General features: G+C 73.2%; 57 protein-coding genes (1 of these 57 only partly in view). 45 read left to right on the top strand and 12 right to left on the bottom strand.

What is annotated here, in order from left to right; all coding sequences use genetic code 11:
* On the top strand, positions 1-625 hold the 3' portion of the coding sequence (locus tag ACFV8H_RS25500; protein WP_375890785.1) for a tRNA (adenine-N1)-methyltransferase. It extends 335 nt beyond the left edge of the window; only the last 625 of its 960 coding nucleotides appear in the window; its start codon lies off the left edge, out of view; its stop codon occupies positions 623-625.
* Between the two features lie 201 nt (positions 626-826).
* A complete protein-coding gene (locus ACFV8H_RS25495; RefSeq protein WP_380404009.1) occupies positions 827-1,483 on the top strand; it encodes a hypothetical protein in 657 nt (218 codons plus the stop codon).
* 22 nt (positions 1,484-1,505) lie between these two features.
* Here ACFV8H_RS25495 and ACFV8H_RS25490 read toward each other — a convergent pair whose 3' ends face one another.
* Positions 1,506-1,811 carry a ferredoxin gene (locus tag ACFV8H_RS25490; RefSeq protein ID WP_380404007.1) on the bottom strand — a complete coding sequence of 102 codons (306 nt, stop codon included), beginning with the start codon at positions 1,809-1,811 and terminating at the stop codon, positions 1,506-1,508.
* 285 nt (positions 1,812-2,096) lie between these two features.
* Here ACFV8H_RS25490 and arc point away from each other — a divergent pair, with 285 nt between their 5' ends.
* From arc to ACFV8H_RS25375, 23 genes are all read left to right on the top strand, one after another.
* Positions 2,097-3,863, top strand: a complete 1,767-nt coding sequence (arc, locus tag ACFV8H_RS25485; protein WP_380404004.1) for a proteasome ATPase — start codon at positions 2,097-2,099, stop codon at positions 3,861-3,863.
* Positions 3,864-4,089: 226 nt separating this feature from the next.
* Complete coding sequence (gene dop / locus ACFV8H_RS25480) at positions 4,090-5,601, top strand: depupylase/deamidase Dop (RefSeq protein ID WP_380404001.1); 1,512 nt, start codon at positions 4,090-4,092, stop codon at positions 5,599-5,601.
* Positions 5,602-5,784: 183 nt separating this feature from the next.
* Complete coding sequence (locus ACFV8H_RS25475; protein WP_030286125.1) at positions 5,785-6,003, top strand: ubiquitin-like protein Pup; 219 nt, start codon at positions 5,785-5,787, stop codon at positions 6,001-6,003.
* 163 nt (positions 6,004-6,166) lie between these two features.
* Complete coding sequence (prcB, locus tag ACFV8H_RS25470; protein WP_380403997.1) at positions 6,167-7,009, top strand: proteasome subunit beta; 843 nt, start codon at positions 6,167-6,169, stop codon at positions 7,007-7,009.
* 31 nt (positions 7,010-7,040) lie between these two features.
* Positions 7,041-7,796, top strand: coding sequence for a proteasome subunit alpha (prcA, locus tag ACFV8H_RS25465; protein ID WP_375890796.1), 756 nt, complete (start codon positions 7,041-7,043; stop codon positions 7,794-7,796).
* Positions 7,797-7,917: 121 nt separating this feature from the next.
* Positions 7,918-9,279 (top strand): Pup--protein ligase, encoded by a 1,362-nt coding sequence (gene pafA, locus ACFV8H_RS25460; protein ID WP_375890798.1) that lies wholly within the window; start codon positions 7,918-7,920, stop codon positions 9,277-9,279.
* Between the two features lie 135 nt (positions 9,280-9,414).
* On the top strand, positions 9,415-10,404 hold the full coding sequence (locus tag ACFV8H_RS25455; RefSeq protein ID WP_380403993.1) for an FKBP-type peptidyl-prolyl cis-trans isomerase: 990 nt from the start codon (positions 9,415-9,417) through the stop codon (positions 10,402-10,404).
* A gap of 217 nt (positions 10,405-10,621) precedes the next feature.
* On the top strand, positions 10,622-11,941 hold the full coding sequence (locus ACFV8H_RS25450; protein WP_375890802.1) for an FKBP-type peptidyl-prolyl cis-trans isomerase: 1,320 nt from the start codon (positions 10,622-10,624) through the stop codon (positions 11,939-11,941).
* A 161-nt stretch (positions 11,942-12,102) separates the two neighbouring features.
* Positions 12,103-12,486, top strand: coding sequence for an FKBP-type peptidyl-prolyl cis-trans isomerase (locus tag ACFV8H_RS25445; RefSeq protein ID WP_380403990.1), 384 nt, complete (start codon positions 12,103-12,105; stop codon positions 12,484-12,486).
* Positions 12,487-12,684: 198 nt separating this feature from the next.
* Positions 12,685-13,665, top strand: a complete 981-nt coding sequence (locus ACFV8H_RS25440) for a helix-turn-helix transcriptional regulator (RefSeq protein WP_380403987.1) — start codon at positions 12,685-12,687, stop codon at positions 13,663-13,665.
* Complete coding sequence (locus ACFV8H_RS25435; RefSeq protein ID WP_375890807.1) at positions 13,662-14,618, top strand: helix-turn-helix transcriptional regulator; 957 nt, start codon at positions 13,662-13,664, stop codon at positions 14,616-14,618. The genes ACFV8H_RS25440 and ACFV8H_RS25435 overlap by 4 nt, the downstream gene beginning before the upstream one ends.
* Before the next feature lie 27 nt (positions 14,619-14,645).
* Entirely contained in the window at positions 14,646-14,852 is a 207-nt protein-coding gene (locus ACFV8H_RS25430; RefSeq protein ID WP_333493513.1) for a hypothetical protein, read from the top strand.
* Positions 14,853-14,873: 21 nt separating this feature from the next.
* Positions 14,874-15,050, top strand: coding sequence for a hypothetical protein (locus ACFV8H_RS25425; protein ID WP_360230298.1), 177 nt, complete (start codon positions 14,874-14,876; stop codon positions 15,048-15,050).
* A gap of 190 nt (positions 15,051-15,240) precedes the next feature.
* Positions 15,241-15,555 carry a Sec-independent protein translocase subunit TatA gene (tatA, locus tag ACFV8H_RS25420; protein WP_380403984.1) on the top strand — a complete coding sequence of 105 codons (315 nt, stop codon included), beginning with the start codon at positions 15,241-15,243 and terminating at the stop codon, positions 15,553-15,555.
* A gap of 157 nt (positions 15,556-15,712) precedes the next feature.
* Positions 15,713-16,606 carry a twin-arginine translocase subunit TatC gene (tatC, locus tag ACFV8H_RS25415; RefSeq protein WP_380404049.1) on the top strand — a complete coding sequence of 298 codons (894 nt, stop codon included), beginning with the start codon at positions 15,713-15,715 and terminating at the stop codon, positions 16,604-16,606.
* Positions 16,607-16,739: 133 nt separating this feature from the next.
* The gene (locus tag ACFV8H_RS25410; protein WP_380403981.1) at positions 16,740-17,900 is read left to right on the top strand and encodes an NAD(P)/FAD-dependent oxidoreductase; all 1,161 of its coding nucleotides are present in this window, start codon (positions 16,740-16,742) and stop codon (positions 17,898-17,900) included.
* An 88-nt stretch (positions 17,901-17,988) separates the two neighbouring features.
* Positions 17,989-18,309 (top strand): (2Fe-2S)-binding protein, encoded by a 321-nt coding sequence (locus ACFV8H_RS25405; RefSeq protein WP_380403980.1) that lies wholly within the window; start codon positions 17,989-17,991, stop codon positions 18,307-18,309.
* Positions 18,310-18,385: 76 nt separating this feature from the next.
* Positions 18,386-19,777, top strand: a complete 1,392-nt coding sequence (locus ACFV8H_RS25400; protein WP_380404046.1) for an FAD-dependent oxidoreductase — start codon at positions 18,386-18,388, stop codon at positions 19,775-19,777.
* A gap of 86 nt (positions 19,778-19,863) precedes the next feature.
* A complete protein-coding gene (locus ACFV8H_RS25395) occupies positions 19,864-20,799 on the top strand; it encodes a dihydrodipicolinate synthase family protein (RefSeq protein ID WP_380403977.1) in 936 nt (311 codons plus the stop codon).
* Positions 20,800-20,920: 121 nt separating this feature from the next.
* On the top strand, positions 20,921-21,925 hold the full coding sequence (locus ACFV8H_RS25390) for a proline racemase family protein (protein WP_375890815.1): 1,005 nt from the start codon (positions 20,921-20,923) through the stop codon (positions 21,923-21,925).
* Between the two features lie 37 nt (positions 21,926-21,962).
* Positions 21,963-23,324, top strand: a complete 1,362-nt coding sequence (locus ACFV8H_RS25385; protein WP_380403975.1) for an aldehyde dehydrogenase family protein — start codon at positions 21,963-21,965, stop codon at positions 23,322-23,324.
* 32 nt (positions 23,325-23,356) lie between these two features.
* Positions 23,357-24,409: a proline racemase family protein gene (locus ACFV8H_RS25380; protein ID WP_380403972.1), complete on the top strand. Its 1,053-nt coding sequence runs from the start codon at positions 23,357-23,359 to the stop codon at positions 24,407-24,409.
* A gap of 41 nt (positions 24,410-24,450) precedes the next feature.
* Positions 24,451-25,410 carry an ornithine cyclodeaminase family protein gene (locus ACFV8H_RS25375; RefSeq protein ID WP_380403969.1) on the top strand — a complete coding sequence of 320 codons (960 nt, stop codon included), beginning with the start codon at positions 24,451-24,453 and terminating at the stop codon, positions 25,408-25,410.
* Here ACFV8H_RS25375 and ACFV8H_RS25370 read toward each other — a convergent pair.
* On the bottom strand, positions 25,398-25,727 hold the full coding sequence (locus ACFV8H_RS25370; protein WP_380403966.1) for a hypothetical protein: 330 nt from the start codon (positions 25,725-25,727) through the stop codon (positions 25,398-25,400). The genes ACFV8H_RS25375 and ACFV8H_RS25370 overlap by 13 nt on opposite strands.
* A 204-nt stretch (positions 25,728-25,931) precedes the next feature.
* Here ACFV8H_RS25370 and ACFV8H_RS25365 point away from each other — a divergent pair, with 204 nt between their 5' ends.
* Positions 25,932-26,642 (top strand): GntR family transcriptional regulator, encoded by a 711-nt coding sequence (locus ACFV8H_RS25365; RefSeq protein WP_380403963.1) that lies wholly within the window; start codon positions 25,932-25,934, stop codon positions 26,640-26,642.
* A gap of 101 nt (positions 26,643-26,743) precedes the next feature.
* Entirely contained in the window at positions 26,744-27,340 is a 597-nt protein-coding gene (locus ACFV8H_RS25360) for a Uma2 family endonuclease (RefSeq protein ID WP_380403960.1), read from the top strand.
* A 1-nt stretch (position 27,341) separates the two neighbouring features.
* Here ACFV8H_RS25360 and ACFV8H_RS25355 read toward each other — a convergent pair whose 3' ends face one another.
* Both ACFV8H_RS25355 and ACFV8H_RS25350 read right to left on the bottom strand, forming a co-directional pair.
* Positions 27,342-28,022 (bottom strand): ABC transporter ATP-binding protein, encoded by a 681-nt coding sequence (locus ACFV8H_RS25355; protein ID WP_380403957.1) that lies wholly within the window; start codon positions 28,020-28,022, stop codon positions 27,342-27,344.
* A 73-nt stretch (positions 28,023-28,095) separates the two neighbouring features.
* Positions 28,096-29,172: an ABC transporter permease gene (locus ACFV8H_RS25350; protein ID WP_380403954.1), complete on the bottom strand. Its 1,077-nt coding sequence runs from the start codon at positions 29,170-29,172 to the stop codon at positions 28,096-28,098.
* Positions 29,173-29,399: 227 nt separating this feature from the next.
* Between ACFV8H_RS25350 and ACFV8H_RS25345 the strand changes: the two genes are divergently transcribed.
* The 5 genes from ACFV8H_RS25345 (at position 29,400) to ACFV8H_RS25325 (ending at position 33,114) form a co-directional block, all read left to right on the top strand.
* Complete coding sequence (locus ACFV8H_RS25345) at positions 29,400-30,611, top strand: sensor histidine kinase (RefSeq protein WP_380403951.1); 1,212 nt, start codon at positions 29,400-29,402, stop codon at positions 30,609-30,611.
* Positions 30,608-31,234, top strand: coding sequence for a response regulator (locus ACFV8H_RS25340; protein WP_375890835.1), 627 nt, complete (start codon positions 30,608-30,610; stop codon positions 31,232-31,234). Before ACFV8H_RS25345 ends, ACFV8H_RS25340 begins: the two co-directional genes overlap by 4 nt.
* A 59-nt stretch (positions 31,235-31,293) precedes the next feature.
* Positions 31,294-32,316, top strand: a complete 1,023-nt coding sequence (locus ACFV8H_RS25335; protein WP_380403948.1) for a nitronate monooxygenase — start codon at positions 31,294-31,296, stop codon at positions 32,314-32,316.
* 100 nt (positions 32,317-32,416) lie between these two features.
* Positions 32,417-32,788, top strand: coding sequence for a type II toxin-antitoxin system RelE/ParE family toxin (locus tag ACFV8H_RS25330; RefSeq protein WP_380403945.1), 372 nt, complete (start codon positions 32,417-32,419; stop codon positions 32,786-32,788).
* Entirely contained in the window at positions 32,785-33,114 is a 330-nt protein-coding gene (locus tag ACFV8H_RS25325) for an XRE family transcriptional regulator (protein WP_380403942.1), read from the top strand. Before ACFV8H_RS25330 ends, ACFV8H_RS25325 begins: the two co-directional genes overlap by 4 nt.
* Positions 33,115-33,135: 21 nt before the next feature.
* Here ACFV8H_RS25325 and ACFV8H_RS25320 read toward each other — a convergent pair whose 3' ends face one another.
* A complete protein-coding gene (locus ACFV8H_RS25320; RefSeq protein WP_380403940.1) occupies positions 33,136-34,584 on the bottom strand; it encodes an aminopeptidase P family protein in 1,449 nt (482 codons plus the stop codon).
* Between the two features lie 174 nt (positions 34,585-34,758).
* On the opposite strand from ACFV8H_RS25320, the gene ACFV8H_RS25315 reads away from it, so the two are divergent.
* The 5 genes from ACFV8H_RS25315 to ACFV8H_RS25295 are packed head-to-tail and all read left to right on the top strand — an operon-like array spanning position 34,759 to position 40,483.
* Positions 34,759-36,507: an ABC transporter substrate-binding protein gene (locus ACFV8H_RS25315; protein WP_380403937.1), complete on the top strand. Its 1,749-nt coding sequence runs from the start codon at positions 34,759-34,761 to the stop codon at positions 36,505-36,507.
* An 8-nt stretch (positions 36,508-36,515) separates the two neighbouring features.
* Entirely contained in the window at positions 36,516-37,478 is a 963-nt protein-coding gene (locus ACFV8H_RS25310) for an ABC transporter permease (RefSeq protein WP_380403934.1), read from the top strand.
* Positions 37,479-37,509: 31 nt separating this feature from the next.
* Entirely contained in the window at positions 37,510-38,496 is a 987-nt protein-coding gene (locus tag ACFV8H_RS25305; protein WP_380403931.1) for an ABC transporter permease, read from the top strand.
* On the top strand, positions 38,496-39,503 hold the full coding sequence (locus ACFV8H_RS25300; protein WP_380403929.1) for an ABC transporter ATP-binding protein: 1,008 nt from the start codon (positions 38,496-38,498) through the stop codon (positions 39,501-39,503). The genes ACFV8H_RS25305 and ACFV8H_RS25300 overlap by 1 nt, the downstream gene beginning before the upstream one ends.
* Positions 39,503-40,483 carry an ABC transporter ATP-binding protein gene (locus ACFV8H_RS25295; protein WP_380403926.1) on the top strand — a complete coding sequence of 327 codons (981 nt, stop codon included), beginning with the start codon at positions 39,503-39,505 and terminating at the stop codon, positions 40,481-40,483. The genes ACFV8H_RS25300 and ACFV8H_RS25295 overlap by 1 nt, the downstream gene beginning before the upstream one ends.
* Before the next feature lie 92 nt (positions 40,484-40,575).
* On the opposite strand, the gene soxR is transcribed toward ACFV8H_RS25295, so the two are convergent.
* Together soxR and ACFV8H_RS25285 are read right to left on the bottom strand one after the other, a co-directional pair.
* Positions 40,576-41,049, bottom strand: coding sequence for a redox-sensitive transcriptional activator SoxR (gene soxR / locus ACFV8H_RS25290; protein WP_380403924.1), 474 nt, complete (start codon positions 41,047-41,049; stop codon positions 40,576-40,578).
* 243 nt (positions 41,050-41,292) lie between these two features.
* The gene (locus ACFV8H_RS25285) at positions 41,293-41,670 is read right to left on the bottom strand and encodes a YrdB family protein (protein WP_380403921.1); all 378 of its coding nucleotides are present in this window, start codon (positions 41,668-41,670) and stop codon (positions 41,293-41,295) included.
* A gap of 168 nt (positions 41,671-41,838) precedes the next feature.
* On the opposite strand from ACFV8H_RS25285, the gene ACFV8H_RS25280 reads away from it, so the two are divergent.
* The gene (locus ACFV8H_RS25280; RefSeq protein WP_380403918.1) at positions 41,839-43,011 is read left to right on the top strand and encodes an aminotransferase class V-fold PLP-dependent enzyme; all 1,173 of its coding nucleotides are present in this window, start codon (positions 41,839-41,841) and stop codon (positions 43,009-43,011) included.
* 23 nt (positions 43,012-43,034) lie between these two features.
* Here the strand turns inward: ACFV8H_RS25280 and ACFV8H_RS25275 are convergent, their stop codons facing one another.
* A complete protein-coding gene (locus ACFV8H_RS25275) occupies positions 43,035-43,424 on the bottom strand; it encodes an ArsR/SmtB family transcription factor (protein ID WP_375890855.1) in 390 nt (129 codons plus the stop codon).
* A gap of 29 nt (positions 43,425-43,453) precedes the next feature.
* Complete coding sequence (locus ACFV8H_RS25270; protein WP_188309638.1) at positions 43,454-43,828, bottom strand: hypothetical protein; 375 nt, start codon at positions 43,826-43,828, stop codon at positions 43,454-43,456.
* 291 nt (positions 43,829-44,119) lie between these two features.
* On the opposite strand from ACFV8H_RS25270, the gene ACFV8H_RS25265 reads away from it, so the two are divergent.
* Entirely contained in the window at positions 44,120-46,975 is a 2,856-nt protein-coding gene (locus ACFV8H_RS25265; RefSeq protein WP_380404043.1) for a DEAD/DEAH box helicase, read from the top strand.
* A gap of 72 nt (positions 46,976-47,047) precedes the next feature.
* Here ACFV8H_RS25265 and ACFV8H_RS25260 read toward each other — a convergent pair whose 3' ends face one another.
* The 3 genes from ACFV8H_RS25260 to ACFV8H_RS25250 all read right to left on the bottom strand — a co-directional run bounded on the left by ACFV8H_RS25260 (position 47,048) and on the right by ACFV8H_RS25250 (position 49,662).
* Positions 47,048-47,422: a peptidoglycan-binding protein gene (locus tag ACFV8H_RS25260; RefSeq protein WP_380403914.1), complete on the bottom strand. Its 375-nt coding sequence runs from the start codon at positions 47,420-47,422 to the stop codon at positions 47,048-47,050.
* Positions 47,423-47,535: 113 nt separating this feature from the next.
* Complete coding sequence (locus tag ACFV8H_RS25255) at positions 47,536-48,438, bottom strand: 5'-3' exonuclease H3TH domain-containing protein (protein WP_380404039.1); 903 nt, start codon at positions 48,436-48,438, stop codon at positions 47,536-47,538.
* 135 nt (positions 48,439-48,573) lie between these two features.
* Positions 48,574-49,662, bottom strand: a complete 1,089-nt coding sequence (locus tag ACFV8H_RS25250) for a cation diffusion facilitator family transporter (protein ID WP_380403911.1) — start codon at positions 49,660-49,662, stop codon at positions 48,574-48,576.
* Between the two features lie 256 nt (positions 49,663-49,918).
* Between ACFV8H_RS25250 and ACFV8H_RS25245 the strand changes: the two genes are divergently transcribed.
* From ACFV8H_RS25245 to ACFV8H_RS25220, 6 genes are all read left to right on the top strand, one after another.
* On the top strand, positions 49,919-50,866 hold the full coding sequence (locus tag ACFV8H_RS25245; protein ID WP_380403908.1) for an acyl-ACP desaturase: 948 nt from the start codon (positions 49,919-49,921) through the stop codon (positions 50,864-50,866).
* 146 nt (positions 50,867-51,012) lie between these two features.
* Positions 51,013-51,918 carry a class I SAM-dependent methyltransferase gene (locus ACFV8H_RS25240; protein WP_380403905.1) on the top strand — a complete coding sequence of 302 codons (906 nt, stop codon included), beginning with the start codon at positions 51,013-51,015 and terminating at the stop codon, positions 51,916-51,918.
* 104 nt (positions 51,919-52,022) lie between these two features.
* Positions 52,023-53,453 (top strand): MFS transporter, encoded by a 1,431-nt coding sequence (locus ACFV8H_RS25235; protein WP_380403902.1) that lies wholly within the window; start codon positions 52,023-52,025, stop codon positions 53,451-53,453.
* A gap of 14 nt (positions 53,454-53,467) precedes the next feature.
* Complete coding sequence (locus tag ACFV8H_RS25230; RefSeq protein ID WP_375890866.1) at positions 53,468-53,710, top strand: acyl carrier protein; 243 nt, start codon at positions 53,468-53,470, stop codon at positions 53,708-53,710.
* 50 nt (positions 53,711-53,760) lie between these two features.
* On the top strand, positions 53,761-54,972 hold the full coding sequence (locus ACFV8H_RS25225; RefSeq protein WP_380404036.1) for a beta-ketoacyl-[acyl-carrier-protein] synthase family protein: 1,212 nt from the start codon (positions 53,761-53,763) through the stop codon (positions 54,970-54,972).
* A gap of 35 nt (positions 54,973-55,007) precedes the next feature.
* Positions 55,008-55,757 (top strand): SGNH/GDSL hydrolase family protein, encoded by a 750-nt coding sequence (locus ACFV8H_RS25220; protein ID WP_380403899.1) that lies wholly within the window; start codon positions 55,008-55,010, stop codon positions 55,755-55,757.
* The last annotated feature ends 43 nt before the right edge of the window (positions 55,758-55,800 follow it).

Here is a 55,800-nt window from a genome sequence, read left to right as displayed (position 1 = left end):
GGCGGGTGTCGGCTCGGGCGCGCTCAGCACGTACCTGCTGCGCGCCGTCGGCGAGCAGGGCCTGCTGGCCTCCTACGAGCGCCGCCAGGACTTCGCGGACATCGCCCAGGGCAACGTGGAGCGCTACTTCGGCGGCCCGCACCCGGCGTGGAAGCTGACCGTCGGCGACCTCCAGGACAACCTGGTCGAGACCGACGTCGACCGCGTCATCCTCGACATGCTGGCCCCCTGGGAGTGCCTGGACGTCGCCTCCCGGGCGCTCGTCCCCGGCGGTCTCATCTGCTGCTACGTGGCCACCACGACGCAGATGTCCAAGACCGTCGAGGCGCTGCGCGACCACGGCACCTTCACCGAGCCGCAGGCCTGGGAGACCATGGTCCGCACCTGGCACCTGGAGGGCCTGGCCGTCCGCCCGGACCACCGGATGATCGGCCACACCGGCTTCCTGCTCACCGCCCGCCGCCTGGCGGACGGCGTCGAGCCGCCGCTGCGCCGCCGCCGCCCGGCCAAGGGCGCCTACGGCGAGGACTACGACAACGGGGCGCCCGAGCCGTCCCTCCAGGAGCGCGCCGCGGCCCGCAAGGCGGCCCGCGACACCGACTCCGAGCAGCCCGACCTGGGCTGAGCCCGGCCCGAGCAGCAGGGGTGGTGCGAGCATCGCGCTCGCGCCACCCCTTCGTTTTTTGGCCGGCTCGCCTCCGGGCGCTCCGACCCGGCGCCGACGGTCCTCGCTCCGGCGCTCGTTCCTCGCTTGTCACTCGTCGCTTTCGGCACCGGCGCGCCCTTCGGCTCCCCGGCCGCCGGCCCGCAGGTTCCGTGTGGGACGATGCTCGCTCACACGCTCCTGGAGCTCTGGAGGGGACGCCTGGTGGAGACCGCGGTCGGGACGACGGCGACGGCCGGACAGCAGACACCGCAGGGCCGCACCCGGCCCGGTCACGCGCGGACCGCACCGTGGCACTGGGCCCTCGCCCTGGCCGGCTGCGGCGCGGTGGTGGCCGCCGCACTCGCCGCCTCCCCGGCGACCGGCACCCCGCTGCCCGCCCGCAGCGGCGCCCCCAAGGCGCTCGCGGCCGGCGCGGCCCCCGATCCGGCCAAGGCCCAACTGCCCATGGACTGCGGCCCGTTCCCGGTCAGGACGGTGCTCAGCGTGCCCGCCGAACTGGGCGACGGCCGCCCCGGTACGGTCGTCGCCGCCCAGTGCGGCACCGACACCGGCACCCCGCCGGACTCCGTCTACCTGCTCGGCTTCGGCCCGGACCGGCGCCCGGTGGTGGTCGCCACGCTGCTGACCGACCGGGAGAACCTCACCCTGAGCCGGCTCACGGTGCGCTCCGACGGCGCCATCACCGGCCGCGCGCAGGGGTATTCGAGCGACGAGGTGCCGCGCTTCCGCCCGGACCTCTCGCTCGACCTCACCTGGACGCACCGGGGCGGCGGCTGGGAACGCTCCCAGACCGCCGCCCCGGTCAGCGCGACCTGAACCCTCCGCGCGACCCGAACCGCTAGTCGGCGTCGGGCCCGTAGACCTCGACCCGGTCCGCGACCCGGCGCACGTGGATGCAGTCGCCGGGGCACTCCTTCGCCGAGTCCACCACGTCCTGAAGGAGCGTCAGCGGCACCGGGGCGGTCTCCCCGGGCTGCTGGCGCAGTTCGTCGTCCTCGCCCTTCACGTACGCGAGTCCGTCGATGTCCAGCTCGAAGACCTCCGGTGCGTACTGGACGCAGATGCCGTCGCCGGTGCACAGATCCTGGTCGATCCACACCTCCAGCTCGTCGGCCGCTGCCGCGGTCTGCTCGGTCACCGACATGGTCCCCTGCCGTTTCTGTCCCGGGTCGCCCCTATTCCTGGAGCAATCCCGCCATTCGTACAACGATCGGACCCACTACCGCGGTCGCGATCGGATATCACTTCGCCCGACGATACATCTGGTCCGCTTTGGGTGGTGCGCGGTGGGTATCCCCTTAGCAGAGGGGAAGCACGCTGGGGCGAAGATCGGACACGCCCGTTCCATCTTTCTTGATCTAGGGGTTTACGGACCCCTGGTCCCAGGTAGGGTCTGGAAGCGTCCAGCTCCCCGGAGGAGGTGAGGACCGTGGCAGCCCACGATGACGACTACAACCGCAGCACCGGCAGGCCCGCTCGTGGTTCCGACGAGGCCGCTCAGGTCTCGTACCTTGAGCAGGAAATCGCCGTACTGCGCCGCAAGCTCGCCGACTCGCCGCGCAATTCGAGAATCCTCGAAGAGCGGATCGTCGAGCTCCAGACCAACCTGGCCGGCGTGACCGCCCAGAACGAACGACTCGCCTCCACCCTGCGCGAGGCCCGCGACCAGATCGTGGCCCTCAAGGAGGAAGTGGACCGGCTGGCACAGCCCCCGGCCGGTTTCGGCACCTTCCTCGAGGCGAACGAGGACGGTACCGCCGACATCTTCACCGGCGGTCGCAAGCTCCGCGTCAACGTCAGCCCGAACGTCGTCCTCGACGAACTGCGGCGCGGCCAGGAAGTGATGCTCAACGAGGCCCTCAACATCGTGGACGCGATGGCCTTCGAGCGCATCGGCGAGATCGTCACCCTCAAGGAGATCCTCGAGGACGGCGAGCGCGCCCTGGTCGTCGGCCACACCGACGAGGAGCGGGTGGTGCGCCTCGCCGAACCGCTGCGGGACATCACCGTCCGGGCGGGGGACGCACTGCTGCTGGAGCCCCGCTCCGGCTACGTGTACGAGGTGGTGCCGAAGTCCGAGGTCGAGGAGCTGGTCCTCGAAGAGGTCCCGGACATCGACTACCGCCAGATCGGCGGCCTGAGCAACCAGATCGAGCTGATCCGCGACGCGGTCGAGCTGCCGTACCTGCACGCCGACCTCTTCAAGGAGTACGAGCTGCGCCCGCCCAAGGGCGTGCTGCTCTACGGCCCGCCCGGCTGCGGCAAGACGCTGATCGCCAAGGCGGTCGCCAACTCGCTGGCCAAGAAGGTCGCCGAGGTCACCGGCCGCCCCCAGGGGAAGAGCTACTTCCTCAACATCAAGGGCCCGGAGCTGCTCAACAAGTACGTGGGCGAGACCGAGCGGCAGATCCGGCTGGTCTTCCAGCGGGCCCGGGAGAAGGCGAGCGAGGGCACGCCCGTCATCGTCTTCTTCGACGAGATGGAGTCCCTGTTCCGCACCCGCGGTTCCGGTGTCAGCTCGGACGTGGAGAACACCATCGTCCCGCAGCTGCTCGCCGAGATCGACGGCGTGGAGGGCCTGGAGAACGTCATCGTCATCGGCGCCTCGAACCGCGAGGACATGATCGACCCGGCGATCCTGCGGCCCGGCCGCCTGGACGTCAAGATCAAGATCGAGCGCCCGGACGCCGAGGCCGCGAAGGACATCTTCTCCAAGTACCTCAAGGACTCGCTGCCGTTCCACCCGGACGACCTCAAGGAGCACGACAGCTCCGTCGGGGCCACGGTGGCGGCGATGATCCAGTCGGTCGTGGAGCGGATGTACTCGGAGACCGAGGAGAACCGCTTCCTGGAGGTCACCTACGCCAACGGTGACAAGGAGGTCCTGTACTTCAAGGACTTCAACTCCGGCGCCATGATCCAGAACATCGTCGACCGGGCGAAGAAGATGGCCATCAAGGACTTCCTCGACCACGGTCAGCGCGGTCTGCGCGTCTCCCACCTGCTCGCCGCCTGCGTGGACGAGTTCAAGGAGAACGAGGACCTGCCGAACACCACCAACCCGGACGACTGGGCCCGCATCTCCGGCAAGAAGGGCGAGCGGATCGTCTTCATCCGCACGCTGGTCACCGGCAAGCAGGGCGCCGAGTCCGGCCGCTCCATCGACACTGTCGCCAACACGGGGCAGTACCTGTAAGCACGCGGTTGTCCGGGCCGGCGACGGTCCCCGGAGCTGTACGCACCCCGTCCGGCTGTGGCGCCTCGCGGCCCCGCAGCCGGACGGCGCGTCTCGGGGCCCGCCGTACGGCACGGAAATAGGCTCGACCCACCGTCCGCGGGCAGATGTCCGGCGCCGGTGTTGTTCAGCGGTACGTCAGCGTGTTCCGCCCGCCGGGGGCGGGGCACCGGGCAAGGAGGGCCGCATGACCGTACGGCGCGTGATGGGCATCGAGACCGAGTACGGGATCTCCGTGCCCGGGCACCCCAACGCCAACGCCATGCTCACCTCGTCCCAGATCGTCAACGCGTACGCGGCGGCGATGCACCGGGCACGGCGGGCCCGCTGGGACTTCGAGGAGGAGAACCCGCTGCGCGACGCGCGGGGCTTCGACCTCGCGCGCGAGGTGGCGGACGCCAGCCAGCTGACCGACGAGGACATCGGCCTCGCCAACGTCATCCTGACCAACGGGGCCCGGTTCTACGTGGACCACGCGCACCCCGAGTACAGCTCGCCCGAGGTGACCAACCCGCGCGACGCCGTGCTCTGGGACAAGGCCGGCGAGCGGATCATGGCGGCCGCCGCGCTGCGCGCGCTGGAACTGCCCAACGGGCAGAACATCCACCTGTACAAGAACAACACCGACAACAAGGGCGCCTCCTACGGCACCCACGAGAACTACCTGATGAAGCGGGCGACGCCGTTCGCCGACATCGTCCGCCACCTCACCCCGTTCTTCGTCTCCCGCCAGGTGGTCACCGGCGCCGGCCGGGTCGGCATCGGCCAGGACGGCTCGGCGAACGGCTTCCAGATCAGCCAGCGGGCGGACTACTTCGAGGTCGAGGTCGGCCTGGAGACCACCCTCAAGCGCCCGATCATCAACACCCGGGACGAACCGCACGCCGACGCCGAGAAGTACCGCCGGCTGCACGTGATCATCGGGGACGCCAACCTCTCCGAGATCTCCACCTACCTCAAGCTGGGCACCACCTCGCTGGTCCTGTCGATGATCGAGGACTCCTTCATCGCCTCCGACCTCGCGGTCGACCAACCGGTGCGCACCCTGCACCGGGTCTCCCACGACCCGACGCTCAAGCACCTGATCACCCTGCGCAACGGGCGCAAGCTCACCGCCGTCCAACTCCAGCTGGAGTACTTCGAACTGGCCCGCAAGTACGTCGAGGACCGCTTCGGCACCGACGCCGACGAGCAGACCCTGGACGTGCTGGCCCGCTGGGAGGACGTCCTCGGGCGGCTGGAGCGCGACCCGATGTCGCTCTCCAGGCAACTGGACTGGATCGCCAAGCGGGAGATCCTGGAGGGCTACCGCAGCCGGGACGCCCTGGAGTGGGACAACCCGCGGCTGCACCTGGTGGACCTCCAGTACAGCGACGTGCGGCCCGAGAAGGGCCTCTACAACCGCCTGGTGGCCCGCGGCAGGTTCGAGCGGCTGCTGACCGAGGAAGAGGTCGAACGGGCCGTCTCCAAGCCCCCGGAGGACACCCGGGCGTACTTCCGCGGCCGCTGCCTGGAGCAGTACGCGGAGCACGTCGCGGCGGCCTCCTGGGACTCGGTCATCTTCGACCTGCCGGGCCGGGACTCGCTCCAGCGGGTGCCCACCCTGGAGCCGCTGCGCGGCACCCGCAACCACGTCAAGGAGCTGCTGGACCGCTGCCGCACGGCGGAGGACCTGCTGCGGGTCCTCTCCGGCGGGTAACTTTTCGATCACCACGGGTGAACGTCCGCCGAATGGGAATCATCCGGGGTGGCAGCGGGTGTTGGACAGGGAGCACCACCGGCAAACCGGGAGCGGCAGTCGCACCTTGTGTATAGGGTCGGTGCCAACCGGCAACGACCGACCGACCAAACCGTGCCAGACGATTCGAGCGGGGTGAGGGAAATGGCGAGCAAGGACACCGGCGGCGGCCAGCAGCGGGCAAACCGCTCCTCCGAGGAGGTCGAGGAGCAGGTCGCGGAAACCCAGAATTCCGACGACCTCAAGGAACGCCAGGAAAAGTTGAGCGACGACGTCGACGCGGTGCTCGACGAAATCGACGAAGTGCTCGAGTCGAACGCCGAGGATTTCGTCCGGGGATTCGTGCAGAAGGGCGGGCAATAGCCCGTACCCGGTCATCGGGAATTCACGGTCGTGACCGTCCGGGACGGTCGGGCGGCGCCGTCCGCCCGGCCGTCCCGGCACCGGCCCCTCCACGCGTTGGACGATGATCGTCGGCGGGTAGGGTGCGGGCAATGCGCGCTTCAAGCTACCTGGAAGGAATCGTGTGGAAGCCAACACTCGTGGCACCGGGCGTCTACCGGCTGCCTTCCTGACCCCGGGGTCCTCCTCGTTCCTGGACTTCCTCGCCGAGCACCGGCCGGAGCTGCTGCCCGGCCACCGCGGGCTCCCCGAGGGCTCCGTGGTCGAGGCCCCGCACGGGACCACGATCGTGGCCGCGGTCTTCGACGGTGGCGTGGTGATCGCCGGCGACCGCCGCGCGACCATGGGCAACGTCATCGCCCAGCGTGACATCGAGAAGGTCTTCCCGGCGGACGAGTACAGCGCCGTCGGCATCGCCGGCACCGCCGGCCTCGCGGTCGAGATGGTCCGGCTGTTCCAGCTGGAACTGGAGCACTACGAGAAGATCGAGGGCGCGGTGCTCTCCCTGGAGGGCAAGGCCAACCGGCTCACCACCATGATCCGGGGCAACCTCGGCATGGCGATGCAGGGCCTCGCGGTGGTGCCGATCTTCGCCGGTTACGACCTCGACCTCGGCCGCGGCCGGATCTTCAACTACGACGTCACCGGCGGGCGCTCCGAGGAGCACGGCTTCACCGCCACCGGCTCGGGCTCGGTCTTCGCCCGCGGCTCGCTCAAGAAGCTCTACCGCGACGACCTGACGGCCGAGGAGGCCGCCACCCTGGTCGTCCAGGCGCTCTACGACGCGGCCGACGACGACTCCGCCACCGGCGGCCCGGACCTCGCCCGCAAGATCTTCCCGATCGTCTCGCTGATCACCGCGGACGGCTTCCGCCGGCTCGACAACGCGGAGGTCGCGGCGATCGCGGTCGCCATCACCGACGAGCGCCTGACCCGGCCCAACGGCCCGCAGGCCCCGCTGATCTAGCCATCACCTCACAGGAAAGGGACGACCGCCGGTGTCGACACCGTTCTACGTCTCGCCCCAGCAGGCCATGGCGGACCGCGCGGAGTACGCCCGCAAGGGCATCGCTCGCGGCCGCAGCGTGGTCGTGCTCACCTACGCCGACGGCATCGTCTTCGTCGCCGAGAACACCTCCCGGGCGCTCCACAAGGTCTCCGAGATCTACGACAAGATCGCCTTCGCGGCGGTCGGCCGCTACAACGAGTTCGAGAACCTGCGCATCGGCGGCGTCCGCTACGCCGACCTGCGCGGCTACTCCTACGACCGGGCCGACGTCACCGCCCGCGGCCTGGCCAACGTGTACGCCCAGACCCTGGGCACCATCTTCTCCTCGGTCGGCGAGAAGCCGTACGAGGTCGAGCTGATCGTCGCCGAGGTCGGCCGCACCGCCGACAACGACCAGATCTACCGGCTCACGCCGGACGGCTCGGTCGTCGACGAGAAGAACTACGTCGTGGTCGGCGGCAACGCCGACTCGATCGGCAACTACCTGGGCCAGCGCCACCGCGCCGGACTGAGCCTCACCGAGGCGGTGAAGGTCGCGGTCGACTCGCTCGCCCGCGACCCCAACGGGGGCAGCCCGCGCGCCCTCACCCCGGAACAACTGGAGGTCGCGGTCCTCGACCGCCAGCGGTTCCAGCAGCGCAAGTTCAAGCGGATCCTGGGCAACCAGCTCGGCCGGCTGCTCGACGGGGACCAGTCCGCCGAGTCGGACGACGACGAGAACCCGGCGGCGAGCGCGCCGGAGTAGCAGTGCCTGCGGAGTCCCGTACGGCGGCCGGACCGCCGGCGTACGGGACTCCGGTGCCCCTGCGGCGGCCCAGTCGTCGTGGAGGCGGTTTCGGACAGCTCCGACAGAGAATGGAGTGCTCATGGACCGCCGGATTTTCGGGCTGGAGAACGAGTACGGCGTGACCTGTACGTTCCGCGGGCAGCGTCGGCTGTCGCCGGACGAGGTCGCGCGGTACCTGTTCCGCCGGGTCGTCTCCTGGGGCCGCAGCAGCAACGTGTTCCTGCGCAACGGCGCCCGGCTCTACCTCGACGTCGGCTCCCACCCCGAGTACGCCACCCCCGAGTGCGACGACGTGACCGAGCTGGTCACGCACGACAAGGCGGGCGAGCGGATCCTCGAAGGACTCCTGGTGGACGCCGAACGGCGGCTGCACGAGGAGGGCATCGCGGGGGACGTCTACCTCTTCAAGAACAACACCGACTCGGCCGGCAACTCCTACGGCTGCCACGAGAACTACCTGGTGGCCCGGCACGGCGAGTTCTCCCGGCTGGCCGACGTGCTCATCCCCTTCCTGGTCACCCGCCAGCTGATCTGCGGTGCGGGCAAGGTGCTGCAGACCCCGCGCGGCGCGGTGTTCTGCGTCAGCCAGCGGGCCGAGCACATCTGGGAGGGCGTCAGCTCCGCCACCACCCGCTCCCGCCCGATCATCAACACCAGGGACGAGCCGCACGCGGACGCCGAGCGCTACCGCCGGCTGCACGTGATCGTCGGCGACTCCAACATGTCGGAGACCACCACCCTGCTCAAGGTGGGCTCCACCGACCTGGTGCTGCGGCTGATCGAGGCCGGCGTGGTGATGCGCGACCTCACCCTGGAGAACCCGATCCGGGCGATCCGCGAGGTCAGCCACGACCTCACCGGCACCCACCAGGTGCGCCTGGCCAACGGCCGGGAGGCCAGCGCGCTGGACATCCAGGAGGAGTACTACAGCAAGGCCCTGGAGTTCGCCGACCGCAAGGGCATCAACACCGGCACCATCGCCCAGGTGCTCGAACTGTGGGGCCGCACCCTGGAGGCGGTGCGCACCGAGCGCCTCGACACGGTGGCCACCGAGATCGACTGGATCATGAAGTACAAGCTCATCGAGCGCTACCGCGAGAAGCACGAGATGAGCATGTCCAACCCGCGGGTCGCCCAGATCGACCTCGCGTACCACGACATCCACCGCCGGCGCGGCCTGTTCTACCTGCTCCAGGGCAAGGGCCAGGCGAAGCGGGTGACCACCGACCTCAAGACCTTCGAGGCCAAGTCCGTCCCGCCGCAGACCACCCGGGCCCGGCTGCGCGGGGACTTCATCCGCCGGGCGCAGGAGCAGCGCCGGGACTTCACGGTGGACTGGGTGCACCTCAAGCTGAACGACCAGGCGCAGCGCACCGTGCTGTGCAAGGACCCGTTCCGTTCGGTGGACGAGCGGGTGGAGAAGCTGATCGCCGGCATGTGATCGTCGGCGAGTGACCGACCGCTGCGCCCTCGGCGTTGACCGGCCCCGGTGGTGTCTACCGGGGCCGGACGCATGCCGGGCATACGCTGTCCGTCGAGTCGGGAGAGCCGACTTCGACCGACAGTTAGGACCACCGTGCGCCGCACCGCCGGTTTGCTTCTCACCCTGCCGTTGCTGCTCGCGGTCGCTTGCAGCAGCTCGCCCAAGGCGGCCGGACCGGCGACGCCGTCCACCCCGAGCGCGGCCCCGACGGTGCCGGCGCCGGTGGGCGAGGCCTCCCCGATGCCCACTCTTTCGGGTGGTGGTTTCGGCAGCAAGGCCACCATCACCATCCCCGAGGGCCAGCAGCCCAGCGGCCAGTTCGTGGTGAACACGGTGACGGACGGTGAGCGGTCGACGGTCGGCAAGGGCGACTGGGTGACGGTCAACTACACGGCGAAGGACTGGACCACCGGCAAGGACCTGCCCAGCTCGTACGACGACAACGGCAAGCCCCAGCTCTACCAGGCCGGCAGCGGGCAGCTGGTGCCGGCGCTGGACCAGACCGTGATCGACAAGAAGGTGGGCACCCGGCTGCTGGTGGTGGCCCCGCCGGCCGCCGCCTTCGGCGAGCAGGGCTCCACCCAGCTGGGCGTCAACAAGGGCGACACCGTGGTCTTCGTGCTGGACATCGTGGAGGCGCTGCCGCAGGACTCCACGCTGACCGGGAACATGACCCAGCCCGCCGCGACGCTGCCACAGGTCAAGGACAACGGGAAGGCACCGGTGGGGATCACCGTCTCGGCCGGGCAGGCCGCCCCCACCGACCTCCAGCAGGCCGTGCTGATCAAGGGCGAGGGCAAGCAGGTCAAGACGGGGCAGACCCTGATCGTGCAGTACACCGGGGTGCTGTGGAGCAACGGGCAGCAGTTCGACGCCTCCTGGACCCACGGCGGGGCGCAGGCCGTGCAGATCGGCACCGGCAGCGTGATCGAGGGCTGGGACAAGGGGCTGGTGGGGCAGAACGTGGGCAGCCGGGTGCTGCTGGTGGTGCCGCCGGCCCTGGGCTACAAGGACCAGGCCCAGGGGTCGGTGCCGCCGAACTCCACGCTGGTCTTCGTGATCGACATTCTCGAAGCGGTCTAGCGGGCGCTCTAGGAAGTCGCCGGGAGGATTCCGTACGCTTGGGCGGACGCTCGTACAACAAAGCGTCCGTCCTCATCCTGAGCTGTCATACTGCCCTCGCACTGTGGCAGGCGCCGCCCGGCGCCGGGGTCCGGGGCGGACGGGTACGGCGGCAGGCCGGCGCTCACCACGCCGGGCGCAGACCTGGAAGACCTCGTGGCGAGATGGATGGGGAGTCATGACTGAGAAGACGCCGAGCCCGGGCGCGGCCGGCACCGCGGCGAACGACGGCTCTGCGGGTGACCCGGCCGCCTCCCGCCCGGGAGGGCAGGCCACGGCGGACCGCGAGTCGATCGTCGTGCCCCCGGCGATCCTCGCGCAGCAGGCGGGCTGGGCGCAGCCCGGCGACAAGCCGCGCGCGGCCGGGCCCAAGTCGGACGACGACGAGGCCCCGCAGATCTTCGCCAGCAACGTGCGCAAGGCCGACAGCTCGGAGGCCGGGTACGACGAGAACCCGCCCGGCGTCGGCAAGCTGGGCGTGATCCTCGGCACGGTGCTCGCCGTGCTGCTGGTCGGCAGCGGCATCACGCTGTACATGGTGAACAAGGACTCGTCGAAGGACACCGCCTCGGCCGCCCAGCCGGACGCGACGAAGTCCGCGCCGCCCACGCCGACCGCCGAGCCGGTGCCGCCGATCAAGGACAGCGCCAAGGTGCTGCCGACCGTCACCGGTGACTTCGGCAAGAAGGCCGAGATCCAGGTGCCGGGCGAGGCCTCCGACGGCTCCTTCGTGGTGAAGGTGCTGTCCGAGGGCAACGGCCCCAAGGTGGACAAGAACTCCTGGACCTCGGTGGACTACACCGCCAAGGACTGGAACACCGGCAAGGACATCCCGAGCTCGTACGACGACAAGGGCAAGCCGCAGATCTTCCAGGCCGGCACCGACGCGCTGATCCCCGCGCTGGACCAGGCCGTGATGGGGAAGAAGGCCGGCAGCCGACTGCTGGTGGTGGCCCCGCCGGCGGCCGGCTTCGGCTCCCAGGGCAAGCCGGACATGTCGATCGGCCCGAAGGACAACCTGATCTTCGTGATCGACGTCCGCAACGCCAACGCGCCCGACGCGGTGGTCAGCGGCACCGTCACCCCGCCGCCGGCGGACTTCCCGCAGGTCAAGGACAACGGCAAGAAGCCGGCCGACATCACCCCGGTGGCCGGGGCCAAGGACCCGACCGAGCTGAAGACCCACGTCCTGATCAAGGGCACCGGGCCGGCGGTGGAGAAGGGCGAGAAGGTCGTCGTCCAGTACACCGGCGCGCTGGCCAAGGACGGCAAGGTCTTCGACTCCTCGCTCAGCAAGGGCCAGGCGTTCTCCTTCGCGGTCGGCGGCGGCCAGGTCATCCAGGGCTGGGACCAGGGGCTGACGGGCCAGACCGTCGGCAGCCGGGTCGAGCTGGTGATCCCGGCCTCGCTGGGCTACGGCGACAAGGGCCAGGGCGACATCCCGCCCGGTGCGACCCTGGTCTTCGTGGTGGACATCCTGGACGCCGGTCAGGGCTGATCGACTTTTCGGGGACAATGGTGCGCGTGTGACCTTCGGGTGCGGCCGCGTGGCCGCGTCCCGGCGGGCGGCGGGCGCCCGTACCGTGGTCCGGACGGACCGCGGCACGGGTGTCCGCCGCTTGGTCGTGTAGGGAATTTGGGAACGTGAGAAGAGGGACCATGGCTGTGAACCTGAACGAGAAGCCCGAGATCGACTTCCCGATCGGCGACGCCCCGACCGAGCTGCAGATCCGCGACATCGTCGTCGGTGACGGCGAGGAGGCCAAGCCGGGTCAGAACGTCAGCGTCCGCTACGTCGGCGTGACCTTCGAGACCGGCGAGGAGTTCGACGCGAGCTGGAACCGGAGCCCCAACGAGTTCCGCTTCCCGCTGGGCGGCGGCCGGGTCATCAAGGGCTGGGACCAGGGTGTCAAGGGCATGAAGGTCGGCGGCCGTCGCGAGCTGACCATCCCGTCGCACCTGGCGTACGGCGCCCAGTCGCCGTCGCCGCTCATCCCGCCGCACTCGACCCTGATCTTCGTGGTCGACCTGCTGGCGCTCTGAGCCCGCGCTGACCTCGGGCCGGACCCCTTCGGGGGCCCGGCCCGAGGCCGTTCCCGGGCCCGGACGGCGGCTCCCGGGGACCGGCCGCGGGACGCGGCTTTTGCAGTGCGTACCGCTACCGGTACGGTCGGTCCCGCCGGGTGGGATCGCCCGGTTGGCGCACCCCGCGCGCGGCGCGGCACACCGGAAGGGTCAGCGATGGCGATCGCCAAGGCAGAGCGGCTGATGAATCTCGCCCTGTGCCTGATGAACACCAGACGTCCGCTCTCCAAGAAGGAGCTGCGGGAATCCATCGAGGCCTACCGCGAAGCCTGGCAGAACAGCAGCGAGGACGCCTTCAACCGGATGTTCGAGCGGGACAAGGACGACCTGCGCGAGCTCGGCCTGGTGATCGACGTCGACGAGAGCACGCTGGACGGTGAGCTGGGCTACCTCGCCCGCGCCGACCGCAACCGGCTGCCGGAGATCGCGCTGGACGCCGAGGAGGCGGCCGCGCTGACCCTGGCCGCCCGGGTCTGGCAGCAGGCCAAGATGTCCGGCGCGGCCAGCGGCGCGCTGCAGAAGCTGCGCGCGGCCGGGGTGCCGTTCACCGAGGCCGAGGGCCGGACCGCCCTGGAGCCGCGCATCCCCGCCCGGGAGGCCGCGTTCGAGCCGCTGCTCACCGCCGCCCGGGACCGCCGACCGGTCGCCTTCGAGTACCGCAAGGCCGGTGCCGCGGCCGTCGAGCAGCGCAGCGTCGAGCCGTGGGCGCTGGAGTGCTGGCGCGGGCACTGGTACCTGGCCGGGTACGACCGGGACCGCGGCGACGCCCGGGTGTTCCGGCTCAGCCGGATCACCGGCAAGGTGAAGGCCAGGAGCGGGGCGTTCCTGGGCACCGTGCCCGAGCACGTGGACGTCCGGGCCACCGTGGCCAAGTTCGCCGGTGAGGGGGCCACCGCCACCGCGACCGTCCGGGTCCGCCGGGGCGCGGGCTTCCCGCTGCGCACCAAGGCGCTCGGCAGCACCAGGGTCGACGAGGTCTGGGACGAGCTGGAGATCCCGTACGGCAACGGGCTGGGCGCCGACCTCGCGGAGTTCGGGCCCGACGTGCTGGTGCTCGGCCCGGAGGAGCTGCGGGCGGATGTCATCGACCGGCTGCGGGCGGTCGCGGGGCTGGACACGGAGGACGTTCGGGCATGAGCAATGCGATCGACCAGACGCGACGGATGCTGTCGCTGGTCACCTACCTGCGCGAGCGGCCCGGGGCCGAGGTCGCCGAGGTGGCGCGCGCGTTCGGGATCAGCGAGCGCGAGCTGATCGCCGACCTCAACGTGCTGCCGATGTGCGGCACCAGCTTCCGCGGCGGTGACCTGCTCGACATCGACACCGACGGCGAGCGGATCTGGTGGCACAACGTCGACGACGTGGCCCAGCCGCTGCGGCTGGCCGCCGACGAGGCGACCGCGCTGCTGGTGGCCGCCCGGGCGGTGGCCGGGCTGCCCGGTCTGCGGGCCGGGGACCGGGAGGCCCTCACCCGGGCCGTCGCCAAGATCGAGAACGCCGCGGGGGAGAGCGCCGAGGGCAGTGCCCGGGTCGGCGTGACCTTCGAGGCCGAGAGCCACGTCTTCGCCGACATCGACCGCGCGCTCAGCGAGGGCCGCCGGCTCTGGCTGCGCTACTACTCGCACGGGCGCGGCGGGATGACCGAGCGCGAGGTCGACCCGATCCGGCTGCTCACCGAGGGCCACACCTACCTGGAAGCCTGGTGCCGCACCTCGGAGGACCACCGGATGTTCCGGCTGGACCGGGTCGCCGAGATCCGCGTCCTGGACGTCCCGGCCGACCCGCCCCGGCGCGAGCCGCGCGACCTCAGCGGCGGGCTGGTCAACCCGGCCGCCGACGACCCGGAGGTGGTGGTCGAGGTCTCCTCCGGCGGCCGCTGGGTCGCCGAGTACTACACCCACGACCGGGCCGAGGAACTGCCCGACGGCGGGCTGCGGATCACCCTGCGCAGCGCCGACCCCTCCCAGCTGCGCCCGCTGGCGCTGCGGCTGGGCCGGGACGGCCGGATCGTCTCGCCGCCCGAGCCGGCCGAGCAGGCGCGCTCGGCCGCGCGGGAGGCGCTGGCCGCCTACGGGGAGGGGCGGGACTGAGCGGTGGAGCCCGGGACGAGATTCAAGGTGTACTGCTCGCAGTGCCGGGAGAAGGTCGAGCTCCCGGCCGAGGAGTTCCGGCTGACCCTCGGCCGGACTCCCGCGCAGGCGCACTACAGCTTCGGCTGCCCGCTCTGCGGGGCGGCGGTCCGCAAACCGGCCGGCGAGAAGATCGTCGAGGCGCTCACCGCGGCCGGGGTGCGCACCATGCGGCTCGTCCCGGCGGAGGGGTGACCCCCGTATAGGGTGGGGCGCATGTCCTGGATGCTGGTCGCCGCCGTCCTGCTCGCCACCGCGGGCCTGCTGGTCCTCGGGGTCCTCGCGATCCGGCTCTGGCTGGACGTCCGGGCGCTGGCCAAGGGCGTGGACGCGGCGTCCCGGGCGCTGGCCGAGGCGGCGGGGGAGCTGGCCGAGGCCGTTCCCGCCCGATAGCACGGCCGGGTCATCGGCGGTACGGGGGCTGCTGTCCGGAGGTGAGGGCGGGTTACGCTCTCAGTGGCTCCAGTCCTGCCGGTCGGGGCCGCTGTCCTGTTCGGGCGGCCGTCGTCGGGGCGTCATCCGCAGCGGTTACCATCCGCGGCGGGCGGCCTGTCGGGCCGCTGATGCTGAAGGTGGTCGGCGCATGCGCTTCTCGATGACCGCGATCGTGGTGGTCGTGGTGGTTGCCGTCGTGCTGTTCGGGGCCAAGCGGCTGCCCGACCTGGCGCGCTCGCTGGGGCAGTCGCTGCGGATCCTCAAGAGCGAGGCCAGGGCGATGCGCTCGGAGGACGAGCCGGAGGGCAGTGCGTCGGCCGTCCGGCCGTCCGCGCCGCAGCAGGTCTCGGCGCAGGGCTCGCCGCAGCAGGGCTCGCCGCAGGTCTCGGCGCAGCCGGAGGCCCGGATCGTCGAGCCCGCGCCCGGCGCCCCGGGTGTGCCCGGCGGCGAGCGCCCGCACTGAGCGCGGCGCGCGTGACGTACCCGAGGTACGCGGCACGGGTGCCGCGAGCGACCACGGAGGCCCGTCGACCGGCGGGCCTCGACGCACGAGTTGAGGACCGGGGTTGAGCAAGCTCTCCAAGGCGCCGCAGAAGGCGCCCAAGGATCCTGAGGGGCGGATGGCCCTCGCCGATCACCTGCGGGAACTGCGCAACCGCGTGGTCAAGTCGGTCCTGGCGATCCTGGTGATCACCGTCATCGCGGCGATCTACCACAAGCAGATCGAGGACTTCCTGCTGCAGCCGCTGCCGCGCTGCACCGTGGAGACCGCCGGGCAGTACCACGGCAAGTGCGCCCAGGTCTCCAACATCGGTCTGACCGCCGGTTTCACCTGGATGTTGAAGGTCTCGCTGACGGCCGGCGTGGTCGGGACCGTGCCGATCTGGCTGTACCAGGTCTGGGCCTTCGTGGCGCCCGGCCTGCACAGGCACGAGAAGAAGTACGCGGTCGTCTTCATGCTCTGCGGGGCGCCGCTGTTCCTGGCCGGTGTGGCCGTGGCGATCCTGGTGCTGCCGACCACGGTCGACGTGCTGATCTCGTTCACCCCGAACAACACCACGCCGATCCTGCCGCCCGAGGACTACCTCGACATCGCGACCCGGATGGTGCTGGTCTTCGGCCTCGCCTTCGAGTTCCCGCTGCTGCTGGTGATGATGAACCAGGTCGGGATGGTCACCGGCAAGCGGCTGCTCGGCTGGTGGCGCGGCATGGTCATGGGCATCACGGTGTTCGCGGCCTTCGCGACGCCTAGCGCCGACCCGCTGAGCATGCTGGCGCTGGCCGCGCCGATCTGGGCGCTGTACTTCATCGCGGTGGGCATCTCGATCATGAACGACCGGCGCAAGCGCCGGAACGACCCGGACGCCGAGCTGGACGACGAGGAGGCCTCCGAGGTGGACCTCGCGGTGCAGCCGGTGGCGGGTACGGAGACGGTCGAGGCCTCGGCGACGCCGGCGGCGGGCGCCGCTCCGGTGCCGGGCGCACGGCGTGAGCAGATGGACGACATCACCTGAGCCGGTGAGTGATCGGGCCGTGGCCCCGGTTCCCGCTTCGTGCGGGGGCCGGGGCCGTCTGCCGTTCCGGAGGCTCTCCCGGGAAGGTCGAGGGACTCTTGGCAGAGCAGATGGCATGTGACATATTACTGGCGTGCTGAAGACCTGGACACCTCCACTGGACGTCGTCGTGGTCGGCGCCGGAGTCGTCGGCGCCGCCTGTGCCTACTACGCCGCCCGGGCCGGACTCGCCGTCGCCGTCGTCGACCGCGGGCCGGTCGCCGGTGGCACCACCGGGGCGGGCGAGGGCAACCTGCTGGTCTCCGACAAGGAACCCGGGCCCGAACTCGACCTCGCCCTGCTCAGCACCCGGCTCTGGCGCGAACTCGCCGAACAGCTCGGCCCGGCCGTGGAGTACGAGCCCAAGGGCGGCGTCGTGGTCTCCTCGACCGAGGCCGGACAGCAGGCGCTGCGTGCCTTCGCCGCCGGGCAGACCGCCGCCGGGGTGAGCGCCGAGGAGGTCCCGGCCGAGCGGCTGCGCGAGCTGGAGCCGCACCTCGCCCCCGGGCTCGCGGGCGGCTACCACTACCCCCAGGACGCCCAGGTGCAGCCCGCGCTCGCCGCCGCCCACCTGCTGCGCGAGGCCCGCCGGGCGGGCGCCGAACTGATCACCGGGGAGGACGTGACGGCCGTGGAGCGCGGCCCGGACGGCGCGGTGCGCGGCGTACGGACCGCCCGGCGCCGACTGGCCGCCCCCGCGGTGGTCAACGCCGCCGGCACCTGGGGCGGCGAACTGGCCGCGCTGGCGGGGGCGCACCTGCCGGTGCTGCCCCGGCGCGGGTTCGTCCTGGTCACCGAGCCGTTGCCCAGGATCGTCCGGCACAAGGTCTACGCCGCCGACTACGTGGCGGACGTGGCCAGCGGCTCGGCCGGGTTGCAGACCTCCGCCGTGGTCGAGGGGACCCCGGGCGGACCGGTGCTGATCGGCGCCAGCCGGGAGCGGGTCGGCTTCGACCGGACCCTCTCCCAGGAGGTGCTGCGCCGGCTCGCCGTCCAGGCCGCGGAGCTGTTCCCGGTGCTCGCGGACGTCACCGTGATGCGCGTCTACCGGGGCTTCCGCCCCTACCTGCCGGACCACCTGCCCGCGATCGGCGAGGACCCCCGGGTGCCGGGGCTCTACCACGCCTGCGGGCACGAGGGGGCCGGGATCGGGCTGGCGCCCGCCACCGGGCTGCTGATCGCCGAGCAACTGACCGGCAAGCGGCCGGAGCTGGACCTCGCGCCGTTCCGGGCCGACCGGTTCCCGGCGGGGTGACGGGCGTGGGCGGGGTGACGGGCGTGGGTGTGGGCCGGGCCGTGGACGGATCGGATCGGATGAGCTGGACGACGGAATGGAGAAGCCGGTGACGCGTCGCCGAACCCCTGCCGGGCTGGTCGGGGCCGACCCCGGGCCCGGGCACCTGATCGAGTTCGACGGGCGGGCCGTCCGCGCCCTGCCCGGGCAGTCGATCGCCGCCGCGCTCTGGGCCGACGGCGTGCTCGCCTGGCGCACCACCCGGACCGGCGGGCGGCCGCGCGGGGCGTTCTGCGGGATCGGCGCCTGCTTCGACTGCCTGGCCACGGTGGACGGCCGGGCCAACCAGCGGCTGTGCCTGCTGCCGGCCGAGCCCGGGACCGTCGTCACCAGTCAGGAGGGCCACGGCCGTGCCGATCTCGCCGTCTGAGCGTGCCGAGTCGTCCGAGGGCTCCGAGTCGTCGGAGGGCTCCGAGTCGTCCGAGGGCCTGGGGCCGTCCGAGGGCGTGGGGTCGACCGGGCGCTGCGAGCCGGCCTACGACCTCGCCGTGGTGGGGGCCGGGCCGGCCGGGCTGGCCGCCGCCGTCACCGCCGCCGACCTCGGGCTGCGCTGCGTCCTGCTGGACGGCGCGGACCGGCCCGGCGGGCAGTACTACCGGCACCCGGCGCCCGGACTGGGCGCGAGCCGCCCGGACCGCCTGCACCACCGCTGGCCGGTGTACGCCGGGCTGGCCGCGCGGCTCGAAGCCCACCCGCGGGCCGACTTCCGCGGCGGGCACCAGGTGTGGGCGCTGGAGCGGACCGCCGACGGCTTCGCCCTGCACGTCACCCGCGGCCCGCAGGCCGCCGACCGGGCCACCCTCCGGGCCGCGGCGGTGCTGCTCGCCACCGGCGCGTACGAGCGCCAACTGCCCTTCCCCGGCTGGACGCTGCCCGGGGTGGTCACCGCGGGCGGCGCCCAGGCCATGCTCAAGGCCGGGCTGGTGCTGCCCGGCCGGCGGATCGTGGTGGCCGGCAGCGGACCGCTGCTGCTCGCCGCGGCCTCCTCGCTGGTCGCCGCCGGGGCCGAGGTCCCGGCGGTGGTCGAGGCGAGCGGCTACCTCGGGTACGCCCGGCGCCCCGACGTGCTGGCGGCCGTCCCCGCCAAGCTCGTCGAGGGCGCCGGGCACGGCGGCGCGCTGCTGCGGCACGGTGTACGGCTGCGGCCGCGCAGCGCGGTGGTCGAGGCGCACGGGACGGACCGGGTCACCGGCGTCACCGTGGCCCGGCTGGACGCCGACTGGCGGCCGCTGCCCGGCACCGAGCGGCGGATCGCCTGCGACGCGCTCGCCGTCGGCCACGGGCTGCTGCCGCAGATCGACCTGGCCACCGAACTCGGCGCGGACACCCGCACCGGGCCGGACGGCGCGGTCGCGCTGCGGGTCGACGCCCGGCTGCGCACCACCGTCCCGGGCCTGTGGTCCGCGGGGGAGACCAACGGCGTCGGCGGTGCGGACCTCGCGCTCGCCGAGGGGGAGCTGGCCGCGCACGCGGTCGCCGGGGTGCTGCCCGGGCGGGCGCTGCTGGGCCGCCGGGCCCGGCTGCGGGAGTTCGCCGCGCTGATGGCGGCGGCCCACCGGCCCGGGCCCGGCTGGACCGGGTGGCTGCGGCCGGACACCGACGTGTGCCGGTGCGAGGAGGTGCCGGTCGCGCGGATCGCGGAAGCGGTGGAGGAGCTGGGCGCGGGCGATCCCCGGACCGTCAAGCTGCTCACCCGGGCGGGGATGGGCTGGTGCCAGGGGCGGATGTGCGGTCCGGCCGTGGCCTGGCTGTCCGGCGCGGCGGAGCCGGGGGCGGACCGGCGGCCGATGGCCTGCCCGGTGCCGCTCTCGCAGCTGGCGGCCGGCCCGGGGGAGTAGGCCCGGTTCGGCGGAGTGGGTCGGGCCCGATCCGTCGGAACGTCTCGGGCGGGGACCCTTGTCTCCGGCCTGTCACTGTTTATAAAATGTCACACCTCACCAAGGAGCCCAACGTGTCCATCACCCCGCACGACACCACCCGCCCCTGGCGCGGCATCATGGTCGCCACCACGATCCCGCTGCGCCCGGACCTCTCCGTCGACTACGACGCCTACGCCGAGCACGTCCGCTGGCTGATCGAGTCCGGCTGCGACGGCGTCGTCCCGAACGGCTCGCTGGGCGAGTACCAGACGCTCACCGCCGAGGAACGCACCCGGATCGTCGAGGTCGCGGTCGAGGCGGCCGGCGACGGCGCCCGGGTCATGCCCGGGGTCGCCGCCTACGGCAGCGCCGAGTCCCGCCGCTGGGCCGAGCAGGCCGCGGAGGCCGGCGCCGGCTCCGTCCTGCTGCTGCCGCCCAACGCCTACCGGGCCGACCACGCCTCGGTGCGGGCGCACTACGCGGAGGTCGCCCGGGCCGGGCTGCCCGTCGTCGCGTACAACAACCCGATCGACACCAAGGTCGACCTGGTGCCCGCGCTGCTCGCCCAACTGCACGGCGAGGGCTCGATCGTGGCGGTCAAGGAGTTCAGCGGGGACGTCCGCAGGGCCTATGAGATCGCCGAGCTGGCGCCCGGGCTGGACCTGCTGATCGGCGCCGATGACGTGCTGCTGGAGCTGGCGCTGGCCGGGGCCGTCGGCTGGATCGCCGGGTACCCGAACGCGCTGCCCGAGGCGTCCGCGGCGCTGTACCGCGCGGCCGTCGGGCACGACCTGGAGACCGCGCTGCCGCTCTACAAGTCGCTGCACTCGCTGCTGCGTTGGGACTCCAAGACCGAGTTCGTCCAGGCCATCAAGCTGTCCATGGACATCGCCGGACGCCCCGGCGGGCCGGTCCGGGCGCCGCGGCAGCCGCTGGAGCCGGAGATCGAGGCGGCCGTGCGCGCGGCCACCGAGAAGGCCCTCGCGGAGGGTCTCGCGTAGGGCCTGCCCGACACGCGCCGGTGCCACCGGCGCCACCGGCACCACCGGCACCACCCGTCGTACGGCCGGCTGTGCGGGCAGCCGGCCTCCACCAACCGCTTCGTCAGAGGAGTTGTGCGGAATGCGCAGCCGTCACGTGTTCCACGCCGTCGACTCGCACACCGAGGGCATGCCGACCCGGGTGATCACCGGGGGCTTCGGCGTCATCCCCGGCGCCACCATGGCCGAACGCCGGGTGCACTTCCAGCAGCACCTGGACCACTTCCGCACCCTGCTGATGTACGAGCCGCGCGGGCACGCCGCGATGAGCGGCGCGATCCTCCAGCCGCCGACCCGGCCGGACGCCGACTTCGGGGTGCTCTACATCGAGGTCTCCGGGCTGCTGCCGATGTGCGGGCACGGCACCATCGGCGTCGCCACCGTGCTGGTCGAGACCGGGATGGTGCCGGTGGTCGAGCCGGTCACCACGGTACGGCTGGACACCCCCGCCGGACTGGTGGTCGCCGAGGTGCGGGTGGAGGGCGGCGCGGCCAAGGCCGTCACCATCCGCAACGTCGCCTCGTACTCCGTCGCGCTGGACCGCAAGATCGAGGTGCCCGGCCACGGCACCATCGGCTACGACCTCGCGTACGGGGGCAACTTCTACGCCATCCTGCCGCTCGCCGAGTTCGGGCTGCCGTTCGAGCGCGAGCGCAAGCAGGACATCCTGGACGCCGGCCTGGCCCTGATGGACGCGATCAACGCGAGCCCCGACCGGCCGGTGCACCCGGAGGACCCCTCCATCCACAGCTGCCACCACGTCCAGCTGCTCGCCCCCGGCTCCACCGCCGAGCACTCCCGGCACGCGATGGCCATCCACCCCGGCTGGTTCGACCGCTCGCCCTGCGGCACCGGCACCTCGGCCCGGATGGCCCAGCTGCACGCGCGCGGCGAACTCCCGCTGGGGCGGGACTTCCGCAACGACTCCTTCATCGGGACCACCTTCACCGGGCGGCTGGTCGAGGAGACCGAGGTGGCCGGCCGGCCGGCCGTGGTGCCCACCGTGACCGGGCGGGCCTGGATCACCGGCACCGCCCAGTACTTCCTGGACCCGGACGACCCGTTCCCGGCGGGCTTCCTGCTCTGACGCTCCCTCCCGAACGCGCTTTGAAGGGCTGCTAGTTGTGACCATCACCTCGTACAACCCCGCCGACCCGACCGACCTGGTGGTCGCCGTCGAGGCACCCGGCGCCGAGGCCGTGCGGGCCGCCGTCGGGCGGGCCCGGGCGGCCCAGGACGGCTGGCTGGCGGCCGGCGCCGGCGCCCGCTCGGCCGCGCTGGGCCGGATCGCCGAGGCGGTCGAGGCACACGCCGAGGAACTCGCCGCGCTGATCGTGCGCGAGGTCGGCAAGCCGCTCGCCGAGGCGCGGGGGGAGGTCGCCCGGACGGCGGCGATCTGGCGCTACTACGCCCAGGCGCCGTACGAGCCGTCCGGTGCGGTGCACGAGACCGCCGCCGGGCCGGGCCTGCTGTTCACCCGGCGCCGCCCGCACGGGGTGGCCGGGCTGATCGCGCCGTGGAACTTCCCGCTGGCGATCCCGAGTTGGAAGGCCGCGCCGGCGCTGGCGGTCGGCAACACGGCGGTGCTCAAGCCCGCGCCGGAGGCGACGGCGTGCGCGCTGCGGCTGGCCGAGCTGGCCTCGGCCGTGCTGCCCCCGGACGTGCTCGCGGTGCTGCCCGGCGGCGCGGAGGAGGGGGCGGCGCTGGTCGCGGCGGCGGACGTGGTCTCCTTCACCGGCTCCACCGGGGTCGGCCGGGCCGTGGTCCTGGCCGCCACCGGGCGTGGGGTGCCGGTGCAGGCCGAACTCGGCGGCCTGAACGCGGCGTTGGTGCTGCCGGACGCGGACGTGGAGCTGGCCGCCGGGCACATCGCGGCCGCGATCGCCGGGTACGCCGGACAGAAGTGCACGGCCACCAGCCGGGTGATCGCGGTCGGGACGGCGTACGAGCCGCTGCGCGAGGCCCTGGTCAAGGCGCTGGCGGCGGTGGACGACGCGGTCTGCGGGCCGGTGATCGGCGCCGACGCGCGGGAGCGGCTGGTGGCGGCGGTCGAGTCGGCCGTCGCGGACGGGGCGAGCGTGCTGGTCGGCGGGAGCGCGCCCGACCGGGCCGGCTGGTACGTCGAGCCGACCCTGCTCGCCGACGTCCCCCCGCAACACCCGCTGGCGCGCGAGGAGTTCTTCGGACCGGTCGCGGTGCTGCACGCGGCGGCCGACCTGGACGCGGCTGTCGCGCTCGCCAACGACACCCCGCACAGCCTGGCCACCTCGGTGCACACCCGGAGCCTGGACGCGGCGCTGGCCGTCGCCGACCGGCTGGACGCGGGCATGATCCGGGTCAACGCCCCGTCCAGCGGCGTCGACTTCCACCTGCCGTTCGGGGGGACCAAGGGCGCGGCCCACGGGGAGCGCGAACAGGGCCGGGCGGCACTGGAGTTCTACACCGTCGGCCGGACGGTCAGCGTGCTGCCGGGCGGGGGGCTGTGATGCCGGGCGGGGCAGCGGGCTCGGGGACGGGGGTGGGGTCCGGCACGGGGCCGGGGCCGGTGCTGTGCGTCCGTACGGTCGACTACCACACGGCCGGCGAGCCGTTCCGGATCGTGCTGGACGGCGTGCCCCCGATCCCCGGCGACAGCGTCGCCGAGCGGCGGGCCATCGCGATCGGCGCGGGCGGCAGTGCGACCGCGCCCCGGCCGAGCGCACTGGAGGAGGTCCGGCGGCTGCTGGTCCACGAGCCGCGCGGGCACGCCGGGATGTACGGCGGGTTCCTGGTGCCGCCGGACGACGACGAGGCCCACCTGGGCGTGCTGTTCTGGCACAAGGACGGCTACTCGACCGCCTGCGGGCACGGCACCATCGCGCTCGGCGCCTGGGCCGTGGACTCCGGGCTGGTCCCGGCCCCCGCGGACGGCGTGGCCCGGGTGCGGATCGACGTTTCTTCCGGGCGGGTCACCGCCCTGGTGCGGCGCAGCGGCGGGCGTACCACCGGGGTCACCTTCCGCAACGTGCCGAGCCGGGTCAGCGCCTTGAAGCTGCCGGTCGAGACCTCGCGGGGGACGGTCGAGGTCGCGGTGGCGCACTCCGGGGCGTGCTACGCCTCGGTGCCGGCCGCGGCCCTCGGGCTCGCCGTCGAGCCCGGGCTGCTGCCCGAACTCGTCGCCGCGGGGCGGGAGATCAGGGCGCTGCTGGCCGGGTCGGAGGCCGTCGCGCACCCGACCGACCCGCGGCTCTCCGGGGTGTACGGGGTCGTGCTGTACGACGAACTTCCCTCGGAGGAGGGGGTGTTGAGCCAGCGGAACGTCGTGGTGTTCGCGGACGGGCAGATCGACCGCTCGCCGTGCGGCTCCGGTACCTCCGCGCGCCTCGCGGTGCTCGCCGCCGAAGGGCGGATCGCGCCGGGCGAGGAGCTGCGGCACGAGTCCGTCATCGGCACCGTGTTCACCGGGCGGGTGGTGGGCGGCGGCGACCCGCTGGGGGAGGGCGTCGTCACCGAGGTCGGCGGGACGGCGTACCGCACCGGGGAGCACCTGTTCGTGCTGGAGCCCGGGGACGCGCCGGGGTTCACGCTGTGACCCCCGATGCCGTGACGCCCGATGCCGTGACCCCTGATGCCGTGACCCCTGATGAGCTGCCCGGCGCGGGGGCTGAGCCGCTCCAGTACACCGTGCCGGGCACCGGCGGGATCGGGCCCGCCGAGGCGGTGCGGGCGATCGAGCGGGTGCTGCTGGACGGGCTCGACCCGGAGGCGGCGCCCGCCCGGTCGGCCGTACTGGTGCCCGCCGGCGAGCTGCTGCTGATGCCCGCCGCCGCCGGGCCGTACGCCGGGGTGAAGATCGCCGGGGTGGCGCCGGCCAACCCCGCGCGCGGACTGCCCCGGATCACCGGCAGCTACCTGCTGCTGGACGGGCCGACGCTCCAGCCACTGGCGCTGCTGGACGGCGCGGCCCTCACCGCCCTGCGCACGCCCGCCGTGACGGCGGCGGCGCTGGCGCGGCTCGCGGTCCCGGAGGCCGAACACGTGGTGTTGTTCGGCTCCGGGCCGCAGGCCTACGGGCACCTGGACGCGCTGCTCACCGTGCGGCCGCTGCGGCGGCTCACCGTGGTGGCGCGGCACGCCGGACGGGCGGCCGCGCTGGCCGAGTACGGGCGGGCGCTCGGGCTGACCGCCTCGACGGGCGGGCCGGAGGCGGTCGGTCGGGCGGACGTGGTGGTCTGCTGCACGACCGCGCGCACCCCGCTGTTCGACGGTGCGCTGGTGCCCGATCACGCGGCCGTCGCGGCGGTCGGCTCGCACGAGCCGGACGCCCGGGAGGTGGACGAGGTGCTGGTCGGGCGGGCCGAACTGTACGTGGAGGCGCGGGCCGTCGCGGCCCGGGAGGCCGGGGACCTGCTGCTGGCGGGCGCGCTCGGGCGGCGGCAGGTGTGGAACCTGGCCGAGCTGCTGCGCGGGGACGCGCTGCTGCCGCAGGGGCGGCCGCGGTTCTTCAAGAGCGTCGGGATGGCCTGGGAGGACCTGGCGGTGGCGGCGGAGGTGTACCAGGCCGGGGCGCCGTCGTCGCCTCAGTCCCCGTAGAGGCTGAGCCAACTCCCCGGGATCGCGGCGCAGTTGGCGAGCAGGTTGCGCAGGTCGCGGACGGCCGCCCGCTGCGGTTCGGTGGTGCAGCGGGCGAGCAGGGCGGTGGCCTCCTCGAAGGCGGCGGCCGCGTCCTGCTCGTTGAAGTGGGTGTCGCCGTACGGGTCGATCCGGGCGAGCCGGTGGTCGGCGGGCCGGGTGTGCGCGGCGAGGGCGGCGGCGAGGGCCGGGCCGTGGCCGGTGGACAGGTGCAGCAGGGCGGGGGCGGTACGGCCGGCGCTGGGCCGGCCGTCGTGCAGGGCGATCTCGATGCCCATGTCCCGGTGTCTCCGTCCGTCCGCTCGTCCAGGGTGTTCCGGCGGTCGCCGGTGTGGCGTCGACCGTTGTGCCGACCGGTGGTCGCTGCCACCATGAACGTCGGCGGCGGCGACCGTGACAGGCTGTTCGGATTCCCGGCTTGTTGCACGCTCAACGTAACGTGACATTGTACGCTGGTGTTCTGCACCCACCGGAGGAACACCATGGCCGAGCTCAAGTCCCGCACCCTGATCTCCGTGCAGGAGCGGCTCCGCGACCAGGTCGCCCACGCGCTCCGGGCGGCCCTGATCTCCGGCGAACTGCGCCCCGGCGTCGTCTACTCCGCCCCCGCCCTCGCCGCCGACTTCGGCGTCTCCGCGACCCCCGTCCGCGAGGCCATGCTCGACCTCGCCCGGGAGGGCCTGGTCGAGGCCGTCCGCAACAAGGGCTTCCGGGTCACCGAACTCACCGAGCGCGACCTCGACGACTACACCGGCATCCGCGCCCTGATCGAGGTCCCCACCGTCGGCCTGATCACCCGCACCGCCACCAAGGAGCAGCTGGAGCGGCTGCGCCCCGAGGCCGAGGCGATCGTCGCGGCGGCGCGCAAGCACGACCTGATCGGCTACCTGGAGGCGGACCGGCAGTTCCACCTCGACCTGCTCGGGCTGGCCGGCAACGCCCGGCTGGTGGAGGTCGTCGGCGACCTGCGCAAGCGCTCCCGGCTGTACGGGCTGACCCGGCTGGACGAGCTGGGGCAGCTGGTCTCCTCGGCGGAGGAGCACGTCGAGCTGCTCGACCTGATGCTGAGCGGCGACGCGGAGGCGGCCGAGGCCTGCATGACCCGCCACCTCAGCCACGTCCGCTCGCTCTGGGCGGGCCAGGAGGAGGAGGCCGAGGCGGAGCGCCCGGGCCTGCGGCTCCGGGCTCGGTAGGGGGCTAAACCACCCGTTCGGGTGAGAATTGGGGAATGGGTGCTGGAAGGCGCCCGAGCTCTACGATGATGTTCCCGACATCGGCAGCCAGGAGGAATTCCATGTCCGCCGCAGCAGTGGAAGAGCCCATGGAGCAGCCGACGCTGCTCGAGGCCGCTGAACTGATCTCTGAGAAGTTCCCCGGCTACCGGGTCGAGATCATCGGGAGCGAAATCACCGTGACGCCGCCGCCGAACATCAAGCACAGCCGATCGCTGACCAAGCTCATGCGCCTGTTGTTCGCCGCAGGGCTCGATGATGATGACGCCGAGGTCTTCCAGGGTGTGGGCATTTGGCTGCCGGGGGGTACCTCCGACTTTGCAGTCCCCGATCTGGCGATCCTTGATGCGCACAGCGATGATCGACTGATCGAGCACAACTGCTATGACCCGGCAGTCTTCCGGCTCGTGCTGGAGGTCACCTCATCCAATCTCAGCGACGATCTGAAGCGGAAGCCGACCGTATACGCCATGGCTGGGGTGCCGGTCTACGTGATCGTGGATCGGACCAACCAGCGGGTCATGGTGCTGACCGATCCGCAGGACGGCGAGTACCGGGTGCACGCCGTCCACCACCCAGGGCAGTCATTCACCCTGCCGGAGTCGATCGGGGCATCGGTGACGCTCGCGGTGGACGACGTGCTCGCCGCCAAGAAGTAGATCAGGCGACCGCCGGTACCGTCAGCCTCCCGTCGTGGACCTCGGCGATCTGGTCGACGGCGGTCAGGTGGGTGCGGTCGTGGGTGACCAGGACGGTGGCGGTCGCCCGGCGGTGGGTGAGTTCGGTGATCAACTCCAGGACTGCGGCGCCGCGTTCGTGGTCGAGGGCGCTGGTGGGCTCGTCGACCAGCAGCACCGTGGGGTCGTTCATCAGGGCGCGGGCGATGTTGACCCGCTGGCGCTGTCCGCCGGAGAGCTGGTGCGGGCGGCGGGCGGCCTGGTCGCGCAGGCCCACGGCGTCCAGGAGTTCCAGGGCGCGGGGGAGCGCGCTGCGGGGGGAGCGGCCGTCGAGGTGGGCCATCACCTGGAGCTGTTCGGCGGCCGTCAACGAGGGCAGCAGGTTGGGCTGTTGGAAGACGATGCCGATCCGGGTGCGGCGCAGGGCGGTGAGTTCGGCGCGGCCGAGGCCCGCCGTGTCGGTGCCGTCCACGACGACCCGGCCGGAGTCCGGGGCGATCAGGGTGGCGGCGACGGCCAGCAGGCTGGACTTGCCGGAGCCGGACGGGCCGACGACGGCCGTGAGGGTGCCCTTGGGGACGGTCAGTGAGACGTCGTCCAGGGCGGTGAGCCGGCCGTCGCCGTCCGGGTAGGTCAGGGTGATGCGGTCGAGTTCCAAGCTCATGCGCCCGCCTCGCTTCGCTCGGCGGGGGCATTCGCCCACGCGCACCTTTCGATGGTCACTTCGCTTCGCTCGTTCAACGGGCGCTCCCCAGGGCGGTCAGCGGGTCGACGGAGGTGATCCGCCGGATGGACAGGGCCGCGCCGATCGCGCCGAGGGCGATCATGACGACGGCGGGCAGCAGCAGGGTCGGGGCGTCCAGGACGAAGGGCACGGCGGAGCCGATCAGCGAGCCGGCGCCGAGGGCGATCGCGGTGCCGACGGCCGTACCGAGCACCAGCAGCAGTACCGCCTGGCCGAGGGCGTCGCGCAGCAGGTAGCGGGTGGAGGCGCCGAGCGCCTTGAGCACGGCGATGTCGCCGCTGCGCTGGATCGTCCAGACGGTGAAGAAGGCGCCGATGACCAGGGCGGAGATGGCGAACAGGAAGCCGCGCATCAGCTGGAGGGAGCCGTTCTCGGAGGTGTACGAGCCGATCGCGGCGAGGGCGTCGTCCCGGGTGCGGGTCACGGTGCCGTGGTGGGCGTCGGCGGCGGCGAGGTCGGCGCCCGCGGCGGTGTGGAGGGCGATGACGGTGGCGTGGCCGGTGCCGCCGGGGGCGAACTGCTGCCAGTCGGCGAGGCTGGTCCAGATCACCGGGGTGTGGCTGTAGGCGGCGTCGCCGTCGACGGCGGCCACCTGCAGCGGGTGCCCGGCGAGGGTGAAGCCGGCGCCGGGGGTGAGGTCGCCCAGCTTCTCGGCGGCGCTCCGGGAGAGCACCGCCCTGCCCGGGGCGATCAGGCCGCCCTGCGGGGCCAGGTCGGAGCCGTCGGGGACGCCGAAGGCGGAGAGCGCGGCGGTGCGCTGTCCGGCGGCGGCCTTGGTGGTGGTGATGCCGAGCGGCTGGGCGGAGGTGACGCCGGGCTCGCGCGCCCAGGCCTGCCATTGGTCGGGGGTGACCTGGGAGTCGGTGAAGTTGAGTTCCTGCCCGTCGGCGGGCTTGCCGAAGACCAGGTGGTCGGCGGGCAGCCCGCTGATCGCGGAGATGTTCTGCCGGCCGAGTCCGGCGGTCAGCCCGGACAGCATGCCGACCAGGACGGTGATCAGCACGATGACGGTTCCCATCAGGGCGAACCGCCCCTTGGCGAACCCCAGATCCCTCCAGGCGACGAACACGGTGGGCCTTTCTGCGGGCGGAGCGGTGGACGGAGCGGTGGATGGTGCGGTGGATGGAACGGTGGGGTGGATGGTGCGGTGGACGGAACGAGCGATGCCCCCACGGTCGCCGAGCAGGGGGCCCGCGGGCATCGCGCCGGGGATTGCATCCTGGGCATCAAAGGGCAGAAGCGGAGTTCAACCTTTTGATTGATGCCGGGCACCGGGCCGGAACTTAGGCTGGAGGGATGGCGACCGAACGATCCAGAACTACTCCCGTCGCCCTCGTCCTCCGGCTCTGCCTGCACCTGCTGGTGGCGGGCCTGCTGGCGCTCGCCGTCGCCCGGGCCGCCTTCGCCGCCCGGGGCGGGGACCCGGCCGCCGTGGGCGCCGCGGCCTCCGCGATGGCCGCCGTGTACGCGGTCGGGCCGAGGCTGGCCGCCGTGCACCGGTCCCGCCGGGGCGCGGCGCTCTGGCTGGCCCTGCTCGGGGTCACCTGGGCGGGCGTGCTGGTCGCCACCCAGGACGGGGTGTGGCTGGCGTTCCCGCTGTACTTCCTGGAACTGCACCTGCTCGGCCGGCGCAGCGGGCCGGCCGCGGTCGCGCTGACGGCCGCGGCGGCGATCGCCGGATGGTCCTTCCACCAGCACGCCTTCAACCCGGCCGCCGCCATCGGGCCGCTGCTCGGCGCGGCCGTCGCCACCGCCACCGTGCTCGGCTACCAGGCGCTGTACCGGGAGAGCGAGGAACGCCGCCGGCTGATCGACGAACTGACCGCCGCCCGCGCCGACCTCGCCGCCGCCCACCACGCGGCCGGCGTGCTCGCCGAGCGCGAGCGGCTGGCCCGGGAGATCCACGACACCCTCGCGCAGAGCCTCAGCTCCATCCAGCTGCTGCTGCGGGCGGCCCAGCGGGCACTGCCCGAGCGCACCGAGGCCGCCGCCGGGTACGTCGAGCAGGCGCGGCAGGCCGCCCAGGACAACCTGGACGAGGCCCGGCGCTTCGTCCGCGCGCTCACCCCGCCCGCGCTGGACGGCGATCCGCTGTCCGTCGCGCTGAAGCGGCTGTGCGCGACCACCACGGCGCACAGCGGTCTGCCCGTCCATCTGCACGTCTCCGGTGAGCAGGTGCGGCTGCCCGCCGCGCAGGAGGTGGCGCTGCTGCGGATCGCGCAGTCGGCGCTCGGCAACACCGTGCGGCACGCGAAGGCCTCGCGGGCCGAGGTGACACTCAGCTACATGGAGGGCGAGGTGGCGTTGGACGTGTTCGACGACGGGGCCGGGTTCGACCCGGCGGCGGTGGCCGGCCGCACCGACGGGGAAGGCGGCTTCGGCCTGCCCTCCATGCGGGCCCGGGCCCGGGCGCTCGGCGGCAGCTTCACCGTGGAGTCGGCGCCCGGGGAGGGGACGGCGCTGGCCGTGCAACTGCCCGTCGCCCCGGCACCGGAGGCCGGCCCGTGATCCGGCTGCTGATCGCCGACGACCACCCGGTGGTGCGGGCCGGGCTGCGGGCGGTGCTGGAGAGCGAACCGGACTTCGCCATCGTCGCCGAGGCCGCCACCGCCGAGCGGGCCGTCGAGCTGGCGGCCGGACCGGGCGTGGACGTGGTGCTGATGGACCTCCAGTTCGGGCCCGGCTCGGCGATGAACGGGGCCCAGGCCACCGCCGCGATCACCGCCCGGGCGGGCGCGCCGAAGGTCCTGGTGGTCACCACCTACGACAGCGACGCCGACACCCTGCCGGCCCTGGAGGCCGGCGCCACCGGCTACCTGTTGAAGGACGCGCCGCCGGAGGAACTCGCCCAGGCGGTCCGGGCCGCGGCGGCGGGCCGCAGCGCGCTGGCGCCCAGCGTGGCGGACCGGCTGCTGGAACGGATGCGGACGCCGGCCGCGGCGCTCAGCGCGCGGGAGACCGAGGTGCTCGGGCTGGTCGCGGACGGGCTGACGAACCAGCAGGTCAGCCAGCGGCTGCACCTGAGCCAGGCCACCGTGAAGTCCCATCTGGTGCACATCTACACGAAGTTGGGCGTGGACTCGCGCACCGCGGCGGTGCGGGAGGCGCGCGGGCGGGGGCTGATCCGCTGAGCCGGCCGGGCGTAGGGTGGGGGCGATCCGTGCCCGCAGCCGCGTGAGGAGCAGCCCCGATGACCGTCCGTCTCGATGACCTCGCCGTGCCGGTGATCGGCGCCCCGATGGCGGGCGGGACCTCCACCCCCGAGCTGGTGGCCGCGGTGAACCGGGCCGGCGGGCTGGGGTTCCTCGCCGCGGGCTACAAGTCGGCCGCCGCGATGGCCGAGCAGATCGCCGAGGTGCGGAAGGCGAGCGACCGGCCGTACGGGGTGAACCTGTTCGTGCCGGCCCCGCCCGGGGATCCGGCGGCCGTCGCCGCCTACCGGGAGCGGCTGCGGCCCGAGGCCGAGCGCTGGGGGGTCGCGCTGCCGGAGGAGATCGGGCCGGACCGGGACGACTGGGAGGCCAAGCTGGCCGCGCTGGTGGCCGACCCGGTACCGGTCGTCTCGTACACCTTCGGGCTGCCCACGGCCGAGGAGGCGGCGGCGCTGCGCGCGGCGGGCACGCTGCAGGTCGGCACCGTCACCAGCCCGGAGGAGGCGCGGGCTGCGCAGGCCGTCGGCATGGACGCCCTGTGCGTGCAGGGCCCGGAGGCCGGCGGACACCGCGCCACCCACCGGGTGACGGACCGGCCCGGGGAACTGCCGCTGCTGGAACTGCTGCCCGCCGTACGGGCGGTGACGCCGCTGCCGCTGATCGCCGCGGGCGGGCTGGGCGACGGCCCGGCGGTCGCGGCGGCGCTGCGGGCCGGGGCGGCGGCGGTGCAGCTGGGGACGGCGCTGCTGCGCTCCGACGAGTCCGGCGCCTCGGCGGCCCACCGGGCCGCGCTCACCGAACTCCCGGAGACCGTGGTCACCCGCGCCTTCACCGGCCGCCCCGCCCGCGGCCTGCGCAACGCCTTCATCGACCGCCACGGCCCGTACGCCCCGCCCGCCTACCCCGAGGTGCACCACCTCACCGCCCCCCTGCGCACCGCCGCCACCCGCCGCGCCGACACCGCCGCCATGCACCTCTGGGCCGGCACCGCCCACCGCCTGGCCGCCACCGGCCCGGCGGAGCAGCTCGTGGCGGACCTCTGGCGGAGCGCGCGGGGGTAGTGCGCCGGGCGCGCGCGGGACCGGGCGTCTTGTCGCTCGCAGGGGTGGATTGAGCGGGAAAGCGCGCGGTAACGTATAAGGGACAACTTAATGTGGTCGCATGTGGGAGATCACACTTTTGGCGCCGGTCGAGGAGTGGTACTTGCAGGTCTGCGAGGACGACCCCAGAACGGCTGAGAACATCCTTGAGGCCTTGGATCTGTTGGCCGATGAGGGCCCGACCCTGGGGCGGCCTGCGGTGGACCGGATCCATCGCAGCCGGTTGCACAACCTCAAGGAGCTGAGGCCTGGGTCCTCGGGCGCCAGTGAGGTGCGCATGCTGTTCGTCTTCGACCAGGAACGGGAGGCCATCATCCTCGTGGCGGGTGACAAATCAGGTCGTTGGTCGGAGTGGTACGACGAGTCGATCCCGTTGGCGGAGAAGCGCTACGCGGATTACGTCGAGGAGCAACGGAACGGAGCACGCCGATGAAGGGGCGTAGTTGGACAGAGGTACGGGCCGAGGTCATGAAGCGGTTTCCCGAGCTGGCGACGCCGGAGGCGGAAGCGAGGCGGGCGCGAATGCGCCAGGAGACGCTGGCGCAGATCCGCGGGCATGAGCTGGCCGAGCTGCGACGCAAGGCCGGGCTCACCCAGAAGCACGTGGCCGAGCTGCTCGGGGTGAGTCAGGCTCGGGTGTCGCAGATCGAGCACGGGCAGGTGGACAGCCTGGACAACCTGCGGGCGTACGCCGCAGCCATCGGGGGCGAGGTCGAGGTCACCGTGCGGCAGGGGGAGCGGACGATCAAGGTGGCCTGATCGTCCGCCTCGACCGCGCCCTCAGCTGAGCAGGGTGGCCATCCAGGATTCGATGGCCGGGACGGTGCGGGGGAGGGCGCTGGACATCAGGTGGGCGCCGTCCTCGGTGATGACGAGGTCGTCCTCGATGCGGATGCCGAGGCCGCGGAGTTCGAGGGGGAGGGTCTCGTCGTCGGGCTGGAGGTAGAGGCCGGGTTCGACGGTGAGGACCATGCCGGCTTCGAGGGTGCCGTCGACGTAGTGGTCGGCGCGGGCCTTGGCGCAGTCGTGGTAGTCGAGGCCGAGCATGTGGCCGCTGCCGCAGAGGGTGTAGCGGCGGTACAGGCCGTTGTCGTCGGCGAGGGCCTGGTCGGCGGGGACGCGCAGGACGCCCCAGTCGGCGAGGCCTTCGGCGATGACCCGCATGGCGGCGCGGTGGAAGTCGCGGAAGCGGGCGCCCGGGCGCAGCGCGGCGATGCCGGCGCTCTGGGCGGCGAGGACGAGTTCGTAGGCCTGGCGCTGGACCGGGGTGAAGGTGCCGCTGAGCGGGAGGGTGCGGGTGATGTCGGCGGCGTAGAGGGTGTCGGTCTCGACGCCGGCGTCGAGCAGCAGCAGGGCGTCCGGGTCGAGGGCGCCGTCGTTGCGGATCCAGTGCAGGACGCAGGCGTGGGCGCCGGAGGCGGCGATGGTGGTGTAGCTGGGGCCGTTGCCCTCGGCGCGGGCGCGCAGGTCGAAGACGCCCTCGATCCAGCGTTCGCCGCGGTGGTGGCGCAGGGCGGCGGGGAGGGCGCGGACGACGTCCTCGAAGCCGCTGACGGTGTGGTCGACGGCGAGTTGCAGCTGCTGGACCTCCCAGGTGTCCTTGACCAGGCGCAACTCGGAGAGCACGGCGGCGAGTTCGTCGTCCTGGGTGAAGGAGCCGCGCCCGGTGGCCCGGTCGACGAGGGCGTCGGTGCCGGCCAGCACCCGGGTGGGGGGCTGCGGTCCGGCGAGCAACTTGCCGAGGTCGTCGAGGTGTTCGGTGCGCAGTCCGGTGAGCCGGGCGGTCTCGTCGAGGTCGGGGCGGCGGCCGACCCAGAACTCGCCGTAGCGCCGGTCGCGGTAGAACTCGCCGCCGCTGCGCGGGGATCGGGGCCGTACGTGGAGGACGGGTTCGTGGCCCTCGGGGCCGGCCGGTTCGAGGACGAGGACGTGGTCGGCCTGGTCCTCGCCGGTGAGGCCGGTGAGCCAGGCGTAGGCGCTGTGCGGGCGGAAGCGGTGGTCGAGGTCGTTGCAGCGGACCTTGAGGCGTCCGGCGGGGACGATCAGCCGTTCGCCGGGGAAGGCGGCGGAGAGCCGGGCGCGGCGGCGGGCGAACTCGGGGTAGCCGGGGACGCGTTGGTCGGCGGGGAGCGGGGTGGCGGCCCAGGCGGTGCCCATGAAGGCGTCGAGGGCGGGGGAGACCGGGAGGTCGTGGCTGCCGGTGGCGAGCCGGGGCTGGGGTTGGGTCACCGGTGAACTCCTAGGCGGGGGTGGGGAGCTGGGGCTGGTGGGACACAGCTGGGTAACGGCGGGCGCCACCTCTTGTGCAGTGCAATTTCACATTACTATGTTACGGGTCACACAGCGGTGCGGCCAGAGCCGGCCCCGCTGACCGATGCAGGCCCCCCACAGCGGAGTTGCCACATGACCAGGCGCAGCCATGCCCTCCTCGCCGCCGCCCTCGCGGCGACCCTCACCCTCGGCCTCGGGGCCTGCAAGAACGACAAGAGCGACACCGGCGGCGACGCGGCCCCCAGCAGCACCAAGGGCCCGGGCGCGGAGAGCGGTTCGATCATCGGCGGCACCCCGGCCAAGGGCGGCACCCTCACCGTCCTGACCAACCAGGACTTCGCCCACCTCGACCCGGCCCGCAACTGGACCGTCCCGCACATGGACTTCGGCACCCGGCTGCTCTACCGCACCCTGACCACCTTCAAGGCCGAGCCGGGGGCCGCCGGCAGCGAGATCGTCCCGGACCTCGCCACCGACCTGGGCAAGTCCGCGGACGGCGGCAAGACCTGGACCTTCACCCTCAAGGAAGGCCTCACGTACGAGGACGGCAGCCCGATCAGGTCCGCCGACATCAAGTACAACGTCGAGCGCTCCTTCTCCCCGGACCTCACCGGCGGGCCGGACTACGCGATCCAGTACCTGGCCGGCGGCGAGAACTACAAGGGCCCGCTCACCGGCGAGCACCTGGCGAGCATCGAGACCCCGGACGAGCGGACGATCGTCTTCCACCTCAAGCGCCCGGTCGCCGAGTTCTCGGACACCGTCACCCTGCCGACCTTCGCCCCGGTGCCGCAGTCCCAGGAGAAGGGCACCCAGTACGACTCCCGGCCGTTCTCCTCCGGCCCGTACAAGATCGAGACCTACGACCGGGGCAAGCAGCTGGTGCTGGTCCGCAACACCCACTGGGACCAGGCCACCGACACCGTCCGCAAGGCCTACCCGGACCGGATCGTGGTCACCGAGGGCATCAAGGGCGGCCAGGCGGACGACCGCATCATCGCCAGCGAGGGCGCCGACGCCAACGCCCTCAACATGCCCTGGATGCAGCACGAGTCGGTCGCCAAGGTGCTGCCCAAGGCGGACGTCAAGGCCCGAATGGCGGCCGAGCGGACCGGCTGTACGGACATGCTGTACCTGAACACCGCCAAGGCGCCCTTCGACGACCCGAAGGTGCGCGAGGCGATGATGTGGGCCGTCGACCGGGAGGCCCAGGTGACCGCGTTCGGCGGCCCGGCGATGGCCGACGTGGCGACCTCCTTCCTGCCGCCCTCGCTCACCGGCGGGGCCACGGCCGACCCGTTGAAGATCCCGGCGGCCGGTGACCCGGAGAAGGCCAAGGCCCTGCTCAAGGAGGCCGGGAAGAGCGACCTCAAGGTCGGGCTGACCGTCTCGCAGAACGACAAGACCCGGGCCGAGGCGATCCAGCAGTCGCTGGCCAGGGCCGGCGTCCAGGTCACCGTCAACACCGTGGACCCGTCCGCCTTCACCGACACCCTCGGCGACACGAAGAACGCTCCCGAGCTGACCATCAACGGCTGGTGCCCGGACTACCCCTCCGCCGCGACCTTCCTGCCGTTCCTGTTCGACGGACGCACCATCAAGGACAAGGGCAACCAGGGCAACTACAGCCAGTTCCGGGACCAGGCCACGATGGACCGGATGGACGCGATCGCGGCCATGCCGGACGTCAACGAGGCCAACAAGGCCTGGCAGCAGCTGGACGAGGACCTGCTGCGCAAGGCCCCGGCCGTCCCGCTGATGTGGCAGCGCCGCCCGCTCATGGTCGGCACCAACGTGGCCGGGGCGTTCGGCAGTTCGGGCTACGCCGGGATGATCGACCTGGCCGTGGTCGGTCTCAAGGACCCGGCCAAGGGCAAGTGAGCGGCCCGATGAGCACCACCACCGAAGCCCCCTCGGCGCCGGCGGGCGCGCCGGCGGGCCCCGCCGTGGCGGCCGGGCGCGGGCCGTGGCGGCTGGTCCTGGACCAGCTGTGGGCCCGCGGTTCGGCCCGGTTCGGCCTGGTCACGGTCGGCGTGCTGGTCCTGGCGGCCGCCCTGGCCGGCCCGCTGAGCGCGCTCGGCGGCTGGTCCCCCGAGGAGTTCGACAAGCGTGCCGTGGACGCCTACCTGGGCGGCATGCCCAGGGGCGGACTCGGCGGCATCAGCACCCGGCACTGGCTGGGCGTGGAGCCGATCACCGGGCGCGACCTGTTCGCCCGGGTGCTGCACGGCGGCCAGGTGTCGCTGCTGATCGCGTTCACCGCGACCGCGGTGGTCGTGGTCACCGGCACCCTGGCCGGCGTCTCGGCGGGCTACTTCGGCGGCCGGACCGACGCCGTGCTGTCCCGGCTGATGGACCTCACGATGTCCTTCCCCTCGCTGATCTTCATGATCGCGATGATGTCGGTGGCCAAGGACGTCAACCGGATCCTGCTGATCACCCTGGTGATCGGCCTGTTCACCTGGCCCGGCATCGCCCGGGTGGTGCGCGGCCAGACCCTCTCGCTCAAGCACCGCGAGTACGTCGAGGCCGCCCGGGTCGGCGGCGCCCGCTCCTGGCGGATCCTCACCCGGGAGATCCTGCCGAACGTCTCCGGCCCGGTCATCGCGTACACCACGCTGCTGATCCCCGGCATGATCGCCACCGAGGCCGCGCTCAGCTACCTCGGCGTGGGCGTCCGCCCGCCCACCCCCTCCTGGGGGCAGATGATCGCCGAGAGTATCGCCCACTACGAGACCGACCCCACCTACTTCCTCATCCCGACCGCCTTCCTGTTCCTCGCCGTGCTCGCCTTCACCCTGCTCGGGGACGCGCTGCGCGACATCCTCGACCCCCGGGGAGCCCGCTCGTGAACCGCCACCCCGACCCCCGCGGAGGCCGGTCGTGATCCTCTACCTCGGCCGCCGCCTGCTCGGCGTGGCCGGCATCCTGCTCGCCATCTGCGCCATCACCTTCACCATCTTCTACCTGCTGCCCAACGACCCGGCCGCGGCCGCCTGCGGCAAGACCTGCAGCCCCGAACGGCTCGCCGACGTCAAGGCGGCGATGGGCCTGGACAAGCCGGTCTGGGACCAGTTCGCCACCTACCTGACCGGCATCTTCGCGGGCCGCGACTACGGCACCGGCCCGAGCGCCGTGCACTGCGGCTTCCCCTGCCTCGGCTACTCCTACGAGTACGGGCTGCCGGTCCGGGACCTGCTCGCCGACCGCCTGCCGGTCTCGGTCTCGCTCGCCCTCGGCGCGGCCGTGCTCTGGCTGCTGCTCGGCCTCGGCGCGGGCGTCACCTCGGCGCTGCGCAAGGGCGGTTTCACCGACCGGGCCCTGATGGTGCTCTCGGTCGGGGCGGCCTCGCTGCCGGTCTACTTCACCTCGATCATGCTGATCTGGGGCGTGGTCCGCACGGCCGGGCTGCTGCCCTACCCCTCGTACCACGCGTTCACCGACGGCCCGCTCGACTGGGCCACCAACCTGCTGCTGCCCTGGACGGCCCTGGCCCTGCTGTACGCCGCCATGTACGCCCGGCAGAGCCGCACCTCGATGATCGAGGCGATGGCCGAGCCGTACATCCGCACCGCCCGGGCGAAGGGGCTGCCGCCGCGCACGGTGACCGTCAAGCACGGGCTGCGCTCCGCGACGACACCGATCCTGACCATCTTCGGGATGGACCTCGGCGGGCTGCTGGCCGGGGCCGTCATCACCGAGTCGATCTTCGGCCTGCCCGGCGTCGGCCGGCTGTTCTACGACGGCCTGGCCCGCTCCGACCAGCCCGTGATCCTCGGCGTCACCCTGCTCGCGGCCTTCTTCATCGTCGTCGCGAACCTGCTGGTCGACCTGCTCTACGCGTACGTCGACCCGAGAGTGAGGTACTGATGGCCAGCCTGTTGGAGGTCGAGGACCTCAAGGTCGCCTTCGACACCCCGCGCGGCACCGTCCGGGCCGTGGACGGCATCTCCTTCACCGTTGAGGCCGGGCGCACCCTCGGCCTGGTCGGCGAGTCCGGCAGCGGCAAGTCCGTCACCTCGCTGGCCCTGATGGGCCTGCACCGCGGCGCCGCCGTCTCCGGCTCGATCCGGCTCGACGGACGGGAGCTGACCGGCCTGGGGGAGCGGGAGCTGGGCGCCGTCCGGGGCCGGCGGATCGCCATGGTCTTCCAGGACCCGCTGTCCAGCCTGCACCCCTTCTACACCGTCGGCGAACAGATCGCCGAGCACTACCGGGTGCACTTCCGGGCGGGCCGCAAGGCCGGCCGGGCCCGGGCCGTCGAGATGCTCGCCGAGGTCGGCATCCCGGAACCGGCCCGCCGGGTCGACGAGTACCCGCACCAGTTCTCCGGCGGCATGCGCCAGCGCGTCATGATCGCCATGGCGCTCGCCTGCGAACCGGACCTGCTGATCGCCGACGAGCCCACCACCGCGCTGGACGTCACCGTCCAGGCGCAGATCCTCGACCTGATCGCCCGGATCCAGCAGGACCGCGGGCTCGGCGTCGTGATGATCACCCACGACCTGGGCGTGGTCGCCCGGGTCGCCCATGAAGTGCTGGTCATGTACGGCGGCCGGGCGGCCGAACAGGCCCCGGCGGAACGGCTGTTCGCCGCACCCGCGCACCCGTACACCCGCGGGCTGCTGGACTCGCTGCCGCGCCTGGACGACTCCGACGACGCCCCGCTGCGGGCCATCCCCGGCAGCCCGCCCTCGCTGCTCACCCCCGCCCCCGGCTGCTCCTTCGCCCCGCGCTGCGCCCGCACCACCGCGGCGACCGCCGAGGAGCACGCCCGCTGCCTGGCCGAGCGCCCGCCGCTCGACCCGTCCGGCCCGTCCGGAGCCGGCCACCGGGCCGCCTGCCATCTGCCACTGGTGCCGGAAGGGGCCGTCTGATGGCTGAACCATTGCTGTCTGTAAGGGACTTGGTGAAGACCTTCGCCGGGCGGCGCAGCCGCACCGGCCGGGCCGGTGCGCCGGTCCGGGCCGTGGACGGGGTGAGCTTCGACCTCGCCGCGGGTGAGACCCTGGGCCTGGTCGGCGAGTCCGGCTGCGGCAAGTCCACCACCGGCCGGATGATCGTCCGGCTGCTCGACCCCACCTCGGGCACCGTCACCTTCGACGGCACCGAGATCGGCGGGCTGTCCCAGGCCCGGCTGCGGCCGCACCGGCGGCACCTGCAGATGGTCTTCCAGGACCCGTACTCCTCGCTCAACCCCCGGCAGACGGTGGCCCGGATCATCTCCGAGCCGCTGCTGGTCCAGGGCGCGGGTGCCGCGGAGGCGCGCGGCCGGGCGGCCGAACTGATGGAGCTGGTCGGGCTGATCCCCGAGCACCTCGACCGCTACCCGCACGAGTTCTCCGGCGGCCAGGCGCAGCGGATCGGCATCGCCCGCTCGCTGGCCACCTCGCCGAAGCTGGTGATCGCGGACGAGCCGGTCTCCGCGCTGGACGTCTCCGTCCAGGCCCAAGTGGTCAACCTGATGGAGCAGTTGCAGCGGGATCTGGGCCTGGCGTACGTGTTCATCGCGCACGACCTCTCGGTGGTCAAGCGGGTCTGCGACCGGGTCGCGGTGATGTACCTGGGCCGGATCGTGGAGATCGGCGACAAGGCCGAGGTGTACGGCAGCCCGGCGCACCCGTACACCCGGGCGCTGCTGTCCGCCGTCCCGCTGCCGGACCCGGCGGCGGAGCGGGCCCGGGAACGGATCGTGCTGCTCGGCGATCCGCCGAGCCCGGCCGACCCGCCCACCGGGTGCGGCTTCCATCCGCGCTGCCCCAAGGCACAGGCGCGCTGCCGGACGGAACGGCCGCTGCTGGAGGTGGTCGGCGCCGGCGGGCGCCAGGCGGCCTGCCACTTCCCGGAGCAGCCGTAACGGAAAAAGCCCCCGGTCGGGCGCGGCGGGGAACCTCACGAGGGCCGCGTCCGACCGGGTACCAACCCGCTACTGCTCCCCTGCTGCTCCTCCTACTGCTCCCCCTGCTGCTCATCGGAGGGCAGCAGCAGTCGGGGCCCGGGCCCCTCGGTGGCGAGCTCGTCACCGGGGTTGAGCACCCGGCAGCGGCGCAGCGAGACGCAGCCGCAGCCGATGCAGCCGGTCAGTTCGTCCTCCAGCCGCTCCAACTCGGTGCGGCGGGCGCGCAGTTGCTCGGCCCAGCGGAGGGAGATCCGCTCCCAGTCGTGCTTGCCCGGCATCCGGTCCTCGGGCAGCCCGGTGAACACCTCGGCGACCTCGGCGAGCGGGATGCCGAGCCGCTTGGCGACCAGGATCAGCGAGATCCGGCGCAGGACGTGCCGCCGGTAGCGGCGCTGGTTGCCGGCCGAGCGCTCGGAGGAGATCAGCCCCTGCTCCTCGTAGAAGCGCACGGCGGAGGTGGCGATCCCGGCCCGGCGGGCCACCTCGCCCACGCTGAGCAGGTCGACGGGTGCCGTCCCGGTCATGGTCACCGCTCCTTGACTCGTCGCTGCCGCTCGACTTCAAGCTCCCTTGAAGTCCCAGCTTATCGGACGTGACCGAACACTCCGTTCCCGGGACCGCCACGATCGTTGCCGGGCCGCAGAGTTACCCTGCGCAGTCGCCGCCGGCCGGTGCCTCCGGAGGGTGGCGCGAACCCTTCTGCGGGGTCCGCGCCGCGCCCGGGGCCGGCGCCGCGTCCGGGGCCGGTGCCGCGTGTTCGTGCGGGGTCAGCGCACGGTGTACTCCACGGTCACGCTGACGACCACCAGCACCGCGTAGACCACCGCCAGGGTGGTCCGCCCGCCGGCGTGCAGCGCGAGCGCCCCGGTGAGCAGGGCCAGCAGCTTGAGCACGATCTCCACGCCGAGCGGCTGGCGGAACCTCGGCCCGCCCGCGGCCAGGAACAGCCCCCAGAACGCGGCCGCCAGGGCCGGTGCGCCGAGGCCCAGCAGCAGCCGGGTGGCCAGGCCGGAGCCGGTCCTGAACCCCCAGTAGCAGAGCGAGGCCAGCAGGGCGAGCTCCAGCCCGAAGGCGAGTCCCGCGTTGGCCATGGTCAGCGGGGTCCACTGTCGCTGCCCGACCGGTCCCGGTCTTTCGATCCTCATCCTGTGCTCTCCCCGTTCATCGCGGTCTCCGCGGTCTCCGCGGGCAGGCGGAGTTTCCCAGTCGGTCCGGCGGGAACTCAATGGATCGCCCCGAAGACGTGTACGGAACAGGGGCCGGGCCGTAGCCTGACGTATGCAATGTCACACATCACCAGAGGGAGTACTGCCGTGGTCGACGACCTGAGCACCGCCGAGCCCCCGGTCCCGCTGCCCGCCGCCGAGGGCCTGTTCAGCGTCTCGCCGCAGGCCGCGCACCTCAACCACGGCTCCTTCGGGGCCGTGCCGGTCCCGGTACAGCGCGTGCAGCAGGAGCTGCGGGCCGAGCACGAGCTGGACCCGGACGGCTTCTTCGCCGACCTGCCGGCCCGGATCGCCGGCGCCCGGGTGCGGATCGCCGCCGACCTGGCCACCGACCCGGAGCGGCTGGCCCTGGTCGCCAACGTCACCGAGGCGGCCGCGATCGCCCTGGACAGCATCCCGTTCGCCCCCGGTGACCGGATCCTGGTCACCGACCACGGCTACGGCGCCGTCACCCAGGCCGTCGCCCGCAGGGCCGCCGAGACCGGGGCCGAGCTGGTGGTCGCCGCGGTGCCGCTGGACGCCCCGGACGAGGCCGCCGTCCGGGCCGCGGTGCTCGCCGCCGTGGACGACCGCACCACCGTCGCCGTCCTGGACCGGATCACCTCGCTGACCGCCCGCGCGGTGGCCTCCCCGGCCCTGGTCGCCGAACTGCGCGGACGCGGGGTGACCACCGTGGTGGACGGCGCCCATGCCCCCGGGATGCTGCCCGGGCCGGTCGACCCGAACGCCGACTTCTGGTTCGGCAACCTGCACAAGTGGGCCTTCGCCCCGCGCGCCACCGGGGTGCTGTCCGTCCGCCCCGAGTGGACCGCCCGGGTGCGCCCGCTCGCGTTGTCCTGGGAGCACCACCGGGGCTTCCCGGCCAACGTCGAGTGGCGCGGCACCTGCGACTACACCCCGTGGCTGGCCGCCCCGGCCGGCTTCGAGCTGCTGCGCGAACTGGGCGTCGAGGCGGTCGCCGCCCACAACGCCGCGCTCGCCGCGTACGGCCAGCGGGTGCTGGTCGAGCGGGCGGGCCTGCGGGCGCTGCCCGCGACGCCCGGGGTGTGGATGCGCGCCGTACGGCTGCCGGCGGGGTACGGCGACACCGAGGCGCAGTACCAGGCGCTGCTGGGCGAGCTGTGGCGGCGGCACCGGATCCGGGTCGCCGTCCGGCCCGGGCCCGACGGCGCGGTGCTGCGGGTCAGCGCCCAGCTGTACAACCGGGCGGCGGACTACGGGCGGCTCGCGGACGCGCTGGTGGAACTGTTCAAGGAGTAGGCACGCGGCCGACCGGCCCCTGTTCAAGGAGTGGGCGCGGGGCCGGCCGGGCCCTGGTCGCCCGCCGCCCGCAGTTCCGCGAGCAGCAGGTCGCGGTCGGCGAGCAGCCCGGTGAGGATCCGCCGGGCTGCTCGCAGCAGGTCGGCGACGTCGCCGCCGGCCAGCGCGTAGACCACGGTGCTGCCGTCCCGGGTGGCGGTGACGATGCCGGACCGGCGCAGCACCGCGAGCTGCTGGGACAGGCTGGAGGGCTCCACCTCCAGTTCGGCGAGCAGTCCGCGGACGGGTGTCGGTCCGGCCTGCAGCAGCTCCAGCACCCGGATCCGGACGGGATGGCCGAGCATCCGGAAGAATTCGGCCTTGGCCTGGTACAGCTCCCCCGGCCGTCGGCCGGGAGGTACCCCGATCGTCACGAGGCCCCCCTTCCCTGGTGTCGGCGGGCTCAGATCTCCAGCGAGAGCTCGATCTGCTTGAGCCGGTGGCGGGCCATCGCCAGGTTGGAACGGTTGCGGTGGAGCACCAGGAAGAGGAACAGCCCGCGCCCGCTGGGCGTCGTGATCGGCCGGACCATGTGGTACTGGTGCGTCAGCGTGATCAGGATGTCCTCGATCTCGTTGTCGAGCAGGTTGAGCGCCTCCATCGCCCGCATCTTGGCGCGGACCACGTCGGTGTTGCCGGCCGCGGCGACGTTGAGGTCCAGTTCGCCGCCGTCCCCGAGGGTGCCGAGGGCCATGCCGCTGCCGTAGTCGACCAGGGCGACGCCGATCGCGCCGTCGATCGACATGGCGTCCTTGAGGGACGTCTCCAGGTTCGCCATCGTGGCGGTCCTCCCGTGAGTCGGTGGCCGGGGACGACGCGGTGATCGCGTCGCTCGCGGCCCTGGCTCACGAAGGTAGGGAGCGAATCCCGGACTCCACCGGGAATGACCGGAGTCGCTCGGATCTTGCCGGAACCTGATCACTTGAAGACATTTGCAACTATGGATCTGAGAGAGGAGTGATCTCCCGGCTCTGAAAACGGTGCCTCGGAAAACGGTGCTATCGATGTCACTCCTCCCGGGTAACCTCTCGCTGAGATGCGAGATCACACCAACCACACCCGGACGGCGATGAACACCCCCGATCCAGAGCCCCAGGAAGACCAGGAGCTCAGCCCCGCCGAGGCGTACGCGGCCAGCCGTCGCCGGGCGAAGGAGCAGGCCACCGCCCTGTACGGCTTCCAGCAGCTGTACGACTTCCCGCTGGACGACTTCCAGGTGGAGGCCTGCGAGACCCTGGAGGCCGGCTCCGGCGTCCTGGTCGCCGCCCCGACCGGCTCCGGGAAGACCATCGTCGGCGAGTTCGCCGTGCACCTGGCCCTCCAGGGCGGCCGCAAGTGCTTCTACACCACGCCGATCAAGGCGCTCTCCAACCAGAAGTACGGGGACCTGGTCAAGCGCTACGGCGCCGCCAAGGTCGGCCTGCTCACCGGTGACAACTCCGTCAACGGCGACGCCCCCGTGGTGGTCATGACCACCGAGGTGCTCCGCAACATGCTCTACGCGGGCTCCAGCACCCTCGACGGCCTCGGCTACGTCGTGATGGACGAGGTGCACTACCTCGCCGACCGCCTCCGCGGCGCCGTCTGGGAGGAGGTCATCATCCACCTCCCCGAGTCGGTCACCCTCGTCTCGCTCTCCGCGACCGTCTCCAACGCCGAGGAGTTCGGCGACTGGCTGGACACCGTCCGCGGCGGCACCAAGGTGATCGTCTCCGAGACCCGCCCCGTCCCGCTGTGGCAGCACGTGATGGCCGGCAACCGGATGTACGACCTGTTCGCCGACCCCGACCGGGACGGCCGCCCCAAGCACAGCCTCAAGAACCCCGGCAAGGCCGTCAACCCCGAGCTGGTCCGGCTCGCCCGCTCCGAGCTCGACCGCAACCCGCGCGACCGGTTCGGCCGCGGCCGGGGCCGCTCCATGCCCAACGGCCGCCCCGGCAAGGTCTGGACGCCGGGCCGGGTCGACGTCATCGACCGGCTCGACGCCGAGGGCCTGCTGCCCGCGATCACCTTCATCTTCAGCCGGGCCGGCTGCGAGGCCGCCGTCCAGCAGTGCCTCAGCTCCGGCCTGCGGCTCAACAAGGAATCCGACCGCGCCGTGGTCCGGGCCATCGTCGAGGAGCGCTGCGCCGACATCCCCGACGAGGACCTGCACGTCCTCGGCTACTTCGAGTGGCTGGACGGGCTGGAGCGCGGCATCGCCGCCCACCACGCCGGAATGCTGCCCCGGTTCAAGGAGGTGGTCGAGGAGCTCTTCGTGAAGGGCCTGGTCAAGGCCGTCTTCGCGACCGAGACCCTGGCGCTCGGCATCAACATGCCCGCCCGCTCGGTGGTCATGGAGAAGCTGGTCAAGTGGAACGGCGAGACCCACGCCGACATCACCCCCGGCGAGTACACCCAGCTCACCGGCCGGGCCGGGCGGCGCGGCATCGACGTCGAGGGCCACGCCGTGGTGCTCTGGCAGCGCGGCCTCGACCCGGAGGCGCTGGCCGGCCTGGCCGGCACCCGCACCTACCCGCTCAAGTCCTCGTTCCGGCCCTCCTACAACATGGCCGTCAACCTGGTCTCCCAGTTCGGCCGGCACCGCTCCCGCGAACTGCTGGAGACCTCCTTCGCCCAGTTCCAGGCGGACCGCTCGGTCGTCGGCATCGCCCGCCAGGTGCAGCGCAACGAGGAGGGACTGGACGGCTACCGCGAGTCGATGACCTGCCACCTCGGCGACTTCGACGCGTACATGGAGCTGCGCCACCGGCTCAAGGACCGTGAGAACGAGCTGGCCCGCGAGGGCAGCAGCCAGCGCCGCGCCGCCGCCGTCGAGTCCATCGAGCAGCTCAAGCCGGGCGACGTCATCCACGTTCCCACCGGCAAGTTCGCCGGCCTCGCCCTGGTCCTCGACCCGGGCCTGCCGCCGGTCAGCCGCTCCGGCCGGGGCGGCCCGCGCCACCCCGACTTCCAGGACGGCCCGCGCCCGGTGGTGCTCACCGCGGAGCGGCAGGTCAAGCGGCTCGCGATGATCGACTTCCCGCACCCGGTGGTCGCCGTCGAACGCGTCCGCATCCCCAAGTCCTTCAACCCGCGCAGCCCGCAGTCCCGGCGCGACCTCGCCTCCGCGCTGCGCACCAAGGCGGGCCACCTGGAGCCCGAGCGGTTCCGGCGTGGCCGCGCGGCCGCCGCCGACGACCCGGAGATCACCCGGCTGCGCACCGAGCTGCGCCAGCACCCCTGCCACGGCTGCTCCGACCGCGAGGACCACGCCCGCTGGGCCGAGCGCTACCACCGGCTGCACCGCGACACCGAGCTGCTGGAACGCCGGATGCGCTCCCGCACCCACACCATCGCCCGCACTTTCGACCGGGTCTGCGGCCTGCTCACCGACCTCGGCTACCTGAGCGGTGACACCGTCACCGACGACGGCAAGCGGCTCGGCCGGCTCTACGGCGAGCTCGACCTGCTGGCCTCCGAGTGCATCCGCGAGGGCGTCTGGAGCGGCCTCGCCGCCGCCGAACTCGCCGCCTGCGCCTCGGCGCTGGTCTTCGAGTCGCGGCAGGCCGACGACGCCGGCGCCCCCCGGGTGCCGGAGGGCGCGGCCAAGGAGGCGCTCGGCCAGATGGTCCGGATCTGGGGCCACCTGGACGCCCTGGAGGAGCAGCACCGGATCAACACCGCCGAAGGCGTCGGCCAGCGCGAACCCGACCTCGGCTTCGCCTGGGCCGCCTACCGCTGGGCGCTCGGCCACAGCCTGGACCAGGTCCTGCGCGACGCCGACATGCCGGCCGGCGACTTCGTCCGCTGGACGAAGCAACTGATCGACGTCCTCGGCCAGATCCAGGACGCGGCCGGCGAGGACGCCGAACTCCGCAGGACCGCCCGCAAGGCCGTCGACGGCCTGCGCCGCGGCATCATCGCCTACTCCTCGGTGGGCTGAGCCGCCGACGACGCGAAGGGGCCCGCACGTTCGACAGCGAACGTGCGGGCCCCTTGCGTGCCGGGCGCCGCCCTACTTGAGGGTGGGCAGCGAGGAGTAGCAGTTGTAGCTGTCCTTCGTGGCCTCGACCATGACGTTGCCGGTCTGCGGGCCGACGACGCCGTCCGGGTCCAGGCGGGCCCACTGCTGGAGCGCGACGATCGCGCCGTAGGTGTCCGGGCCGAACGAGCCGTCCACGTCGACCGTGTGGTAACCGGTCTGGTAGTGCAGGCTGTTGGAGATGAGCTGGACGCACTTGACGCTGGCGTAGGTGTTGCTCTTGCCGTAGCCGACCCACAGCGAGCCGGAGTTGGGCACGGCCTGGGCGGTGCCGGCGACGCCGACGGTGGCCAGGGCGGCGGCCGCGAGCAGGAACGCGCCGCGGCGCTTGACGGAGACGGTGTTCAAGGGACCCCCCGAGTTCGGAAACATACAACTGATCATCAGTTTCCCCGAACCATACCGTTGCCCGCCGACAGGTCGCTGGCGGGTCACCGTCGGGTCGCCGCCGGGGAGCGGGCTCAGCGGGTGGCCAGGGCCTCCAGGACGCGTTCCAGGGAGGTGCCGAGGCCCCAGCGGGCGGAGAGGTGCTCCAGCGTCATCGGGTCGGCGGGCTCGCGGGGGAGGACCGGGTCGAAGTCCGGGAGCGGGGCGTCCTGGGCGACCCGGACGACGGTGGGGGCGACGTCCAGGTAGGCGGCGCCCTCGACGATGTTGCGGCGGCGGGCCGGGGTGAGCCGGGAGCCGATGTCCAGGGCGGCGGCGCGGATCGCGGCCAGGTCGCCGTACTCGTTGATCAGCTGGGCGGCGGTCTTCTCGCCGATGCCCTTGACGCCGGGCAGGCCGTCGGACGGGTCGCCGCGCAGGGCGGCCATGTCGGCGTACCGGTCGCCGCGCACGCCGTACTTCTCCAGCAGCACCGCGTCGTCGGTGATCTGGAGGTTGCCCATCCCCTTGACCGGGTACAGCACGGTGATCAGCCGCTCGTCGTCGACCAGTTGGAACAGGTCGCGGTCGCCGGTGACGATCTGCACCGGGCCCGTGGCGCGGGCGGTGAGGGTGCCGATCACGTCGTCCGCCTCGTAGCCGGGGCAGCCGACCCGGGCGATGCCGAGGGAGTCCAGCACCTGCTCGATCACCGGCACCTGCGGGGCGAGGGTGTCCGGGACCTCCTCCTCGCCGTCCACGGCGGCCTCGGCGACCCGGTGGGTCTTGTACGAGGGGACGAGGTCCACCCGCCACTGGGGGCGCCAGTCGGCGTCCATGCAGGCGACGAGTTCCTCGGGCCGGTGGTCGTGCACCAGCCGGGCGATGAAGTCCAGCAGGCCGCGGACGGCGTTGACCGGTTCCCCCTGCGGCGAGCGCAGGGAGTCCGGTACGCCGTAGTAGGCCCGGAAGTACAGGCTGGCGGAGTCGAGCAGCATCAGTCGCGGTGCGGTCACGAGTCAGATCATGCCGCACCGCGACGACGAACGGCGGTCTCAGCGCTCGTGCTCGGCGTTCGCGCTCAGTGCTCCTGCTCGGCGTTCGTGCTCAGCGATCCTGCTCGGCGCTCGCGCTCAGTGTTCGTGCGGGCCGGCGCGGTGGACCGGGCCGTGGGCGTCGGCGCAGTGTTCGGCGGCCGACTCGCCCGGGCCGGCGATCTGGAGCAGCGCGCCCGCCTCGTCCTCGCCGACGTGGTCGACCTGGAGGGTGCTGTGGGTGATGCCGTACTCCTTGGACAGCCGGCGCTGCAGTTCGCGCCGGACGGCGTGGCAGTCGCCGCCGGGGGTGACCAGGATGTGTGCCGACAGGGCCGGCTGGTTGGAGGTGATCTCCCAGATGTGCAGGTCGTGGATCTCCTCGACCAGCGGCTCGGTGACCAGGCGGTCGGCCACCGCGTCCGGGTCGATCCCGGCGGGGGCGGCCTCCAGGAAGATCCGCCCGGAGTCCCGGACCAGCCCGATGCCCGCCTTGAGCATCAGCGCCACCACGATCAGCGAGGCGATCGCGTCGGCCCGGGCGAAGCCGGTGGTCAGCATGACCGCACCGGCCACGGCGGTGGCGATGAAGGCGTAGAGGTCGGTGAGCACGTGCTGGAAGGCGCCCTCGACGTTCAGCGAGCTGCGGTTGGCCTTGGACATGCACCAGGTGGCGGCCAGGTTGACCACGATTCCGATCAGGGCGGTGACCAGCACCAGCGAACCGGTGACCTCGGGCGGGCTGATCAGCCGGGTGATCGCCTCGTAGCCGAGCCAGGCGGAGAGGATCAGCAGGGTGACGCCGTTGGCCTGGGCGGAGAGGATCTCGGCGCGCTTGAGCCCGTAGGTGTAGCCGCCGCGGGCCGGGCGGGCGGAGAGCCGCATGGCGACCAGGGCGAGCACGATGGAGGCGGCGTCGGTGAGCATGTGCGCCGCGTCGGAGATCAGGGCCAGGGACTGGGCGGCGAAGCCGACCACGACCTCGCCGGCCATGAAGACGACGATCAGGGTGAGGGCGCTGACCAGCCACCGGCGGTCGGCGTCGGCGGCGACGCCGTGGGAGTGGCCGCCGTGGCCCCCGTGGCCCCCGTGGCCGTGCGCGTGGCCGCCGTGTCCTCCGTGGCCGTGGCCCTGTGGGTTCTGGTGGTCATGCGCATGATCATCGCGGGAATGCTCGTGCCCGGCCATCGAAGTCCTCTCTGGACGCACGGGTGGGTGGTGGCGGGGTGCGATCGCCCGCCCTCGAAGTGAACCGCAGAATCGACAAAGATCCAAAGGCTGTACTGGTGACCGTTGTCGTTGCCGTTCACGCGCCGCGTGTCGGGCCGCTCGGCGGCCGGATTGCCGGTGGCATAGACCCAGGTCAGGGCCGTGATTCCGGGGTCACCTGAACGGGTGAGGCGGGCTTGCGCAGCCGCGCGCCGGTCCGCGACGATCATGGCCCGTGAAGATCGCTACCGCGGAAACCGCCCGCTGGCTCTCCGAACTCGAAGCCACTGCCGAGGAGTTGATGAATCGTCATCTCGCGGCCGCCCGCGAGTGGTTCCCGCACCAGTACGTCCCCTGGAGCCTCGGCCGGGACTTCGACGGCCCGCTGGGCGGCGAGCCCTGGCGCCCCGAGCAGTCCGCGCTGGCACCCGCCGTGCGCTCCGCCCTGGTCGTCAACCTGCTGACCGAGGACAACCTGCCCGGCTACCACTGGACCATCGGCAGCCGGACCTCCCGGGACGGCGCCTGGGGCGCCTGGCTGCACCGGTGGACCGCCGAGGAGGACCGCCATGCCGCCGCCATCCGGGGCTACCTGCACGCCGCCCGCGCCGTCGACCCCGTCGCGCTGGAGCGCTCCCGGATGGCGCACCTCGCCGCCGGCACCGCCCCCGAGCTCGACGGGGTGCTCGGCGTGGTCGCCTACGCCGCCGTCCAGGAGCTCGCCACCCGGGTCAGCCACCGCAACACCGGGCGGCTCAGCGGCGACCCGGTCTGCGAGCGGCTGCTCGCCCGGATCGCCCAGGACGAGAACCTCCACATGGTCTACTACCGCGAACTGCTGCGCGCGGCAGTCGAGGTGGACGCCGACCAGGTGCTCGTCACGCTCGACGCCACGATCCGCGACTTCGCCATGCCGGGCCAGGCCATGCCCGGCTTCGGCCGACTGGCCGCCGAGATCGCGGTGGCCGGCGTCTACGACCTGCGGGTGCACCACGACGAGGTGCTCGTCCCGTTGCTGCGCGCCCTCCGGGTGACCGAGCTGACCGGGCTCGGCCCCACCGGCGAACAGGCCCGCGAACGGATCGCCGCCCACCTCGCACGGACCGACGCGCGGGCCGCCCGCTTCGTCGAGCGCCGCGATCAGGCCCTCGCCGTCCGGGCCCGCCGGGCCGGTGCCGACTGAGAGCACCGCCGCCCGCCCGGGCCTCCGTAAGGCCGCTCGGGCCTCCGTAGCGCCGCTCGGGCCTCCGCAAGGCCACCCGGACCTCCGTAAGACCACCCGGACCGACAGACCGCCCGGACCGCAGGGCCACCCGGAACAGGATCCGCATGACCGTCACCACGGCCGGCACCACCGCCGCCGACATCGAGTTCCACTACGACCTGGGCAACGACTTCTACGCCCTCTGGCTGGACGAGACCCTCGCCTACACCGCCGCCAAGTGGGACGGCATCCCCCGCGACGCGCCCGACGCCACCGCCCTGCCGCGCGCCCAGCGGGCCAAGCTCGACCACCACCTCGACCTGGTCGGCGCCCGCCCCGGCGACGGCCTGCGGCTGCTCGACGTCGGCTGCGGCTGGGGCGCCATGCTGGCGCACGCGAGCGGCGACGACCGGGTCCGCGAAGCCGTCGGGCTGACCGTCTCCCGCGCCCAGTTCGAGTTCCTCGCCGCCCGCGCCCTGCCCGGCGTCGAACCCCGGCTGGAGAGCTGGGAGGCCCACGACCCCGACCGGCCGTACGACGCCGTCACGGCGATGGGCTCCTTCGAGCACTTCGCCACCGCCGGGATGAGCCGGGCCGAGCGCCTCGACTGCTACGCCCGCTACTTCGCGGCCTGCCACCGCTGGCTGCGCCCCAGCGGCCGGATGTCGCTGCAGACCATCGCCTACGACGGCGCCGCCGACGGCTCCGGCCCGATCGGCGACTTCGTCGGCAACGACGTCTTCCCGACCGCCCGGCTGCCCCGGTTGAGCGAGATCGCCGCCGCGTGCGACCCGTACTTCTCGGTGGTCGCCCTCACCGCCTCCGCCGAGGACTACGCCCGCACCCTCGCCTCCTGGTCGGCCCGGCTGCTGCGGGCCCGCGAGCAGGCCGAGCGGCTGGTCGGCCCCGAGGGCTACCGCCGGTACCGGCGCTACCTGCGGGCCAGCGAGGTGACCTTCCTGCGCGGCGCGGCCACGCTGTACCGGATCGGCTTCCGGCGGCGCGACGAGCCGCTGCGGTTGTCCGCCTGATGGCCCCGACGCCTGTGGGTCCGACTCCTGCGGCCCCGATTCCCGCGACCCCGACGCCTGTGAGCTCGACGTCTGTGGCCCCGACGCCCGTGGCCCCGGCGCCCGTGAGCTCGCCGCCCACCGCGCGGCGGGCCTGGGCGGCGGTCGCGGTGGTCTGCGCCGCGCTGTTCCTGCTCGGCCTCGACTTCACCGTGCTCAACGTGGCCGTCCCCGGCCTGCGCGCCGACCTCGGCCCGACCCTCGCCGAGACCCAGTGGATCGTGGACGGCTACGCGCTGGCGCTGGGCGGCTGCGTGCTGGCCGGCGGCGCGCTGGGGGACCGGTACGGTCGGCGGCGCGCCTTCCTCGCCGGACTGGCGCTGTGCGGGGCCGCCTCGACCGCCGGGGCGCTCGGCACCGGGCCCGCCCAACTGGTCGCCGCGCGCTGCGGGATGGGCCTCGGCGCGGCCCTGTTCATGCCGGCCACCCTGTCCACCGTGGTGCACGTGCTGCGCGAACCGGCCGCCCGGAAGCGGGCGATCGGCATCTGGGCGGCGGTGGCCGGGGTCGGTGCGGTGTTCGGCCCGGTGGCGGGCGGACTGCTGGTCGACCGGTACGGCTGGCAGTCGGCGTTCTGGCTCAACGTCCCGGTCATCGCGGTGATCGGCGCGGCGGCCCTGGTCGCCGTCCCCGAGTCCCGCGCGCCGGAGGCCCGGCCGTTGGACCGGCCGGGGGCGCTGCTGTCCTGTGCCGGACTGCTGGCCCTGGTCTGGGGCGTGATCGAGGCCCCCGGCCGGGGCTGGACCGGCCCCGCCGTGCTCACCGCCTTCGCGATCGCCGTCCTGCTGCTGGCCGCCTTCGTGCGACGCCAACTCCGTTGCGCCGCACCGATGGTGCCGGTCCGGCTGCTGCGCGGCGGCCCGGTCTGGCCGGCCACCACCACGCTTGCGCTGATGTCCTTCGCGATGTTCGGCGCGATGTTCCTGCTCACCCTCTACCTCCAGCAGGTGCGGGGTCTGAGCGCCTGGCAGGCCGGGCTGCGGATGGTCCCGCTGTCCCTCGGGCTCGCCGTCGGCGCGCTCCTCGGGCCCCTGCTGGCACGGCCGTTGGGGGCCAGGGTGCCCTCGGCCGGGGGACTGCTGCTGATCGCCGCCGGATTCGTCCAACTCGGCTGGCTGGCCGCCGACTCGGGGGACGGGCGGGTGCTGCTCTTCGAGGCCCTCGCCGGGCTCGGTGCCGGACTGCTCGCCCCGGTCGCCACCGAGGTGGTGATGAGCGCCGTCCCGGTCGGCGCGGCCGGGGTCGGTTCGGCGCTCAACGACGCCACCCGGCAGGTCGGTTCGACCCTCGGCGTGGCGGTGCTCGGCTCCGTCCTCGCCACCTCGCTCACCGGCGCCGCCCCCGGCGACCCGGCCGCCTTCACCGACGGTCTGGCGGCAGCCGCCGTCGTCGGCGGTGCAGTGGCCCTGCTCGGCGCCGCGCTGGCCTGGACCCGGCTGCCCGGGCGGCGGTCTGCCGCCTCCGCCGTCATCGACACCATCAACACCCCCAGCTGAAAGGAAACTTCACCATGCCCAGCAGCTACGAGACGATCCGCGCCTGCCTGATCGACGAGTTCGACGTCTCCCCGGCCGTGGTCACCCCCGACGCCACCCTCGCCTCGCTCGCCCTCGACAGCCTCGCCCTGGTCGAACTCTCCCTGGTGGTCGAGGAGAAGCTCGGCGTCACCGTCGCCGACATCGGCCCGGACCGCACCCTCGGCGAACTCGCCGCCCACGCGGACGCCACCCTGGCCCGGGAATCGGTCAGTTGAGCCCGCTGCGATCGTCGGCCCCGTCCCGTTCGGTGGCTCCGTCCCATTCGATGGTCGCCGTCACCGGACTCGGCCTGGTCACCCCGGCCGGCAGCGGCGCCGACGCCGTCTGGGAACACTTCCTCGGCGCCGCGCCCACCGCCCGCCCAGACCCCGAACTCCTCGGCCTGAACGTCGACTTCTCCTGCCGGGTCGCCGACTTCGACCCGCCCGCCCTGCTCGGCGGGCGGCTCGCCCGGCGCCTCGACCGGTTCAGCCAGCTGGCCGTGGTCGCCGCCCGCCAGGCCGTCGCCGACGCCGGGCTCGACCCGGCGCACTGGGACGGCACCCGGGTCGGCGTCGTCCTCGGGGTCAGCGCCACCAGCGTGCAGACCCACGTGGTCGAGTACGGTCGGCTCGCCGCGGGCCGGGCCGACCGGATCTCCCCGCTGATGGTGCCGCGCTCCATCCCCAACATGGCCGCCGGCGAGGTCAGCCTCGACCTCGGCGCCCTCGGCCCCGGCCTGGTCGTCAGCACCGCCTGCGCCTCCGGCACCAGCGCGCTCGCCCTCGGCAGCGACCTGATCCGGGCCGGAACCTGCGACCTCGTGCTGGCCGGCGGCACCGACAGTGCCCGCTCCGCGATGACCTGCGTCGGCTTCGACCGCCTCGGCGCGCTCTCCCGCCGCCGCCACGACCCGGCCGGCGCCTCCCGGCCCTTCGACGCCGACCGGGACGGCTTCGTCCTCGGCGAAGGAGCGGGCGTCCTGCTGCTCGAACGCGCCGACCACGCCCGGGCCCGCGGCGCCCGCGTCCGCGGGTACCTCGCCGGGCACGGCGCCGGCGGCGACGCCCACCACTTCACCGCCCCGCACCCCGGCGGCGACGGCCTGGCCCGGGCCGTACGGGCGGCACTCGCCGACGCGGGGCTGGCACCCGAGGAGATCGGGCACGTCAACGCGCACGGCACCGGCACCACGCTCAACGACCCCGCCGAGGCGGCGGCCCTGCGGCAGGTCTTCCGCCGACCGCCGCCGGTCACCGCCAACAAGAGCGTGATCGGCCACACCATGGGCGCGGCCGGCGCCATCGAGGCGGCCCTCACGGTGCTCGCGCTCCAGCACCGGCTGGTCCCGCCCACCGCCAACCTGGACCGGCTCGACGACGCCATCGGCCTCGACGTGGTCACCAAGGCGCCCCGGCCGGTCGACGCCCCCTCCGCCCTGTCCGTCTCCTGCGGCTTCGGCGGGCAGAACGCCGCCGTCGTCCTCACCGCCGCCTGACCGCCCTCCCGCCCGACCCCGGAGTCCATCCCCTCATGCGCCGCCTCGCCCACCGGCTCGCCCGGCTGTACCTGCGCCTGCTCGCCCACCGTCCGCCCACCGACTGGTTCGTCCCGGTCGCCGACGGCCGGTACGGCTCCGCCCCGGACGCCGACGACCACCCGCTCACCCTGCTGATGCTCGGCGACTCGCTCGCCCAGAGCTTCGGCGCCCACCGCCCCGAGCAGACCCTCGGCGCCCTGCTCGCCACCGGCCTCGCCGAGGGCACCGGCCGGCCCGTCGACCTGCGGGTCCACGCCCGGGCCGGCGCCACCACGGCCGCCGTCGGCCACCAAGTCCTGCGCGCCGCCCGGCTGCGGCCCGGCATCGCCGTACTGATCGTCGGCGGCAACGACGTCCTGCTGCCCGCCCCGCTCGGCCGCGCCGCCCGCCGGCACGCCCACCTCGCCCGCACCCTCCGCGAGACCGGCTGGCAACTCGTCGTCGTCCCCTGCCCCGACCCCGGCTACGCGCCCGGCTTCCGCACCCCCGTCCGCTGGATCGGCCACCACCGCTCCACCCGCCTCGCCCGCCTCCACACCCGCACCGCCACCCGCACCGACGCCCACCTCGCCCCCACCTCCGGCCCCGAGTTCCACCACCGTGCCGCCCAACTCCTCGGCCCCGACGGCATCCACCCCTCCCCGCACGGCTACGCCACCCACGCCACCCGCATGCTCCCCACCCTCCTCGCCGCCGCCACCCACCTCCCCACCCCAGCCCCCGCCCCAGCAGCCACCCGCTGACCCCGCGCCCCACCCCCCACCCCCCCCACCCCCCACCCCCCAC

The sequence above is a fragment of the Kitasatospora sp. NPDC059827 genome (assembly GCF_042731675.1).
In the GTDB taxonomy this organism is placed as follows: domain Bacteria; phylum Actinomycetota; class Actinomycetes; order Streptomycetales; family Streptomycetaceae; genus Kitasatospora.
This window is presented reverse-complemented; position numbering and strand designations above follow the sequence as displayed.

Excerpts from the sequence above, each read along its gene's own strand:
- ACFV8H_RS25360 (WP_380403960.1), top strand. The coding sequence starts at position 26,744 with ATGTCCGCCGCAGCAGTGGAAGAGCCCATGGAGCAGCCGACGCTGCTC.
- ACFV8H_RS25445 (WP_380403990.1), top strand. The coding sequence starts at position 12,103 with ATGGCTGTGAACCTGAACGAGAAGCCCGAGATCGACTTCCCGATCGGC.
- pafA (WP_375890798.1), top strand. The coding sequence starts at position 7,918 with ATGGACCGCCGGATTTTCGGGCTGGAGAACGAGTACGGCGTGACCTGT.
- ACFV8H_RS25425 (WP_360230298.1), top strand. The coding sequence starts at position 14,874 with ATGTCCTGGATGCTGGTCGCCGCCGTCCTGCTCGCCACCGCGGGCCTG.
- ACFV8H_RS25220 (WP_380403899.1), top strand. The coding sequence starts at position 55,008 with ATGCGCCGCCTCGCCCACCGGCTCGCCCGGCTGTACCTGCGCCTGCTC.
- ACFV8H_RS25365 (WP_380403963.1), top strand. The coding sequence starts at position 25,932 with ATGGCCGAGCTCAAGTCCCGCACCCTGATCTCCGTGCAGGAGCGGCTC.
- ACFV8H_RS25355 (WP_380403957.1), bottom strand. The coding sequence starts at position 28,022 with ATGAGCTTGGAACTCGACCGCATCACCCTGACCTACCCGGACGGCGAC.
- tatC (WP_380404049.1), top strand. The coding sequence starts at position 15,713 with ATGGCCCTCGCCGATCACCTGCGGGAACTGCGCAACCGCGTGGTCAAG.
- dop (WP_380404001.1), top strand. The coding sequence starts at position 4,090 with ATGACCGTACGGCGCGTGATGGGCATCGAGACCGAGTACGGGATCTCC.
- ACFV8H_RS25315 (WP_380403937.1), top strand. The coding sequence starts at position 34,759 with ATGACCAGGCGCAGCCATGCCCTCCTCGCCGCCGCCCTCGCGGCGACC.
- ACFV8H_RS25310 (WP_380403934.1), top strand. The coding sequence starts at position 36,516 with ATGAGCACCACCACCGAAGCCCCCTCGGCGCCGGCGGGCGCGCCGGCG.
- ACFV8H_RS25345 (WP_380403951.1), top strand. The coding sequence starts at position 29,400 with ATGGCGACCGAACGATCCAGAACTACTCCCGTCGCCCTCGTCCTCCGG.
- ACFV8H_RS25285 (WP_380403921.1), bottom strand. The coding sequence starts at position 41,670 with ATGAGGATCGAAAGACCGGGACCGGTCGGGCAGCGACAGTGGACCCCG.
- ACFV8H_RS25240 (WP_380403905.1), top strand. The coding sequence starts at position 51,013 with ATGACCGTCACCACGGCCGGCACCACCGCCGCCGACATCGAGTTCCAC.
- ACFV8H_RS25490 (WP_380404007.1), bottom strand. The coding sequence starts at position 1,811 with ATGTCGGTGACCGAGCAGACCGCGGCAGCGGCCGACGAGCTGGAGGTG.
- ACFV8H_RS25435 (WP_375890807.1), top strand. The coding sequence starts at position 13,662 with ATGAGCAATGCGATCGACCAGACGCGACGGATGCTGTCGCTGGTCACC.
- ACFV8H_RS25450 (WP_375890802.1), top strand. The coding sequence starts at position 10,622 with ATGACTGAGAAGACGCCGAGCCCGGGCGCGGCCGGCACCGCGGCGAAC.
- ACFV8H_RS25325 (WP_380403942.1), top strand. The coding sequence starts at position 32,785 with ATGAAGGGGCGTAGTTGGACAGAGGTACGGGCCGAGGTCATGAAGCGG.
- ACFV8H_RS25440 (WP_380403987.1), top strand. The coding sequence starts at position 12,685 with ATGGCGATCGCCAAGGCAGAGCGGCTGATGAATCTCGCCCTGTGCCTG.
- ACFV8H_RS25295 (WP_380403926.1), top strand. The coding sequence starts at position 39,503 with ATGGCTGAACCATTGCTGTCTGTAAGGGACTTGGTGAAGACCTTCGCC.
- ACFV8H_RS25250 (WP_380403911.1), bottom strand. The coding sequence starts at position 49,662 with ATGGCCGGGCACGAGCATTCCCGCGATGATCATGCGCATGACCACCAG.
- ACFV8H_RS25225 (WP_380404036.1), top strand. The coding sequence starts at position 53,761 with ATGGTCGCCGTCACCGGACTCGGCCTGGTCACCCCGGCCGGCAGCGGC.
- ACFV8H_RS25335 (WP_380403948.1), top strand. The coding sequence starts at position 31,294 with ATGACCGTCCGTCTCGATGACCTCGCCGTGCCGGTGATCGGCGCCCCG.
- soxR (WP_380403924.1), bottom strand. The coding sequence starts at position 41,049 with ATGACCGGGACGGCACCCGTCGACCTGCTCAGCGTGGGCGAGGTGGCC.
- ACFV8H_RS25475 (WP_030286125.1), top strand. The coding sequence starts at position 5,785 with ATGGCGAGCAAGGACACCGGCGGCGGCCAGCAGCGGGCAAACCGCTCC.
- ACFV8H_RS25265 (WP_380404043.1), top strand. The coding sequence starts at position 44,120 with ATGAACACCCCCGATCCAGAGCCCCAGGAAGACCAGGAGCTCAGCCCC.
- ACFV8H_RS25255 (WP_380404039.1), bottom strand. The coding sequence starts at position 48,438 with ATGCTGCTCGACTCCGCCAGCCTGTACTTCCGGGCCTACTACGGCGTA.
- ACFV8H_RS25495 (WP_380404009.1), top strand. The coding sequence starts at position 827 with ATGCTCGCTCACACGCTCCTGGAGCTCTGGAGGGGACGCCTGGTGGAG.
- ACFV8H_RS25330 (WP_380403945.1), top strand. The coding sequence starts at position 32,417 with ATGTGGGAGATCACACTTTTGGCGCCGGTCGAGGAGTGGTACTTGCAG.
- ACFV8H_RS25300 (WP_380403929.1), top strand. The coding sequence starts at position 38,496 with ATGGCCAGCCTGTTGGAGGTCGAGGACCTCAAGGTCGCCTTCGACACC.
- ACFV8H_RS25270 (WP_188309638.1), bottom strand. The coding sequence starts at position 43,828 with ATGGCGAACCTGGAGACGTCCCTCAAGGACGCCATGTCGATCGACGGC.
- ACFV8H_RS25390 (WP_375890815.1), top strand. The coding sequence starts at position 20,921 with ATGCGCAGCCGTCACGTGTTCCACGCCGTCGACTCGCACACCGAGGGC.
- ACFV8H_RS25230 (WP_375890866.1), top strand. The coding sequence starts at position 53,468 with ATGCCCAGCAGCTACGAGACGATCCGCGCCTGCCTGATCGACGAGTTC.
- ACFV8H_RS25370 (WP_380403966.1), bottom strand. The coding sequence starts at position 25,727 with ATGGGCATCGAGATCGCCCTGCACGACGGCCGGCCCAGCGCCGGCCGT.
- ACFV8H_RS25395 (WP_380403977.1), top strand. The coding sequence starts at position 19,864 with ATGTCACACCTCACCAAGGAGCCCAACGTGTCCATCACCCCGCACGAC.
- tatA (WP_380403984.1), top strand. The coding sequence starts at position 15,241 with ATGCGCTTCTCGATGACCGCGATCGTGGTGGTCGTGGTGGTTGCCGTC.